Genomic DNA, 57,671 nt, shown 5'->3' with positions numbered 1-57,671 from the left:
TGATTTCTCCTCGAACGTGGCTCAGTGTCCTCTCAAAGGTCCATTGCTGATCGAAAGTAAATTCGAATCGGTCTACGACATCCCGATTGGCGAGATCGAAGTCGAGATCGTCGCGGTGGAAGGTGGTGCGGTCAGCAAAGTCAAACTCGACGCTCAAGGCAAGGCTGAGTGGACCGGAGGTATTCCCGGCAAGTTCTATCAGATCCGCGTTCACAACGAAGTGACACCGGCGCAGATCGACGCCCTCTTCAGCTCCTACAGCGGCGTGACCGCTGATCTGGAAGGTTTCCTGCGTAGAGAGTGGGCCGGGTTCAAGCCGCAATGGTCGAACCTGTCAGCTTCGGGCACCGCGATGGCCATCGGCAATGGCATTCTTGAAGGTGGCTGGGAGGCCATCAAGGGTGTGTGGGATGGCATCAGTCTGGTGCTCGATATCCTGCAAGACCCGAAGAAATTTGCTAAGGATCTTGGGGCTGGTGCTGATGAGCTGATCAAGGTCGCCAAAAGCTCGCCAGATGTCATGAAAAAGGCCATGTTGCTAGCCAGTGACGAAGCCGCATTGTTCCTGCTGGTGCGCAGTGCAGTGATCTGGCTGGCCGGTTTGCCACCCATGAAGATGGCAGGCGACGTGGCGAAAATGACCACAGCGATCGTCGTCGGCATCGCGATCGACATCGTGATTGGTGTGGTACTGACCATCGCAGCCGAAGGCACCGGGATCATCTATCTCGCTGCCCGACTGAAGAAGTACGGTGAGTTGGTTCTCAACGCCGTCATCGGTTTCGTGAAGTCGTTGTTCAAGATCATCAACGGCTTTATGGAATACGTCGCGAAGTACACAGCGGTTGCGGCGCGGGGTGTGACGGCCAAGGTGAGGAATGGTATTTCAGAGTTGCGTTTTGACGGGAAGAAAAACGCCAAACTCGCGGATGGCAAAATAGCCGACGATGCCTCCAAACAGGCAAAAACGCCCGCCGACAAAAGCGCGGAACCGGCAGCCGACACTTGCACCAACGGATGCCCGGTTTCCATGGTTACCGGCGAAGAGCTGTTGACACTGACTGACGGCCAGCTTGACGGTCTGCTGCCGTTTGAATGGACCCGTCTCTACCGAACCAGTGCAGTGGAAATCGATTGTGGTCTGGGTTATGGCTGGAGCCATGCGCTGGCGCATCGCCTCGAGATCAATGGCGGCGAAGTCATCTGGACCGACCACGAAAACCGTTCGACCCCCTTCCCCCTCCCAAGCGAACAACGTCCGGCAATTACCAACAGCCTCTCGAAGGCCGCAATATTTCTTGGAGACGATCCGTCAGAACTGGTTCTGGCGCAGGCGGGCAAACGCCCATCGTTCTACCACTTCCGCTTCAACAGCAAAGGCACAACTCTGATTGCCATCAGCGACAGCTATGGCAATCGGCTGCACGTCACGCGCGATATTCACGGTCGAATCAAGCGCCTCGATAATGGTGCCGGTCGCGCCCTGCTGCTGCGCTACGACCGCAAACACATTATCGCTGTGGACTATCAACAGTTCCTGCCGGCGGACAACCTGGAAGATGCCTGGAACACCGTTCAAACGCTGGTGACATACAGCTATGACGCACAGCACCGTCTGATCGAAGCGAAGAACGCGGCCGGCGAAGCCGAGCGCTATCGCTACAACGAACAGCACGTGATTCTGGAGCGCCAACTGGCGGGCGGCGCAGCCTTCTATTGGGAGTGGGAGAACGAAGGCAAACTGTCTCGCTGCATCCGTCACTGGGCCAATTTCTCGCAGATGGAAGCGCACTACGCCTGGGACGATAAAGGCAGCGTAACGGTAACCAACGCCGACGGCAGCGAAGAGGTCTACACCCACGACGACCAGGCACGGCTGATCAGCAAGGTCGACCCGGACGGCGCCGAACACCTCAAGGCCTATAACGACAAAGGCCAGTTAATCGCGGAAAAGGATCCGTTGGGTGCCGTCACCGAATACCGGTACGACGACAACGGACTGATGACTGCCGTTATCCCGCCGGAAGACGAAGCCACCACGTATGAATACATCAATGGTTTCGTCAGCGATGTTCATCGCGGCAAAGCCAGTTGGAAGTACCAACGCAACCGTCAGGGCGACATCACCCAGCAAATCGACCCGGACGGCAATGCCACGCTATACAGCTACGACGCCCAAGGTCGCCTGCTGGAGATCCGCCACCCCGACGGCAGCCGCCATCAACTCGGCTGGAACAACCTCGGCCAGTTACTGGAAGAGCGCCTGCCGGACGGCGGTCAACGCAAGTATCGCTACGACGCACTGGGTCGGCAAATCACCCGCCAGGAAGAATCCGGCGCCATCACCCAATACCAATGGGATGCGGCCAACCGCCTTGCACAAGTCACGCTGCCGGGCGGTGCAACACGTGCCTTCACCTACAACGCCTATGGCAACGTCACCGCCGAACGTGACGAACTCGGCCGCATCACTCGCTACGAATACGCCGACAACCTTCACCTGGTCAGCCGCCGCATCAATCCGGATGGCAGCCAACTGCGCTACCGCTACGACAACTCGCGTCTGTTGCTCACCGACATCGAAAACGAGCGCGGCGAGCATTATCAACTCGATTACTACTCGAACGGCCTGATCCAACAGGAATCCGGCTTCGACGGTCGTCGCACGGCCTACGAATACGACCTCAACGGCCAGTTGCTGAAGAAAACCGAGTTCGGTGATGACGGCAGTGAACTCGTTACCGAATACCAACGCGATGCCGCTGGCCGTTTGCTAGTCAAAACCCTGCCCGACGGCGAAGAAATTCACTACAGCTACGACGCCCTCGGTCGCCTCGTAAACGTTGACGACGGCCACTGGCCGCTCGCCTACAAGTACGACCTGCAAGACCGCCTCATCGAGGAACACCAAGGCTGGGGCACCCTGCGCTACGAGTACGACAGCGTTGGCCAGCTTAGCCACTGCCGCCTCCCGGATGGCAGCAAACTCGACTACCGCCACCTGTCCGGCGGACGCCTGAGCAGCATCGACCTCAACGGCTCACGTCTGACCGCTCACCAGTTCAGCGCCGGTCGCGAACAACAGCGTCAACAAGGCCTGCTGCTCAGCCAATACCAGTACGACGAACAAGGCCGACTGCAAGCACACACCGTCGGCCAGCGTGATAAAAACCTGTTCCAGCGTCGCTACAACTACGACGTCAACGGCAACCTCGCCGGCATTGATGACAGCCGCAAGGGCAATCGCAGCTACCATTACGACCCGCTCGATCGGCTCATCAGCGTACGCGGCACGACACCGGAAAGCTTCGCCCACGACCCGGCGGGTAACCTGCTCGGTCAGAACAACGAAGGCACGGCCAACCTCGCCAACGTCAAAGGCAACCGTCTGCTGATGCAGGGCGACCGTCATTACGACTACGACGCCTATGGCAACCTGATCCGCGAACGTCGCGGCACCGGCCAGAAACTCGTCACTGAATACCACTACGACTGCCAGCACCGCCTGATCGGCGTCAGCCTGCCGGGCGGCAGCACCGCGTCGTACAAATACGACGCTTTCGGCCGCCGTATCGAGAAGACCGTCGATGGCCAGACTACCGAGTTTCTGTGGCAAGGCGAACGACTGATCGCTGAAAGCGCCGAAAACCGCTACCGCAGCTACATCTATGAGCCCGGTAGCTTCCGTCCACTGGCGATGCTCGATGGCGAAGGCCCGCGCAAAGCCACGCCGTTTTACTACCAACTCGACCACCTCGGCACACCGCAGGAACTCACCGACTACAGTGGCGAGATCATGTGGTCGGCCAAGTACCGCGCCTACGGTAACCTCGCGGCGCTGGACGTCAGCGAGATCGATAACCCGTTGCGCTTCCAGGGTCAGTATTTCGACGCCGAGACGGGGTTACATTACAACCGGCACCGCTACTACAATCCGGGCACTGGGCGGTTTTTGACGCCGGATCCGATCAAGCTTGCAGGCGGTTTGAATAGCTACCAGTACGTGCCTAACCCGACAGGTTGGGTGGATCCATTGGGGTTAAATAGCACTAATTGCCCCAAGAAGGTTGATACAAGCGACTATCAAACACGTAAAGACCTAAGAACAGATGTTTATGATGCAAAGCGCCCAGAAGGTAGGCATGCCACAAAGCACACAAATGCGCAATCGGCAGAACAAGCGAAATCGCTCAGCCTAGGTCAAGGGAGTCGTGACGGAAAACCAGAAGCCTCTTATTTACCGGATATCGCGAATAACGTCAGCGGTTTTGAGAAGCAGGCGGCTTATTCAGCGGTACGCGATGGGAATGTATTTGATCATGGGGGTTCAAGATATATGTTTTATAGATCGGAAACCCCCGTTGGATACAACAATGGCGAACTAACAAACTGGGTTAGGATTGAACTTTCCAAAGCTGGCGAACCTGTCATACACAGTTTCCCGGCCTCACCCGATCAAGTTAAAAAATACATGGGCAATGTAAAATGAGACCAAAACTCAAATATGAACTTCAACCAATTCGAGTGCCAAGCGGTTGGACAGTAACAATCAACAACCTTTTTGAAGTTGAATTAACGCCAGAAACTAGCGACTGGTTCACTTGTTCAGTACTATTGGGCGGAGTGCGTCGAAGTAGCGGGCACTGCTTCGATTCTAGAGTAGAACCAGAGGGCGACCCCAACGGAGAGTTTGTAATTGATTTCCTGAAAATCGATTATGACCAAAAAGGAAAACCAGTTAAAAACTCCGAAGTTTTTCTTGGTGAGTTCAGAACCAAAAGCAAAATTGAATTCATTAAAAAAATAGAATCATTCATGATCGAATCGTGAGATACAGACATTTAAAACCCAGCACTCACCAATACAGCCAAAGCAAATAAAGCAAGAGGGAAAATTTATTTTTCACACCTTACAAAAGACACTGAAAATAAATCCACTCCCTTTTTTTAAAATGCCCTTCTGCTATCCAACCTGAATGGGTAAAGACCTGTAGATACGGCACAACAGATCTTACGACCAAAGGAAATGTGACGCTTTAAACCCCACATTTAATCGGTGGAAATAATGTTAGAAACCAACAAAAAAATAGTACTTAACGGAGAAGATGCTCTCGAAGTCCTTGCAGATATCGAGTTCATATTAATTTCACTGCACAAGATGGGCAGCTATTACTCTGACAAACCAATCGAAGACTACCAAAAAGCCACCACTGACTTCATTGATAACGAAGGAGTCACCCAACGCCTTGCCAGAGTAAGAAAAATTATAAGCAAGAATTTTGATTCGACACTAGGGGATGATGATATGGATGACATTGAGCGCCACATGGAAGGGATTAAATTTTTGAAACCTTAAATAAATTTTCAAACACATAATTCTCAGCAGATTTTTATAGATATAATCCGCAGCGGAGCCCCCATACGCTTATATCTATAATGACAGCGATCAAGGAGACAGATTATTTTCCACAGCACCCATAAATATTGAAAAACAAATCTGTCACAGCTTTAGTCAAAGTATGAAAAATGAAACTTTAACCCAGCCTCGACATACTACCTTCACTGTTATTTCCTATTGACGTAAACAGCGAACAAGATGACACCACAGCAACATTTATAGCGAATATAGACACAAGCAGTGAAAATGAACTAGTCAAACTATTTGACACACTCATTGAGCCAGAATTCAAATGCCGTATAGCGAGTGAACAGCAGTGGTATATCGACACACTCACTTTTTATCTAAATAAAAATGAAAAATTTAACCGAGTACTCTCGGATATCACCACATATCTTGCTGAGGAACCAGCTGATAAGCGCCAATTCATGTCGATTCTTCTAAACTGCCTAAAAAAATACAAAGAAAAAAATTGACGAAAAAACTGGGAGTATTGTTATAAATGGCGTTCGCCCAATTTTCCAAAAACGCCTATACAAATAATGCTGCTGAATGGTGCAACATGCACTCTAGCGACCAAAGGGGACAAGACCAAAGGAATAGATTTATTTTCCGGCTTGCACCTTTTCCTAGCCCAGTTTTTTCAGAAAATAAATCCGTGCCCTTTTTCCCACCGACATTACAGCAATGGGATCACACACTCAAAGGACTGTCCCCTTGAAATACCTGACTCGCCCTCTAACCCTTCTTCTCGCCCTAACCTTCTCACTCAGCGCCACCGCATTATCCCTTCGCTCCGAACAACGCCCAGACGGAACGACGGCCCTGCTACTCACCAATGACCCAGCCCCGGACAGAGCGCCAAAGCTCAACAAGGACCCAGCCATTCGTTCGGCGCTAGTTGATTTCTTTGGCTACCAAACAGGTAGCTACACCAACGACAAAACAATGATCGTGCAACAAGTTCTGGAAGCGCTCGATTCAGAAATGTCGATGTTTGAACAGGGTGTGCCTGCCGGCAGAAAAATGATCACCGCCATGGATGATGGCAACAACGGGTTCGACCGTGGGGCTTTGTTACTGGATGACAAGGGTCAACTGATCGCTGTCGGCTTGGTGAATGGTCATTGCACGGTGAAGTCTCGTGACGAGGCTTTGACCTGTAATGATGCGCCGGACACGGTGCTGACGATCTTCCAGCCGCAAGGCGCGAAAAAAGCTGACGCAGAACCCTTGATTGGCTGGAGCAAGCAGTTGCCACCGCTGTTGGCCATGTGGGCGGAAAGCGATAATCCGGAGCGACGGGCGGCCGCGCAGAAAATTGCGACCATTGAATACGCTGCCACTAACCCGAACCAGGGTTCCTGGACGGCGGCTCAGTTACCCTCCGATTTCCCTAAAGCAATGCTGGCGATGCTGCCGCAACGGGCGCATCTGATCGGTGCGGGTGCTCACGGCGTATTCACCACGCCGGGGATGGAGGGTTCTCCGATTGAGGGTGATTGGGACAAGATTGCCGGACGTCCTCAACATGAGTTTGAGGTCATTCTTCGTACCTTTACCGAATATGCAGATGTCATCGATTTCTATCAGCAGCATGCGAAGGACGCCGAAATCAGCGGCAACCAACAAAAAGCGCTGGTCGAGGGTTACGTCGATGGCGGTACTTACAAAATCGAAATAAGCAATAGAGAAGACGAAGGAACGGTCATCACGCTCTCAGCCTGGAATCAAGAAGTCTGATTCATTCAGTCAGAAGGAGGCGATTTTAATCGCCTCCTTCTTGTATCTCAGAGCTTTTCCAGTTCTTCCTTGGCTCCAGGCGCATAACGACCCACTGCCTTGAGCATCCAGAACTCTGCTTTGGATCGGCTCTTGGGCAGTCCGCCCCGCCCTTGTGCATACATCTTGCCTAATGCCAACTGAGCGTTGCCAAAGTCTGCGTCCGCTGACTGGCGGTAAAGTTTCGCAGCTTCGCGTTCATTGCGTTCAGTTCCACGCCCCTGCTCCAGCATCTGTGCCAATTCATATTGCGAGTACTTGTTACCTTGCAAAGCCGATTTGCGATACCACGCGACAGCGAGCTTTTCATCCTTTTCCACACCGCGCCCGGTGGCCAGCATTTCGGCATAATTGTTTTGACCAGATGCGTCCCCTGCCTCAGCGGCCTTAAGAAACCACCTTGCCGCGGTTACATCGCTCTGTGGAACTTCGTCACCCTCTTCGTAGATGTGAGCCAGTAACATATAGGCCATGACATAACCTCCCTCCGCCGACTGGTTGTAGTACGCCAACGCTTTGTCCATATCCTTGAGATTTTTGATTGATCGGCCGCCGCGATGGTAGATCTGCGCCAGACTGAACTGTGCTTTGGCGTTACCCTGCTCCGCCGCTTTCAGATCCCAATAAACACCTGCATCTTCACCCTCAACACTTCGATCCCAACTTAGTTCCTCAGCAAGTCCGACTTGCGCCTCGGCATTTCCTTGCTCTGCTGCCTTGCGAAACCACTCTTCCGGCATGCCAGGCGACCACTGCTCTACCACCCCGCAAAGGTTCTCCTGAATGGCTTTGCCAAACTGCGTCTGCGCTTCGAGATCACCTGCAACCGCTTGCTCATGCAGATGTTCCGAATTCGGTGTGCACTTCCCTGCCTTCATCCCGTCGTAGAGCTCACGTGGTTCTTGTGCCCATGTATTACATGCGATGAACATAGAAAAGAGGGCAGTACCCACTGCACCAATAGTTTTGAAACTGTTGCTCATTTGTTACTTCCTTGTCGCTTAAAAAATCCAAGAAAATCGGCGGAAAACACTAGGTCGCTTCAATCATCTGATCCGCAACCTCATACTTAACCACCACCCGATTTCGATACAACCTCACCCTCTCCACCAATTCCCCCACCTGCCCCTTCTCCCGCACCTCCCGCCAGATCTCATTCTCCCGATACACCCGCTCCCCCTCCCGCACAAACCGGTGCTTTTCCTGAAACACGTGATACCGATACTCCCGCACCCGATCGCACAACAACTCCCCCTCCAGCTGCGTGTCCCCCACGTTCAACTTCAACTGAAAAGTCCGATCCGTCGGGTTATGCAGTACCAGGTCAACGTAGTTGTAGAAAATTGCCGCGCCGGAACCGAATGGCAGTACTCGCCCTTCGTCCGGGAATGGGTCGAAGCTGTGGTTGGAGCGTTCAACGACTATCAGCGGTGAGTGGATCGCCATCCAGTGGATCAGGTTGCTCAGTTGGCAGATTCCGCCGCCGATACCGCTGCGTGCTTCGCCGAAGGACAGTTCCATGCCTTCGACGTAGCCGCGTTTGCGGGTTGGGCGGCCGACGAGGCGGCAGAAGGAGAAGTGTTCGCCGGGGGCGATGATGAGGCCGTCGATGGCGGCGACGGCGAGTTTCAGGTTGATGACCTTGTTGTGTTGCAGGGCGAGGTCGGAGTCGCCGAGTTTGCGGATGAGTTTCGAGGTGTGTTTGAGGTAGCGGAATGGCAGGCGATCAGCGCTGGCAACAAGGCGCGCGTAGCGTTTGCTGGAGCAGCGCCATGCGATCTGGCGCAACAGTCTTTTTTGCCACACGCGCAGCCAGTACAGGGCCGGGTGGTAGAGGGAGAGTGGTTTCATCCGTGAGGCGACGGCGAAATGCCGTTTCTTCCTTGAAGCGTGCAAAAGGGGTGCGCAGTTTAGCGTACGTCGCGCGCGAGGTGTCTTGGCTCGACACACTTTGACGTGCTTGCTGAACGCCGAATTAAGCTTCAACTAAGCTTGCGTCGCTAGCATCCCGGCCCGAGAGACACCTGTCGCCGATCAACCGCGGATGAGCTTCCCGAATGAGCCAGTTTGATTTACCAGCCGTTACGCAGCCGAATTTCAGTCTTGTATTGGTAAATTACAAAACCCCGGACATCACCCGGATGTGCCTGGAGTTGTTGCGTCAGCACGTTCAGGCGCAGCGCATTCCGGTTTGGGTGGTGGACAATGATTCGGCGGATGCCAGTCTGGATTATTTGCGTTCGCTGGACTGGATCAATCTGATCGAACGTCCCTCCCCCGGCAAAGAAGCGGGACATATTGCGCATGGCAAGGCGCTGGATCTGGCGCTGGAAAAAGTTGAAACCGACTATCTGTTTCTGCTGCACACCGACACCTTTGTCTACGACAAGGAAGTCTTTGCAATGATGCTGCGTGAGTGCATAAAGTCTGCGGACGTCGCCGCAGTCGGGTGTGTCGAACAAATCAATCGTGGGATTGTGAGAGACACCTGGCGGTTAACTTCGCGATTTTGCAAACACTATATTCGCCGGGCGAAAACTGCGTTGGGTTTGCGCAGTAAAGAGCCGAAACCTTATCGGGAAACTCACTTGAAGAGTTTCTGCACTTTGTGGAACGCCAAGTTGATGAAATCCCGGGGACTGCACTTTTGCATGGATGACCGGGTGCCCGGTTATACCCTGCAGGATCGAATGACAGCGTTGGGCTACGGCATCAAGCTGTTGGCGCCGCGCAAGATTTTCCGCTATCTGGATCACATCCAGGCAGGAACCGTCGCAGCTGCTGGAACCTACGGCAAAAACCACCGCCGCACCAAGATGTATGAAGCCACCCTCAAACGTTTTGAGGGGCAGGCATCGGCATAATCGCGAACACAAAAAAGGGCGACTTGAAAGTCGCCCTTTTTTTTATCTGAAATTGTATACATCCGCTCCGAGGAGGTGTTCGCCCAGTGTAATGGCCTGGCAATCCATGCACCGGTAAAGAGCCCTGACACTGGGCGAACGGGAAGGATTTTAATAGAAGTTGGCGGATATGTCGTCATACATAAAGGTAAATTTTATGTACGAAAAAGTTAATAGATATTTATCGACGAAATCCTTTCACGAAACTTTCAAAGCACGGCTCAACTCCTTTCAGATGATTGTTCTCATACAATAAACTGTACAAGAACAACCATCTTGTAGAGTTAATGCTCAGCTTTCATGCTGACTGGTCACTTTTAATACATCGGTATAAGTGACAACTACGCTTTGCCCGACTTTCAGATCTTTCAGCTTGGCTTGAATTTCAGGCTTTTTAACGTCGAGGATTTTCGACTGGCCCGCCGGATTTTCCAGGGTCACCTGATTTTGCTTCAAATCAATTTTGGTGATTTTCAATTGCACCTGAATCTGCCGGTAGGCCTCGCCGCCCGGGTTTTCAGTGCCGGGAGCGTTGCGCAGCTCGCCGCTACGCTCGACCGTGCCAGGCAGACCTTTATCCACATCGGTATCGAGGTAGGCCGCCACGGAACGCTGCACTTCGACTTTGACCAGGTCGCCGACCTTGAGGTTGGCGAGGTTTTTCGCCTTGTCGCTGAGCTGAACATGGACTTGACGACCTTCGGCGCCTTCCAGCACGACCTGATGGTTGGCCGCATCGACGGCCAGCACTTTGGTCGTGACTTGATCGGCTTCGACAGTGGCAGACAGCGGAATATCGGCCGCCATTGCGCCGAAGCTGGTGGCGGACAGAACGGTTGCGAGGGTGATGGCCTTGGCCAGAGCATGGAGCTTCATAAGCGGTACTTTCCCTGTAATGAATGGCAGCACCCGGCGCCGACAAGTGGTTGACGGCGGATGTGCCACTGAGCATAGACGCTGTTCAGGGCTTGGCTGTTGTTTGTGACGGTTCGTCAGGCTTCGGGGTCATCCAGTTCATTGGCGACGTTCACGGCTGGCGAATCCTTGTGCAGATCATCGGCCTTGGCGCGCAGTATCTGCCACTGCTCCAGATCGATCGCGCCTTGGGCGAGCAGGTCGTCGGCGATATGTTGCAGGTCGAGGTAGTGAGCGTCGGGGGATTGCTGCCAGTAGGTCTGATCGTCGAACAGGCGCTGCCACGTGGTGAGGTCGGGGGGTTGCAGGTCGTCGCTCATGGGGGGAGTCCTCGCCGGGGCTTCGAAATGGGCCGGGATTGATCGGTAGAGGATGGTAGACGGGGCGGAGTTCCGGGCAATTGCTCTGTGGGTGACTGTGCCGGGGACTTCGCGAGCAAGCCCGCTCCCACAGGGGTTTGTGTACGAAATTCAGTACCCGGTCATCTCCAGATAGCCGCGCCCGCCATGGCTGCCGTTGATCCGCACCGGCCCTTCCCAGTAAGGGATGCGCAGGTTCATCCAGGCATTGGGATTGAGTGCGTCGAGGCTGATGTCGAGGTGTTTGTCCGGAATGCTGATCGACCAGCGCACCGGCATCTGGCGTCCGGCGACTTTGGCGGTGCCCTGGGCGGTCAGTTTGATCTGCTCGCCGTGCAGGGTTTCGGTCTGCCCGTCGGCGCTGATCCAGGTGCCGGTCAGATAGGGCGCACCATCAGTTTGCCGGGTGCGAAACAGCATCAGCGATTCACCGCTGTCCAGGTGCAGGGAAAACCAGTCCCAGCCGGTCTGATTGGCTGCCAGCGGCTGACTACTCCACTCACGATCCAGCCACGCCGGGCCGCTGACGGTGTAGGTCTGGCCGTCGATTTGCAGGGTGCCGCTGGCCTGAAAAAACGGCTGACTGTAGTAGTACGAGGCCTGGCCCTGTTCGGATTTGCGGCTGAAACCGTTGTCACCTTGTAACACCAGCGGACGACTGGAGGTGAGGTGCAGTTGATAGCTGAAATCTTTATCTCGGGCACTGAGTTGCAGATCCGTCAGCGGATCCTGCGTCTGACTGGCGAAGCGCCAATCATCGATCCACGCCTCGAACGGCGCGACGTTCACCCCGGCCTGCCCCACTCCGCCTCGGGCATAGCGCTCGGCGGCATGATGCGCGGTGGCTGAAGTCACTGCGGCATGCCCGAGCCAGATCGTCTGGTTGGCCCAGCCCGATTGTTGCGCCACGGGTTTCAAGGCGCTGCGAAACAACGTCCATTGCACGCCGAAATCGTGGCCCTGCTGATCCTTGAGATTGGCGGTGACGTACCACCATTCGATGCGAAAACCATCGTGCGCGCCGTGATCCGCCGGGAAGCTGAATACCCGCCCCGGCACCACCGGTGTGAACTGCGCGGCCTGATCGCCGAGTCCCGCAAAACCCTTCTGCTCAGGCATGGGCTGATCGCAACCGCCCAATAGCAACAGCGCGAACAGCAGCGCAACCAGGTTAATCCTCATGGGCAAACGTCCTCAACAGATCCGCCGGTTGCGTGCGATACAACGAATATAGCGGCCACGCCGAGGCCAATAGCGTCGCCAGCAACGCCAGCCCGAGCAACTGCAGCAGTTGCAGCGGAAAGATCCGCAACGGCAAGCGCCAGCCGAACGCCTGCACGTTGATCACCGCATCCAGACACCACGCCAACGCGATCCCCAACGGCAACGCCAGCACCAGTGTCAGCACCGCCAGCAGCCAGGTCTGGCCGAGGTTAAGCAGCATCAACTGACGGCGCGTCACACCCAGCGCCCACAGCGGCGCCAGTTGCCCGAGGCGACTCTGGCTCTGGGTCAGCAGGCTGATGAACAGCGCCACACCGGCCACCGCCAGGGTCAGGCTATTCAGTGCGGCGGTGGCGGCGAAAGTGCGCTCGAATACTTGCACCGACCAACCCTTGAGCCGCGCCTGATCGACGATGCGGCTGTCATCGAGTTGAAAGCGCGTTTGCAGTGCGCGCAAAAACGGCGGGATGTCGGGCGGCGCGATGCGCAAGTTGAAACGGTTCGGCGTCAGTGACGGCCATAGCCGCAGCAAATGATTGCTGTTGACCAGCAGGTGGCCCTTGGGATTGCCGTAGTCGGCGTAGATCCCGACGATTCGCGGTGACCACGCGCCGCCCGGCGTCGGCAAACTCAGATGATCCCCTGCGCGAACCTTCAGGCGTCGCGCCAGTTGTTCGCTGAGCATCACCGCGTCATCAGTTGCCAGATGCGCCCACGGATCACCGGCAATCGCCTCGAGCAACGGCCAGTGTTGGCGATAATAGGGATGATCGATCACCCCGAAGACATCCGCCGGCCACCCCTGCAGGGTCACCGCCACTTGCCAGTTGGGCAGCACCGCGCTGACGCTCGGCTGTTGTTTGAGCCAGGCGTACATTTCGCGGGACTGCGCCGGATTGACCGGGTTGAGGTACAGCTCGGCACTGAGACGTTGTTCGAGCCAGTCGTCGAAGGTCTGGCGAAAACCGGCGGTCATGCTGCCCGCGCCGATGTTCGCCGATAGCGCCAGCAGCAACGCCATCAGCGCCAGACTGAGTGCCGGCAGTTGCTGGCGGCAGTCGGCGAGAAACCACTGGCCGAGTATCGAGCGACTGCGCCCGAGCAAGGGATTGAGCACCGCGCTGAGCACCACCGGCAACGCCAGCGCGGCGCCGAGCAGCAACCCGGCCATCAACACAAACCCGCTACCGAGGCTGTCACCGAACAGCAATGCCAACAGCGCGATCAGGCCCAGCAGCGCCGCCAGCCAACCCTGACGTCGCAACCAGCGCGCATGTTGCAGATGCCAGGCCTGCGGATCCGCCACCGCCAACAGCGGCAGTCGTGCCGCACGCAACAGACTGTTGGCGCCGGCCAGCAACGCGCCGAACAGGCTCAACCCGATACCGCTGAACCACCACCACGGACTCAGGCGCAACTGCCCCGCCACTTCTGCGCCGTACAGACCGCGCAGACTGGCGGCGACATCCGGCAGCAGCACGCTCGCCAGCCAGTAACCGCTGATGACCCCGAACACCCCGCCAACCAACGCCAGCACACCGAGTTCGACGATCAGACAGCCGATCAACATCCGCGCACTGACCCCGCAGGCGCGCAACGTGCGTAGCAGACCACGACGCTGTTCCAGCGCCAGACCGATGGCCGCGTGCACGATGAACAGCCCGACCAGAAAAGAGAGAAATCCCAACGCATCGAGGTTGAGGTGAAAACTCTCGGTCAGGCGCGAAAGATTGTTTTCCTCGGCGCTGCTTTTAAGCTGCAACCGACCGTTGAACCCCGGCGGTAGCTCGGCATGAAAATCCTTGGGCAGTAACAGCCGCGACAGTTGCCCGGGCTGTTCGAGCAGGGTTTGCGCGACACCGATGTCGACCAGCAACACGCCCGGCGCCATGTCCTTTTGTGTGTGCAGCGGCGGCAGGGTCTGGCCGCTGGCGGTTTGCGGCGTGGCGCCTTCGCTGAGGTTCAAGGCCTGCAACGTTTCCGGGGAAATCCACGTGCTGCCCGGCGGTGAGAAGAACTCGACGATGCGCTCGATCGGCATCGCCTGCCCGGCCACCGCAGCGTCCGTCGGCAGCGACACCGGTTCGATGCCCATCAGTTGCAGCCGCTGGTCCTGGTGATCCTTGAGCATCAGCCGGCCTTGCAGCAGCGGCGAGACTGGCCAGCCCGCGCGGCGTAGATCAATGAACCACTGCTGGGTAAACGTCGCCCCACTGGGCGCAACAAGACTGGCCTGCGGTTCGCCTCCAATCATCTGACTGGCCCGGGCGTAACTGTCGCGGGCCTGACTGTTCAGCGCTTCGACCCCGGTCAACAGACTTGTAGCCAGCCACAACCCGGTCAGCACACTGAAAAACTGCACCGGGTGCCGTCGCCAATGACTGAGCAGCGCGCGCAGGGTTTGCCAGAAAACGTTCACGTCAGATGGCCGTTGGACAACACCACGCGCCGCGCCAGGCGTGCCGCCACACGCGGGCTGTGCGTGACCATCAGCAGCGTGGTCGGTGTGTCATCAAGCAGCTCCAGCAACAGACGCAGCACTTCATCACTGGTGGCCTCGTCAAGGCTGCCGGTGGGTTCGTCGGCGAGCAACAATTTTGGCCGTGACGCCAAGGCCCGGGCCAGCGCAACCCGCTGCTGCTGGCCGCCCGACAACTGCTCGGGATAACGCGTGAGCAAATCGCCCAGGCCCAGACGCTGCACCAGATGCGCCTGCCAGCGCGGCTCATGCCGTCCGGCCAGACGCGCCTGAAACGCCAGATTGTCCTCGACCCGCAGACTGCCGATCAGGTTGAACTGCTGGAACACCAGACCGATTTCGGTGCGACGCCAGTCGGCCAGTTGCGCCTCGTTCATCTGCTCCAGCCGATGTTCGCCGCTGTGGATGCTGCCGCGATCGACCTTGTCGAGGCCGGCGATCAGGTGCAGCAAGGTGCTTTTGCCGCTGCCGGATTCGCCCATCAGCGCCAGACTGCTGCCGGGTTCGAGCGTCAGGTCGACGCCTTGCAGCACCGGGAGCGGGCCTTGGGGGGTGAGGTAACTTTTGAAGACGCCTTGAACCTGAAGCATGCCGCCATCCGTTGGGTCAGTGTGGGGCAAGGATAGCGGATAGCGACCTGATTGGATCAGAGGTGTTCGTACTGGCCTCATCGCTGGCAAGCCAGCTCCCACAGGGATTGAGGTGGCTCACAAATACTGGACTCACCATCAAACACTGTGGGAAGTATCTTCAGATCAGTGGTGTTTGAACTGGCCCCATCGCTTGCAGGCAAGCTCCTACAGGGGTTGAGATTGTCCACAAATACCGGGTTCACCCTGAAACACTATGGGAGCTGGCTTGCCAGCGATGAGGCCAGTGAAACCGGCACAAATCTCACTTCCCGGTTGCCACACTGGTCGCAGCCTCCCCCGGCGTGACAATCGTCTTCAGATCAATGTGCTTCCACTCAGGCTTGGCCCCCAACCGCGCATTGAAGCGATAGTTGAAGGTGAAATCGTCCGCGGTCGGCAGCGTCAGCGGTTTGCCATATACCGCCTCGATACCCGCCAGGTCGTAACCCATCAACTGCAGCAGCGTCGGGAAGATGTTGTAGTGGCTGGAGCGATCCTTGTTCTGCGCCAATGCCTGCGTCCAGTCCGGGCCGTGCACCTGATCGCCCTGAATCACCACCAGCGGCACCAGCCCTTCTTCCTCGACCGGATCGCCGCCGCAGTGGGTGTTGAGCCCGGGATTGCCGCGCTCATGCAGGTCCTGGCCGTGATCGGAGGTGTAGATCAGCAGTGCATTGTGCAAATTGGCCTGGGCAAAGACCCGGGCGAAAAACTCGCCGACGTTCCACAGCACGGTGTTTTTGTAGGCGTTGCGGTACAGCACCCAGTCATCCGGCTGGCCGTTGAAACCGTCGCGTTTACCGGTGTCGGCCACTTCGGTGAACTGCCCACGTGGCAAGGTCGGACGATACGCCATGAAGGCGTCGGGGTATTTGTCGTGCACCGGGAAATGCGCGCCGACCTTGTTGATCACCACCAACTCCGGCTGATCATCGTTGAGCAGTTCGATCAGTTTCGCGGCGGCGGCCATGTCGCGATCACGCACACTGGTCTGGTCAAACTGGACGAATTCGTCGATGTCCTTTTTTTCGGTGTCGGTCATCAGATTCTGCAAATTGCCGCCGGTGCGCTGGGCGTCGATGTACACCGTGCGCAACCCGGCTTTTTTCGCGTACTGCCAGATCGACGGCAGCGTGCTGTTGATGCGCATGTAATCGGCGCGAGTGCCGCCGTAGCGCAGGGTGACGTTGGTATCGGCGCTGCAATTGGCAATGGACGCGGCGTAGCCGTAGTTGAAGATGTCGACACCCGGATGCGCCTGCTTGAGGTTGCTGTGCACCCCGAACGGCGTGTTGATGTCCAGGTAATTGCCGGAAATGCTTTCGTCGATGATCAGCACGATGTCGTGATTGATCGCCACGGTGTTGCGCGCCAACGTCACCGGCTCACGCGGGCCGACCGTGTTGTGCAGCGCTTCATAGGCAAACAGGTTCAGATAGGCCAGCGGCGTGTACATGATCGGCAAACCGCGCGCGCCCTCGCCCGCCCGCAGGAACAACACCGTACTCAACAGCAACACGCCACATACCGGCGCTGCCACGCGCAACGCATTGGGCACCACCAGTGCATGACGCGGCTTGAGACCGATACCGAACAGCAACAGCAGCCCGCTGAGCGCGCCATGAATGATCGCGTCGCGATACTGGTAGGCGGCTTCCTGGATGAAGCCGCCAGAGTACACCAGCGACACAAAGCTGCTGTAGCTCAGGTAATCCGCGGTGACCCGGGTATAGACATCAAAAAACACCGCTGAGACAAACAGTGTTATTGCGAACAAGTGGCGAATGAGAGCCTGACGAATATAAGCCGTTAGATATAACGCTAAAGTAAGCGCCAAAAACATCGCGCCAAAAAGAAGTACAGCAAAACCGACACCGATAGCATTTAACCGCTCAATGTAATATTCGGAATAAAGCAGCAAATAAACAATCAAAAGTAATTCTTTGGCATATCTGAACATGGCGATACCGCTCGTGCAAAACGGCAGAGAGTCAAAGGTTTGTCGGTCAGAACCTGACACTAGCACCCAGCCATCAAAGCGCAAGAATTGACTGTATTCTTTAGAAAGCGTCAAAAAACCGGTGACTCAAATCTGACACACGCAAAACGCTAGAAGCCTTTAAATTAAAGACTTACAACCGTTTATCGCTTATTTTAAATCTGAACAAATCTGCAAAAAAACAACAAATCCAATCGCAGCAATGACTTGATGGCCAATCGCCAAAAAGCGCTCAAGTGTTATACAGGTGCAACATGTCATTTTGCTGACACGCTTTCCAAACCCTGCGCTATACCCCTTTTACAGTCTTCTTCCGAACTTCTTCTTTTCGCTCTATCGAGGGTGCGCAGATGGACGTGAGCGTATTTGGCACCGGCTACGTCGGATTAATTCAAGCCGCCGCACTTGCAGATGTAGGGCATCGGGTTTTATGCGTTGATATTGACCCCAACAAGATTAAACAACTGCAACAAGCCGTGCCGCCTATTAGTGAGCCGGGGTTATCCGCTGCGCTGGAAGAAAACATCAAGGCCGGGCGTCTGCTGTTCAGTACCCAGGCCAGCGACGCGGTAGAACATGCCGAACTGATTTTCATCGCCGTGGGCACGCCGGCCGATGAGGACGGTTCCGCCGACCTCAGCCATGTGCTGAACGTGGCCCGGCAGATCGCCTCGCACATGGAGGCTGATCGCACCCTGATCATCAAGTCCACGGTGCCGGTCGGCACGGCGGACCAGGTTGCCGCCAAGGCCAACGAAGAGCTGCAACGTCGTGGCCGCAGCAGCCTGAAGGTACGGGTGGTGTCCAACCCCGAATTCCTCAAGGAAGGCAGCGCCCTCGCCGATTGCATGCGTCCGGACCGGATCATCGTCGGCACCCGCGATGACGCAGCCCGCGAGCAGATGAGCGAGCTGTACGCGCCGTTCTGCCGCAACCACGAAAAACTGATGTTCATGGACAACCGCAGCGCCGAGCTGACCAAGTACGCGGCCAACGCAATGCTCGCCACGCGCATCAGCTTCATGAACGAACTGGCCAACCTCACCGAACTGCTGGGCGCCGACATCGAAGCCGTGCGCAAAGGCATCGGCTCCGACCCGCGCATCGGCTACCACTTCATCTACCCCGGTTGCGGCTTCGGCGGTTCGTGCTTCCCCAAGGATCTGCGTGCCCTGTTGCACACCGCCGAACACAACGGCATGCCGCTGAAACTGCTGCGCAGCGTCACCGACGTCAATGACAGTCAGCGGCACATTCTGTTCAGCAAACTCAAGGCGCAGTTTCCGCAGGGTCTGGCCGGCAAGTCGATCGCGATCTGGGGCCTGGCGTTCAAACCCAATACCGATGACATGCGCGAAGCCCCCAGCCGCTACCTGATGGACGCGTTGTGGGCCGAAGGCGCCAGCGTGCAGGCCTACGATCCGGAAGCCATGTCTGAATGCCGGCGCCTCTACGGCTATCGCAACGACCTGCATCTGTGCGCCACTCGCGACGACACCCTGGAAGATGCCGATGCGCTGGTGATCTGCACCGAATGGAAAAATTTTCGCGTGGTGGATTTCGAGCTGCTGGCGAGCAAGCTGCGTTCGAAGGTGATCGTTGACGGTCGCAACCTCTACAACCCGGAACACGTGGCCGCCGCCGGTCTGCATTACAGCGGCATCGGCCTGCGCCACATCGCTCCGGAAGGACTGCGCCCATGAAAATCCTGGTCACCGGCGCTGCCGGCTTCATTGGCGCCCATTGCGTGTTGCGGCTGATGCGCGACGGGCATGCGGTGGTCGGCCTGGACAACTTCAACGGCTACTACGACCCGCAGCTGAAACACGATCGGGTGCAATGGATACGTAATCAGGTCGGGCATTTCCCGATCGCGCGGATTGATCTGGCCGATGCCGCGGCGATTGAAGCGCTGTTTGTCCGCGAGCAACCGCAAGTGGTGATCCACCTCGCGGCGCAGGCCGGCGTACGCTACTCGCTGGAAAACCCAAAGGCCTACCTCGACAGCAACCTCAGCGGTTTCCTGAATATTCTCGAAGGCTGCCGGCACCATCCGGTGGAGCACCTGATCTACGCCTCGTCGAGCTCGGTCTACGGCGCCAACCAGCACACGCCTTATTCGGTGCATGACGGTGTGAATCACCCACTGTCGCTGTACGCCGCGACCAAAAAAGCCAACGAGCTGATGGCTCACAGCTACAGCCATCTGTTCGGCATCCCGAGCACCGGGCTGCGCTTTTTCACCGTGTACGGGCCATGGGGTCGGCCAGACATGTCGCCGATTCAGTTCGCCCGGGCGATCACCGATGGCACCCCGCTGAAACTGTTCAACTACGGCGAGCACCAGCGCGATTTCACCTACATCGACGACATCGTCGAAAGCATCGCCCGGCTCACCGACCATCCGCCGCACAACCACCCGGAGTGGGATCGCGAACACCCCGATGCCGGCAGCAGCATGGCCCCGTGGTGCCTGTTCAACATCGGCGGCCACCATCCGGTGGAACTGAAAACCTACCTGGCGTTGATGGAAAAACACCTCGGCCAGAAAGCCATTGTCGAGCTCTTGCCCCTGCAACCGGGCGATGTGCTCAACACCTGTGCCGAAACCGATGATCTGGCCCAGGCCACCGGGTTCCAGCCCCGGATCGAGCTGGATGAAGGCTTGGGGCGTTTCATCGCCTGGTTTCGCGACTACTACCCCACTGCCTGTCGCCCACGCGCCGCTCGCGGCTGAACTTCAGCGGAGGTTCTCATGACTGGACATGAACAAGGTGTACCGATCAATCAGATGCGTCGTGACAAGCGCATGGATCCCGAACACCGAATGCGCCTGGATACCGCCATCCACAGGCAGGGTCGTGGCTGGTTGACCGGTCGCGACGGTGGCCGGCCATGGACGCTGTCACGCACCAACCGAGTGCTGGCCTGCTTCGGTGCGCTGATGATCCTGGTGGTGTTTTCGCCGCTGCTGCTGGGCCTGGCACTGACCATCAAATTCACCAGCCCGGGACCGGTGATGTTCGTGCAGAAACGCACCGGCTATCGCGGCCGCACGTTCGGCATGTACAAGTTCCGCACCATGGTCTGCAACGCCGAAGAGCTGAAGGAATCGCTGCGCCACCTCAACAAGCACGGGGTCGACGCCATCGATTTCAAGATCGACAAGGACCCGCGCATCACCGGGATCGGCGGTTTCCTGCGGCGCACCAGCCTCGACGAACTGCCCAATCTGTTCAATGTGGTGAGCGGTGACATGCGCCTGGTCGGCCCGCGTCCGACCTCGTTCAACGCCTACCGCTACAAAGACCGCCACCTCGCTCGCCTGAGCATCTACCCCGGCATGACCGGCCTGTGGCAGATCTCCGGGCGCAGCAACATCGACTTCGACCAGCGCGTTGAGTTGGACCTCAGCTACATCGCCGAGCAAAGCCTTTTGCTTGATCTGAAGATCCTGTTGAAAACCCCCTTCAAAGTATTCAGCGGCCACGGAGCAAGCTAATGGACGGTTCAACCAACAAAAGCCTGAGCATTGCCAACCCCAGCGAATCGAACCTGATTTCGACCGTGCTGGATCTGGATCTGCGGATCCTGTTCCTGACCGCCGCCAACCCTGGTGCCGGCACCACCACCAGTGCGCTGGCGCTGGCCAGCCAACTGGCGCAGATGAGCAGCGGTCAGGTGCTGCTGGTCGACGCCAGCCAGTCGGCGAGCAACCTCACCCAACAGTTGAACCTGAGCAAGGAGCGCGGCCTGCGCGATCTGCTGTTCAACCCGGACAACCCGCCGCTGTTGCAGGACTGCGTGGTGCAGGTGTCGAGCCTGCCGTTCCATGTCCTGCCCAACGGTCGGCCGATCCGCACGCTGGAGCACCTGACTGCCGAGCGCCTGAGCCCGTTGCTCGATCAACTGGGCAGCCAGTACCGCTTTGTGGTGATCGATGGTGACGCGGTGTACTCCGCCGCCGACACGCTGGTACTCGCCACTCAGGTCGATGGCGTGGTGTTCGTGGTACGCGCCGAGGACACGCGCTGGGAAGTCGCCCAGGCCGCCGTGCAACGCCTGACCCAGGCCGGGGCAAAAGTGGTTGGCAGCGTCTTCAACCGGCGCAAGTACTACATGCCCAAATGGCTTTACAAAAACCTGTAAGCAAATGCGAAGGATGACGCCATGAACGCCAAGATACTTGTTCTGCTGATGCTGCCGCTTGCAGGCTGCTCCAGCAATTCCGAGACCCAGACCATGCCGGTGAACATTCTCACCGCCACCCCGGCCAACGCCCAGGCCACCGATATGCCGAAGATCGAGCAGACGTTGCGCCCGCAAGACGTGCTGGACGTGATCTTCCACATCAGCACCAGCGGTTCGGACGCCTACCGCGTGCAATCGGGTGACCAGATCGGCCTGAACTTCACCGCGGCCAGCCAGCTCAACGGCAACCAGTTGGTGCTGCCTGACGGCACCATCAACCTGCCGGGCGCCAACACCTCGGTGAAAATCGCCGGGCTGACCGGCGACGAAGCGCGCGAAGAAATCCAGCGTGCCTACCAGCGCAAACAGCTGTTCCAGCCCAACCGCAATCAGCTGACGGTGCAGGTCATCAGTCCGCTGACCAATGAGCAGAACCTCAAAAGTGCCCTCAACCATCCCGCCACCGGTATGAGCCGTGAGATCACCGTGGGCAACGACGGTTATGCGAGTTTTCCGGAAATCGGCGCGGTGCCACTGCAAGGCATGACCATCAACCAGCTGGAAACCTTCCTCAACCAGAAGTACGCACAACTGCCAGGTCGGATGAGCGTCGATGTGATGCTCAAATCCACCGCCGGCAACGAGATCTATGTGCTGGGTGAAGTCGGCCAGCCGGGTTCCTATCCGATTCGTCGCCCGGTCTCGGTACTTGAAGCATTGACCCTGGCCCGTGGCACCAACATCAAGGCGCGCCTCGACTCGGTGGTGATCATGCGCCGCAACGGCAATCAGGTGCAGGCGGTGCATTACGACGTCGAGAAAGCCCTGTCCGGCGACGCTTCGCAAATCGCCTATCTGCAACCGGACGACATGCTCTACGTGCCCAAAACCAAACTGGCCAGTGCCGGCGAGCTCGCGCGGCAATTGGCGGACGTGGTGCTGTTCCAGGGCGTGGGCATGAGTTTCAGCTATCGCCTCGACAACAAGAACGACAACAGCAGCAACTAACCGACTCTCAGGTGACCGATCATGAATCCAAAGGAAAACTACCTGCATGAGTTCTTCAGGATCTTCTTCGCCAACAAGCAACTGGTGAAGCGCGTCTTCCTGATCTTTGCAGTCATCGCGTTGGTACTGCCGCTGGTGCTCAAACAGAGCTTCGATATCACCGCCCAGGTGATCGTGCAGTCGAAAAAACTCTCCCAGGGTGACGCCACCACGTCACTGACGGTCGATAACGCCACCTTCATTCCGCCGTCGCTGGCGGACATGGAAACCGAGAGCAATATCCTGCGCTCGCCCGCGTTGATCCGGCAGACCATCAGTGAGTTGCGCGACAAGGGCGAATACAGCCCACCGGTCGGCATGTTCGCCAAACTGGTCGGCGATCCGTTCCGCCGTTATGTCACCTCACCCCTGCGCCAATACGTGATCAACCCGCTGCGCAACATGCTCGGGCTGGAGACCGATCCGGTGCGCGATACCGTGCTCGACGGCCTCACTCAACAGGCCCTCGACAGCCTGAAGATCGAGACCCTGCCCGGCTCCAACGTGATCTCGATCGTCTACAGCTTCCCCGATCCGCATCAAGGCACGACGTTTGTCGCCACCCTGCTGCAGAACTATCTGGTGAGCCGTCAGGCGCTGCAATCGATCGACCTGCCGCAATCCTTCTACGAAACCAAGAAGCACCTGTATCAGGTGCGTCTCGATGGACTGGAGGGCAATCGCCAGGCGCTGCTGGAAAGCGTCGGCTCGTCCGATCCGAAGGAAGAAATCACCTTTCGCCTGAACGCGATCAACACCGAAGAGCAAGCGCTGAACCTGTACCAGGATCGCCTGTTGCAGAGCCAGCGCTGGCTTGAATACCTGAAAACCGCATTGGCCGCCGCCAGCACCAACAAACTCAACGACTACACCTTCCCCTACACCTTCACCACCACCGTCGACAACGTGGCGTTCGAGGATCGGGAAGTCAAACAGTTGGGCGAGCAACTGACCACCCAGGTCAGCCGCTACATGAATGACCTCGCGGTGTTCCAGCCCGGCAGCGAGCCGATGCTGCTGACCCGCGAGCAGATCGCCCGCACCCGTCAGCAGTTCCTCAAAGTGGTGAGCAACCGCATTCAGGAACGCACCAACGACCTGGCCGTGGTGCAACAGGTGATCGATCAGAAAACCGCGCGCATCGCCGACTTCAAGAACCGCATCCACACCTTGCAGCAGACCCAGAGCAAGCTGCGGCAGATGGACACTGAAATCGACGCACTGCACACGGCGTTCTCGACCTACGCGCAACGCTTTGCCGAAAGCAGCACCGCCGGTTCACTCAACGATGACCTGTCGAACGCCAAGGTGCTGAGCCCGCCGTTCGAACCGACCGAGCCGGCGTTCCCCAAACCGCTGCTGATCATCCCGTTCGGGCTGTTCACCGGTCTGCTGCTGGCGATTGCTCTGGTGTATGTGCGTGAGTTCTTCGATCACCGTTTCAAACATCCGGCGCAAATCACCCACGAACTGGGTCTGCCGGTGTTGCTGGTGATCAACGACGAAAACGTTCTGCCACGCAATCCGCACAAGAACTGGACCGTGCCAAGCTTCGTGCACTGGGTGCGCAATTGAACACGCCGTCCACCCCGAATGCCGCGCTGCCGATCATTCATTTGCTCAGCAGCGGCGGCTTCTATGGGGCCGAGCGCATGTTGCTCGATCACTGCCTGGCGACACCGGGGCAGCACCAGGTGCTGTGTCTCGATGCACCACCCGCACTGATCGCGCGCTTTCGCGAGGCCGGGGTGGACTGTCGTGGCTGCTCCGGGCTGGGCGAGTTGATGCGCCATCTAAGTGCCCGGCGCAGCGAGCAACCGCTGATCAACACCCACAACTTCAAAGGGCTGTTGTTCGGTTGGGTCGCAGCGACGCTGTTGCGTCTGCCACTGGTCATCACCCAACACGGCTTCACCCCGCGCAGCCGCAAGCAGAAGTTCTACACCTGGCTGAGTCTGCAGTTGTGCCGCACCGCTTCGGTGGACCGGGTGGTGTGCGTGGCCGAGAGCATCGCCGTGCTGCATCGTCAGGCCAGCGTGCAGGCGGAAAAACTGCAAGTGATCCCCAACGGTTTACCGGCCGCCGCCGCGCTGGTCAGCACCGTTGACCGCCAGCGCTGGCTCGCCGGTTACGTCGGGCGTTTGAGCAGCGAGAAAGGCCCGGATCTGTTTCTCGATGCACTGATTCCGCTGTGTCACCAGCACCCGCAACTGGACGCGGTGATGCTCGGCGACGGCCCGGAACGTGAAGCGCTGCAAACACGCATCGACGCCGCCGGATTGACCCAACGGATTCGCCTGCCCGGTTACCAGACCGCCATGCAACCGTGGTGGCAGCAACTGGATGCGCTGGTGATCAGCTCGCGCACCGAAGGCACACCGATGATTCTGCTGGAAGCGATGCAGGCCGGCGTGCCAGTGGTGGCTTTCGCAGTCGGCGGCATTCCCGATGTGCTCGAACACCGCAATAACGGCCTGCTGGCGGCACCCGCCGACAGCTCTGCCCTCGCCCGCCAGCTCGACAACCTGCTGAGCGAGCCGAAGCTGGCCCGGCATTTGTGCGACAACGCAAAGCGTACGCAACAGGATCGCTACGACCTCAAGGCTTTGGCCGAACGCTGGTCGCAGCTGTACATCCGCACGGCACGGGAGGCACGCGCATGATTTTCCCGCTCTCGATCGTCACGCTGCTCGGCTTGGTGTGCATCGGTCTGCTCGCCAGCCCTTATCCATTTCTGGCACCGGGCGCCGTCATTGCTCTGGTGGGTTTCTCGGTGTTGTACCGCAAGCCGACCTGGGGCCTGCTGGGCATCGCCGCGCTGGTGCCGTTCGAAGGTTTCTTCAAGGACAGTTCGCTGTCCGGGAGCAAACTGATCGGTGCCTCGCTGGCGGTGATCCTGATGCTGCAACTGGCCATGCATCAGATTCCCTCCGAGCGTCTGCGCAGCAATATCTGGCGGTTTCTGCTGTGGTTTCTGGTCCTGTATTTCCTCAGCCTGCTCAATACCGATGACATGGGTATGTCGCTGGGGCATCTGCGTGAGCTGAGCGTCGGCCTGATCCTGTTTGTCATCACCCTGCTGATCGGTCGCGAATTGAATCTAGACCTGTTTTCCAGACTGGTGACCCTGAGCGTCAGCGCCACCTGCGCCATGGCGATGTTCTCGACCAAGTTCCAGGATCAGGGCCGCGCCGCCGGTCTGCTCGAAGACCCCAACGCGTTCGCCCTGCTGATCGCCTTCGCCATTCCGCTGGCCCTGCTGCTGGTGATTCGCGGCCCGAACCTGTTGCACCGCTTGTTCTGGGGCGCTTGCTGCGTGCTGCTGCTCGGTGGCATGACCAAGACCGAGTCGCGCTCCGGGCTGGTGGTGGTGGCCTTGAGTCTGTTGATCGGCTGCTGGCACTACCGCGCGCAACTCACCCGGATTCGTCCACGGCACCTGGGTTTCGCCATGCTCGGCGCAGCGATCGTGATTCCGCTGGCGATCTACGCGATGCCCGCCGGTTACATCGCGCGCATTCAGTCCCTGAGCGTGTTGAGCGCCGGCGCCAAGGGCCACGACGACGAATCCCTCGGCCGACGTGCCTCGTACATCGTGGTCGGCGGGCAGATGATCCGCGAGAATCCGCTGCTCGGCTCCGGCCCCGGCACCTTCCCGCTGCACTACGCAACCACCGGCTATGCCAAGGCGTTTTCCGCCAACCGAAAGATCGGCGACCTGTACCGCCGCGCCCACAACACCTACCTGGAAATCTTCAGTGAACTGGGGATTCCCGCCGGCCTGTTGTTCGTCGGCATGCTCGGCCTGGGCCTGTACAACCTGATCCGCGCCCGCGCCGCGTGGATGCTGCGGCGCGATTGGCAGCAGGCGGACCTGATGACCCACCTCGGTGTGAGTTTCCTGTCGTTGACCCTGTTCCTGATGTTCCTCAGCGCACCGAACCAGAAGTACGTGTGGATCATGCTCGCGCTGACCAGCGTGCTGCGCCTCAAGGCCGAGCAAGCGCCACTAACCGAGGCCAGAACATGAGCCGCATCAGCATCATCATCCCGATGTACAACGAGGCCCGGCACATCGGCCGCACACTGCTGGCGGCGCAGAAAGCCGCGCACGCAGCCAATGTCGAGTGCGAGCTGATCGTGGTCGACAACGGCTCAAGCGATGACGGCCCGCACATCGCCCGCCAGTTCGGTGCGCAGGTGCTGGTGCTGCCTGGGCTGCTGATCGGTGCGCTGCGTAATCGCGGTGTCCTGCTGGCAAGCGGCGAGTGGATCGCGTTCATTGATGCCGACGTTGAAATGCCCGAAGACTGGCTCAGGCCACTGTTCGAACTGGAGGAAAGTGGTCAGGCCGATGTGTTTGGTCTGGATCTGCATACTCCCGCCGCTGCGCCGTGGTACGCGACGGCCTGGCAACGGCGCACGCTGCGCACTTCCGGGCAGGCGTCGCACACAGTGGACTGGCTGCCCAGCTCCAACTTGCTGATGCGCCGGCGCTGGTTCGAGAAGGTCGGCGGCTTCGACGAACACCTGCGCACCGGCGAGGACAAGGAATTCACCCTGCGCCTGAACGAGCAAGGCGCGCGGCTGTTGTCGGTGAACAACAACGTGGCCCTTCACTGGGGCTACGAGATGAACTGGCGTGAGTGGATGGGCAAGGAAATGTGGCGTCAGGGCAGTCATCTGCAACTGTTGCGCACCCACGGTTTCAGCCTGCGTCTGCTGCGCTTTCCGCTGCTGTCGCTGATGGCATGGCTGCTGGACTTGCTGGCGATTTCCGCGCTGCTCAACGGCTTTCCGCATCACGCAGCGGTCATGGTGATGCTGACCCTGATTCCGGCGCTGGTGCTGAGCATTCGCCAGAGTTCACGCCATCACGACATTGGCCTGACCCTGCAACTGTGGGGCCTGCACTGGGTGCGTCTGCACCTGGCCGGGGCGGCGCTCATTCTCAGTGTGTGTCATTGGAACGCCAGGAGGCCTGCCCGTGGCTGAATTCATTTTCTGGCTGTGCCTGCTGCTGCCGGTGTACGCCTACCTCGGCTACCCGCTGCTGCTGACCGTGCTGGCGCCGCTGTTCCCGGCCTGGCGCCACAGCCCGACGCCGCCGCTGAACATCAGCATCGTGATCGCCGCGCATAATGAGGCGCGGCACATCGAGCACAAGTTGCGTACGCTGCTGGCGCAGGACTATCAGCCGGCCGGGTTGCAGATCATTCTCGCCAGCGATGGCTCGACCGACGACACCGTGGCCTGCGCGCACAAAGTGATCGATCCGCGCATCACCGTGCTCGATCTGCCGCGCCTGGGTAAAGCGGCGACGCTGAATGCCGGCGTGGCCCTGGCCACTGGCGATATTCTGGTGTTCACCGATGCCGACAACCAGTGGTCGCGGGAAACCCTCGGCTACCTGCTCGCGCCACTCAGTGACCCGAATGTCGGCGCCTGCGCCGGGCACATGGTGATTCCGGTGACGGGCGGTGGCCTGAGCGTCGGCGACAGTCTGTACCGCCACTACGAAGGCTGGCTGCGCCGGGTGGAGAACCGCACTGGCTGCATGGTCTCGGCCGACGGCGCCCTGCTCGCCCTGCGCCGCGAGCTGTTCCAGAGCGTGCCGGCGGAGGTCAATGACGACTTCTTTCTCAGCACCTGTGCACCGGTGGCATTCAAGCGCATTGTGTACGTGCCCGAGGCGCAAGTGATCGACCACGGTGTCGACGAAGCGGACAAACAATTCCGCCGCCGTCAACGCGTCACCGTCGGTGGCCTGCAAAGCCTCGCCCAGCGCAGTGAGCTGCTCAACCCACTCAAACATGGCCTGTATTCGATTGCGCTGATCAGCCACAAGCTGATCCGGCGTCTGGCACCGATCCTCCTGCTGCCGTTGCTGCTGAGCAACTTCTGGCTGTGGGACGACCACGGTTTCTATCGACTGGCCCTGATCGCCCAACTGTTCGGCTACGCCGTGGCGATTGCCGGACTGCTGGATTCACAACACCGGTTACCCAAACCGTTCCGCCTTGCGGCATTCCTGCTGGTGACACTGGCAGGCATGAGCATCGGCCTGTGGCAATTCCTGCGCGGCCACCGTTACGCCCAGTGGAACCCTGAACAAAACCGTTGAGAGGACCGAAGCCATGGCGATCAAACAATTGATAAAACGTACCAGCGGCTGGCTTTACCTCAATTCGCCCGTAGGACGAAACCAGTTGCACGGTGCCGGGGTGATCCTGATGTTGCACCGGGTGCTGGACAACGACCGCGCTGCCGACCTGCCGCACCGCAATGAACTGTGCGTCGGCCCCAAGGCGTTCGATCACCTGCTGGTGTGGCTGCGTCGGCATTTCGATTGTGTACCGCTGATGGATGTCCTGACGCCCGGCTCAGCGCGCGACGAGCGCCCACGGGTGGCGCTGACCTTCGACGACGGCTGGCGCGACAACGCAGTCAACGCCTTCCCGCTGCTGCAGAAGCATCAGGTGCCGGCGAGCATTTTCCTCTCCACCGATTTCATCGGCAGCCGTCAGCGCTTCTGGTGGGAAAGCCTTGGCGAAACCCTGTGGGGCAGCCATGGCGAAAAGACCCGCCTGCACTTGATCGAATGCCTGCACGCGATTCATCACCCGGTGCCGGTGCTGGTCGACGACATTGACGTCGATCGCCGCAGCCTGTCGCTGCTGCATTACCTGCAAAGCCTGAAGAGCCTCGAACCGCAGATGCTCGAACGCCTGACTGACGAATGTCCGCCGGAATCGTTGCCGCAAGCGCTGGACTGGCATCAGGTACGCGCGCTGGAGGCCTCGGGACTGGTGCGCTTCGGCCCGCACGGCGCCAGCCATAAAATCCTCACCGAACTGGACGATGTGCGCCTGAGCGAAGAAATCAGCCGCAGCCGTGAAGCCTTGAACAACGGCTGCAACCGGCCACTGCCGGTGTACTGCTACCCCAACGGCAACAACGACGAACGGGTGCGCAAGCAGATTGCCGCGCACGACTATCCGTTCGCCCTCGGCACTGGCACCGGCATCTATCGCGGCGAAGGCGATCCGCTGAACCTGCCGCGTTTCGGTGTCAGCCAGCGCACCGCGCGTAATCCTGAGCTGCTGTCGTGGCGCATCTTTCGTGGCAACCGGCCATGAGCCGCAGCCACTATCTCAGGCATCTGGCACTGAGTATGGGCACCAAACTGGCGATGATCGCCCTGCGTCTGCTGCGCAACGTGTTGTTGGCGCGGATCCTCGGGCCGAGTGAACGGGGGCTGTTTGCGCTACTCAGCACCTTGCCCGACCTGATCAGCGCCGCCACCAGTGGCGGGTTGAATTCAGCCGTCGGCTATCAGGCCGCCAAGCAACGGCCGATGGGGCTGCTGCTGAGTCAGGTGCTGGTCTTCGGTTGCTTGCTCGCCGGTCTGCTGACCTTGCTGGTGGTGGCGCTGGTGCGTGAGTTCGGCAGTGAGCTGGATGTGACTGTGCAGCTCGGCCTGCTGGCCTGGCTGTTGCTGCTGGCGGTGCCGCTGACCGTGCTGAAAAGCGGTCTGCTGACCCTGCACAACGCCTCCGGCGGCGTGGTCGCGTTCAACGCCTTGCGCCTGACCGAATCGCTGGCGCCGTTGCTGCTGTTTCTCGCGCTGTTCTGGATGTGGAAAAGCGCAGCGCTGGAAGCCGCGCTGATCAGTTGGCTGGCCGGGATCAGCCTGGTGGTGCTGGCCGGTTGGGTCTGGCTCAAACGCGCGCAACCGCTGCAGTTGCAATGGGATCGCGCCAGCCAGAAGGAACTGCTGCGCTACAGCGCGCGCAGCCATCCGGATCTGCTGTTCCAGCAAGTGATTCTGCGCTCGGACTACCTGTTCATCGGCGCCCTGCTCGGCAGCACCGCGCTGGGTCATTACGCCATGGCCAGCGCTGCCGCCGAACTGCTGCTGATCGTCCCGGAAGCGGTGACCACGCCGCTGATGAAGCGCCTGCTGCAACAGGACGAAGGCATGGACAAGGTCACCCCGCTGGCCCTGCGCCTGACCGCCACGGTGATGCTCGCTGCGTGCCTGTGTATGGCAGTGATCGGCAACTGGCTGATCGTCACCCTGTTCGGCATCGCCTACCAACCGGCGTATCCGGCACTGCTAGCGTTGCTGCCGGGGCTGCTCGGCTTGTGCTACGCGAGCATCCTGCGTCTGGACCTGCTGGGGAAAAACCGCCCCGGCACGGTATCGCTGCTGATGGGCCTCGGTGCTCTGCTCAATCTGGCGCTGAACCTGGTGTTGATTCCGGCCTATGGGATCGTCGGCGCGGCGGCGGCTTCGTCAATTGCCTATCTCGCCGTCACCGTGGCGATGCTGGTGCTGTACTGCCGTTTGAGCGGCGTGGCGTTCTGGCAAACCCTGATCATCCTGCCCAGCGACATCACGCCGATGTTGCAAATGCTGCAACGGAAGGCCGCATGAAAGGCCTGGTCCTGCTGCTCGGTCTCGGCCTGTCGCTGGACGCCTTTGCCGCGTCGATGCGCTGGGGCGAGATCCGCGACGGCAGCCTGTACCTGCAAACCGATCGCTCGGACACCGTGACCGTGCGCTGGACACCCGCGTGGCAGGCCGACGCCAACGAAGAGCATCTGTACCTGCTCGACGGCCAGGGCAAATTGCAGGGCGAACGCTTGATCAAGGCCAGCGAAACCCGCGGCACCCAGAGCTGGGCGTTGCTGCCGGGTGCCGCCAGCTATCGCCTGGAAATTCCTGGCTACAGCTTCCGCAATTACCGGGTCGAGCACGACGACCGCACCGTCGCGCTGTTCGAGCCGGCCAAGGTGCATTTCAGCGCCCAGACGCAGAATGGCGACGAGTTGTATTTCAAGGTCGCGCCGGGGGAACACGCGGTGCTCGCCGGCAAGTTTCATGGCGGGGTCAACGCGCTGCAGGTACAACGGGTTGGCGATGACCGGCCACTGACGCTGGCGCTCAAACCCTATCGCGCCTATTGGCAGTTCGATCAACTGGCGCTGCCGGTCAGCGCGCGCGAACAGGTTTGGCGCCTGCGCCTGCAAGGCAGCGGCAAAGCGGCGTTCTGGCTCGACGGCACGGCCAATCGGTTTGCGCAGACTCCGCAGCAACTCAAACCCGTGCGCGAGGAGACCGGCCAGATCCACTTGGCCCTGCACGACAAAATCCTCGGGCGCACCCCGGATCTGGGCATCGCCCTGCCCTACGTGATGCCGCCCGCCGCCAGCCATGCCGCGCTGGATGCGCTGAAACCGACCGCCGCCAGTTACTACAGTTTTGTCGATGTCACGGCGAAGAATCCGCACTTCGAAGACGCGTTTCGTCTGGCTTATCAGGAGCGCTTCGGCATCCGTCAGGACATCACCCTGCTCGCCGGCAGCCAGCGTCAGGCCGATCTGCGCGCCGATGTGCAAAGCAATGGCGGGCTCGACACCTGGCTCGCCGGCACCCGAGCGCTCGGCGGCAAAGGCACGCACTACATCGGTTTTGCCGACGAGCCGAACCTCAACTATTCGAGTTTCGAGCAATACCGGGCGATTTTCACCAGCATGGCCAGACAGGTGCGCAGCGATCCGGCGAATGCCAAGGCCGGCGTGCGCATCGCCATGCCGGCCAGTTCACGGCTGGTCAACGGGCCGTTCGCCGACAACGCGGCAGACAAGCGCGGCATCGACTGGGCGCGGCGCTTGCTCGGCGAGTCCGCCGAGCAGATCGACGCGCTGGCGTGGCACGAATGGATGATCCGCGACCTGCTCGCCACCCGGGTCTACCGCGACAGCGTGCGCCGCGCCGCCGATCTGGTCGGCCTCGACGCCCATGGCCAGCCGCGCAAGGCCTTGCTGCTGGATCAGACCAATCTGTCCAGCGGTTCCAGCCTCAGCCCCTACGATCAGGAGACCCATTACGCCTCGCTGTGGTGGGCCTCGGTGGTGATCAACGCTTCGCAGGACGGTTTGCTGACGATGCTCAACTGGTTTCAGGCCGCCGATGAACCGCAGTACCCCAAGGGCATGATCCGGGTCTTGGGCGCTGAGCGTTTCGAGCTGAAACCGGTGGGGCTGGCCCAGCAATTCATCGCGCAACACTGGCTGCACAAGGTGCTGTGGCTGGAGAACGATGGCTTTGAAGTCGATGTGCTGGCGATGGCCGGCGACGACCAGCGTGGCCTGCTCGGTGTGAACAAGGGCACGCGTTTGCAGCGTGTCGACCTGAGCGGCGCCAAGTGCCCGCTGAACAACGGTGCGTTGCGTTACTTCGGCGCGGACAACCGCAGCCGCGACGCGCCGTTTGCCTGTCGCGCCGGACGCGTCAGCTTCGACTTGCCAGGGGAAACCCTGTTCGCCCTGAGCTGGAGCGCGTCATGAACCCGAATTTCAGACAATGCATGGCGAAAACAAAATTGTGGCGAGGGAGCTTGCTCCCGCTGGGCTGCGAAGCGGCCCCAATACTTGCGACCCCATTGGCGACTGCTGCGCAGCCGAGCGGGAGCAAGCTCCCTCGCCACAGTCGTTCGCCCTGCGATAACGCCGGAGTACAGAACATGGGTACCGTCAGCAAACTCAGCGAACACATCAAACAAAAAGGCCTGCGCGCCACCCTCGGCAAGGCGTGGAAGCACTACGTGTTTTTCCATCAGGAACTGCTGTGGATGGAGCGCGATCTGGTCAGTCCGGTGCCACCGCACAGCCTCAAACCGTATCCGCCACTGCGAGTGGTAAAAATCACCGCCGACAACGCCAGCGCCTTCGCCCGCTACTTCGGCGACCGCGTCGGGACCATGGCCGAGCTGGCCAACGAAGGGCATACCGGGCACATGCACCTGGACGATCAGGGCGATGCCGTGGCGTTCATCTGGGGCAGCGCGCGGGACTACTTCGACCGGCATTACTACGGCTGCCTGTTCCCGGTGAAACCCGGCGAGTTCTTCGAATTCGGCGGCGAGCTGACCCGCTCCTACTGGGGCACCGAACTGTCAGTGGACCTGCAACTGGAACTGTGGAAAGCCATGGCGGCCCAGGGCTGCGACAAGGTCGTGGACGTCTGCGAGTTCCACAACATCCCGGCGCTGAAACTGCACCTGCGCATGGGGTACACCGAGCAAGGCCGGATCATGAACGTCTACACCCTGTTCGGTCGCTGGCGCTTCTACCGCGAAACCCGCTACAGCGGTTCGCGACTGGATGCGCTGCGCAAACCGTCCCGTCCACCTGTCACAGCAACGGCGGTCTGAGCCTATGCCGGCGCGATTCGAATGGCGCACTTCGCTATGCGCCGCCGACTTCCCGGCAGCAGCCTATGAAGCGCTGCGCCTGCAAGTGACGGACCACACGCCGTTCAACCACCTGGGCTGGTTGTGCGCGGCCGAGCAGGCACTCGACGAGAGTGAGCGCCTGCACATCCTGCTCGGTTGGGAAGCGGAAGAATTGCGTCTGTGCCTGCCGCTGGTGGCGGGCCGCGAGCGTTTTGCCGGAGTGCCGTTCCGCGTGCTGCACCACTTGGGCCATCCGCTGGCGGACCGGCTGGCGCTGTTGTCATTGCTCAAGGGCGAGGACATGCGCGAAGCCTTGCGCCTGATCCACCGACAGCTGCCGCACGCGCTGCTGCAACTCAACGAATTGTCCGAGCCTGCGGGTGAAGAAAGCGTGCTCACCGAATGGATGGCCCACAGTTCTACAGGCGAACGCCGTCTCAGTTGCCGGGTGCCGGTGCATCTGATCAGCGACGCCGATCATCAGGAAGTCTCCGGTGACCCGCGCTACAAGCTGCGGCGGGCGCGCAAACGGATTGCCGCGTGTGGCGCCCAGGTGCGGCGCATCACTCCCGACGCGCTGAGCATGGGTCCGCTGTTGCAGGCGATCAGCGAAGTCGAAGCGGTGAGCTGGAAAGGCGACGAAGGCGTGGGGATTTTCGCCAGCGAACGCAGTCGGCAATGGATCGAACGCGCCTTCACCGCCCTCGCCGGCCAGGGACTGGTGCGGGTGGTGACGCTGGAACTCAACGGACGTTGCATCAGCTATCGCCTCGGGCTGCTCGAACAGGACCGACTCTACGATTACAACCTCGCGTTCCTGCCGCAATACGCCGATCTGGGCAGCGGCCGGGTGCTGCTGGAGGAGTGGATTCGCTGGGGGCTGGACGAACATTGGCGCTGGATCGATGCCTCGCGGGTCAGTCTGGAAAACTCCAGCCACCAACTGCACGAACGCATGACCGGACAACTGGAACACTGGCGCTGGAGTTTCTATTCCTGGCGCCCCAGCGGGATGTTGCTGGGGCTGGGGTTGCGGCTCTGGCATCGATTGAAACCGACGGTGCAGCAATGGCGAACGCGGCGTGCAGCCAAACCGGCATCGCCCACCCCACCTGTCGTCATCACCACGGAGGGCGATCATGCCTCGCCAAGTCATAGTCAACGCTGACGATTTCGGGTTGAGCCCGAACGAAAACGCGACGATCTTCGCGGCGTTTCAGGCCGGGGTCATCAGCTCGGCCACAGCCATGGCCAACATGCCGGCGTTCGAAGCAGCCTGCGCGATGGCCCGGCATCCGTCGCTACAAGGTCGGGTCGGGTTGCACTTCAACCTGACTTACGGCCGGCCGTTGAGCACTTCGATCCTGCGCAGTCGTACCTTCTGCGATGGCCACGGCGTGTTCGATCTGAGCCTGCCGCGCCACAGTCTGTGGCTGAGTCGCGAAGATCGCGATGCGGTGCGTGAGGAGTTGCACGCGCAGTGGCAACGCTGTGTCGAACATGGCGTGCGGCCGAGCCACATCGACTCGCATCAGCACGTGCACAACATCTGGCCGATCGGCGAAATCGTCGCCCGGTTTGCCGCCCGGCAAGGCGTGCCGATTCGCCTGGCACGCAACCTGGGGCAGAACCTCAGTCTGCCGAAACGCCTGTTCAAAGGTTTGCTCAACTGGCGCTTGCAGACTCTGGCCGGGGCCACGGCGGACTACGTGTGTACCCCGGTGGATCTGCGCAACGACCCCGCGCCGACCGACGGCGTGCTGGAAATCGTTGCCCACCCGAATCAGCTCGGGAGCGATTTCGGTGATGCCTATCTCAACCCCGGAGAATCCCTGAGCCGCGTGCTAGAGCAGCAGCTGCCGGGCGTTCCACGGGTTTCCTATGCCGATCTGAACAAGGACTTTCTACGCGGTGCCGCGGCACTCGATCGACCTACATAACTTGCAATACTTTCGAAGATGGCGCTTCGAAACGGCATTGCAGGTGTGATCTATACCCACAAAAGCAACATCCACTACACCGGGCCTCGGCCACGGAGGGCAACATGAGTGTTATCGAAAAACTGCGCGAACGCATTCGTCAAAAAGGCCTCGGCCGTGTCTTCGCCACCCTCTGGAAACGCTACGTGTTCTTCCACTGGGAGCTGCTGTGGATGGAGCGCGATCTGGTCTCCCCGGTGCCGCCGCACAAGCCGCGCCCGTACGAAGGTTTGCGCAAAGTCGATATCACCCAGCTCAACACCGGGGCCTTCGCCAAACACTTCGGCGACCGCGTCGAAACCATGGCCGAACTCGCCGCCGAGGGCCACACCGGGCACATGTACCTCGACGGCGACGGTCACGCGGTGGCGTTCATCTGGGGCAGTATTCGCGACTACCACGACCGCCACTATTACGGCTGCTGGTTCCCGGTCAAACCCGGTGAGTTCTTCGAATTCGGAGGCGAAATGGCCCGGCCGTATTTCGGCACCAGCCTGTCGGTGGACGTACAAGTCGCCCTCTGGGAAGCCATGGCCGCCCAGGGCTGCCACACCGTCGTGGACACCTGCGAAACCCGCAACATCCCGGCGATGAAGCTGCACCTGCGCATGGGCTACCACGAACAGGGGCGCATCACCCACGTCTACGGCCTGTTCGGCCGCTGGCGCTTCTACCGCGAAAGCCGCTATGACGGCTCACGCCTGGAACCACTGCGCAAACCGGAACGGCCGGTGGTGAGTGCGCCGGCGCAGGCGTGATTCAATCGTAAAAGCGATGGTGGCCATTCGGCCGCCATCGCGAGCAGGCTCACTCCTACAGTGGATTTGTGTACGACACCATTCAACTGTAGGAGTGAGCCTGCTCGCGATGAGGCGGGAAGTCATTCGTTATGTTCTTTGCGTAATACACGACTTTGCCCACAACCAAAAAAGAATCGCCCTCCTGCCCTAAAGTTTATGCCTGACTGTTGCCAATGGCGTGATCAAGTAAATTGGTGCAAAAACAGAAGGGAGCAGAAAGTTGAGCCACAAACTCACCAGCCTAGAGATGCCGTCATTACTCGTAGATGTCGCGGCAATTCGTGAATATCTGAAGCAAGTGCTAAGCAATGACGACGATGAAGAGTTGCTTCGAGCCATCGGCTATGTGGCAGAGGCTTGCTCGAACATTCGAAGGGATCAAACGGCCAGAGTTGGTTCTGATTCTTTCAGCCAGACTTGAAACCTTATCGACGCCTTCGCGAGCAAGCCCGCTCCCACAATGGATTTGTGTACGACGCAGATCCAATGTGGGAGCGGGCTTGCTCGCGAAAAGGCCGGTTGGATCGATGGAAAGCTTCAGGTCTTGCTGGCGACCAGGGTGAAGCACAGCGGCATCTGCGCTGGCTGATTCAGGTACTGGTCATACACCTCTTCGCGGTTCGAATGCGCATACTCCTTGAAGTGCGCGATGTTCAGCCCCGCCGCGATGGCACCGCTGATGATGGCGCCGAGGGTGTGCACGAACCAGTAGGACTTGGCAGCCTGCTGCTCGACCTTGCCCACGTAGACGATCGGTTCTTCCTGCACGAATGGTTCGGCGCGGAAGTAGGAGCTGGCGAGGCGGTACGGGTCTTCGGCGTCGGGATCGACCATTTCCAGAAACGGATGGGTTTCGTAGATCACCAGTTTGCCGCCCGGTTTGAGAGTCAGCGCGACATGGCGGAAGAACTCGCCGATGTCGGGCATCCAGTTCAGCACGCCGATGGTGATCAGCGCCACGTCGAAGCGGCTGTGCAGCGCGGCCGGCAGGTGATGGATATCGCTTTCGATGAATTCGCCGTTGTACGGCGAGCGCTGATTCAGCTCGCGGGCCTGTTCGAGAAACGCCTCCGATTGATCGACGCCGACCACACTGCGCGCGCCGAGGGCAAACAGCGACAGGCTTTCGCGGCCGTTGTTGCAACCGAGTTGAATCACCTCTTTACCGTCGACGCCGACCTGCTCCAGCAAGCCGCGCAAGGTATCGTCGAGGCAAGAGAAATCAGCCTGGGACACGTCGTTCAACAGCGCTTGCCATTCGGCCGATTCACGGTGGTGGCGAGCAGAATCGTTCCACGCCTGTCGATTGCTGGCGATGGCGGTTTTATTGTTGGGCACTTCCATGGCGCACTCCGGGCGATGCTCGTGATTGAGCGGCCACGAGTCTAGAACAGCTCGGCAATTCGGGTTGTTGCGAACTTGTAAGCCAACCCACAGTGCCATTGTGGGAGCGGGCTTGCTCGCGAAGGCGGTGTATCCGTCAGCATGGATATCGACTGACACGACCTCTTCGCGAGCAAGTCCGCTCCCACACTTTTGGCGTGGTCACATCTGGTTGAGGCGTTCGCGCAAAAACTCGACCAGCGCCTGCACCGGGCGCGAAGCCTGGCGATGTTGCGGATACACCGCCGACAAGGTCAACGGTTCTGTGCGGTAATCGTCGAGGACCGGCACCAGTCGCCCATCCTTCAGCGCCGCGCCAACGATGAACGTCGGCAGATAGGTAATCCCCATCCCCTGCACCGCCGCATCGCGCAGCAACTCGCCATTGTTCACCCGCATGCGCCCGGTGACGTTGACCAGCAGCGGCTTGCCCTGCCCCGCATTGAAGCGCCACTGCACCGAACGACCGTGGCCGTACGGCAGGCAGTCGTGGCTGTGCAGGTCTTCGGGATTGAGCGGTGTGCCGCGTTCGGCCAGATACGCCGGGCTGGCGCAGTACACCCGTTCGATGGCGGCGATGCGCCGCGCAATCAACGTCGAGTCTTCCAGCACACCGATGCGCAGCGCCAGGTCATAACCTTCGCCAAGCAGGTCCACCGGGCGATCGCTCAAATCCACCTCCACGGTGACCTCGCGATAGCGCTGCAGGAACAGCGGCAGCAGGCATCCCAGATGCGCCACGGCAAACGACAGCGGTGCACTGACGCGAATCGTACCGCGCGGCTCGGCGGTCTGCCCGGCGATGCCCTGCTCGACCTGTTCCACTTCGCCCAGCAGGCGTAGCGCCGATTCGTAGTAGCTCTGGCCCAGTGGCGTGACATCGAGGCGTCGGGTGGAACGGTTCAACAAGCGCACACCGAGGCGCTCTTCGAGCTGCATCAAACGGCGGCTGACGAACTGCTTGGACAGGCCCAACTGATCGGCCGCGGAAGTGAAGCTGCCGGAGTCCATGACCTGGCAAAAAATACGCATGTCTTCGAACGGGTTCATTGTCACTCTCTGGTAGACAGTCAAACGCTTTATAGCCGCTTTTTCACTTTTCGACAGCTCATTAATCTGTGTTCACGGTTTGAGAACAGCCCGACACAACACCAAAAACTTTCGAAAAAGGAATTGAGCATGAACATCAAAAAGACCCTGACCGCATCCCTTCTCGCCCTCTCCGTCGGCAACGCTTTCGCCGCTGGCAGCCCGGGTGTCGAACACACCACCCAGGCCTTCCTCGAAGCCCTCGCCGCCGGCGGTGGCAAACCGCTGGAGCAACTGAGCCCGAAGGATGCCCGTGCAGTGCTGACTGGCGCTCAGGCGTCGGTGAAAGTCGACCTGTCCGGGGTTGAAGTCAGCGACAAGGCGATCACCGTCGATGGCCAGACGATCCACCTCAAAGTGGTGCGTCCAGCCAAGGTCAAAGGCCAGTTGCCGGTGTTCATGTTCTTCCACGGTGGCGGTTGGGTGTTGGGCGATTACCCGACGCACCAACGCTTGATTCGCGATTTGGTGGTCGGTTCTGGAGCGGTCGCGGTGTACGTCGATTACACGCCGTCGCCGGAAGCGCAGTACCCGACAGCGATCAACCAGGCCTACGCGGCGACCCAATGGGTGGCTGAGCATGGCAAGGACATTGGCGTCGACGGCAAGCGTCTGGCGGTGGCCGGCAACAGCGTTGGCGGCAACATGGCCGCGGTCGTGGCGCTGATGGCCAAAGAAAAGCAGAGCCCGGCCGTGCGCTTCCAGCTGCTGATGTGGCCGGTGACCAATGCGCAATTCGACGACGCGTCGTACCAGCAATTTGCCGAGGGCCATTTCCTCACTAAAGGCATGATGCAATGGTTTTGGGACAACTACACCACCAACCCGGCCGAGCGTGCGCAGATCCACGCCTCGCCGCTCAACGCCAGCAGCGACCAGCTCAAGGGCCTGCCCGCCGCGCTGGTGCAGACCGCCGAATTCGACGTGTTGCGGGATGAAGGCGAAGGCTACGCGCGGCATCTGGATGCGGCCGGAGTGGCGGTGACCTCGGTGCGCTACAACGGGATGATTCATGACTTTGGCTTGCTCAATCCGCTGAGTCAGATTCCGGAAGTGAAAGCGGCCGTGCGGCAGGCGGCGGCGGAGTTGAAGACGCATCTGAACTGAGGCCCCCTCACTCGCCACACCTGACGGTGCGGCGAGTTTTTTGCCTGACCACATTCCGTGGCGAGGGAGCTTGCTCCCGCTGGGCTGCGCAGCGGCCCCAAAATTGTGTGAGCGCTGCGCACTCAAGCGGGAGCAAGCTCCCTCGCCACAACAGCGCTCATCATCGTGGAGCACATCATGTCCATCCTCCTCACCCACCCACTGTCCTGGAGCGCCGCCCTGCTGCTCCTCGACGCGTTGCTCTGGCACCTCGCCCCGTTCCAGCATCGCGCACCGAGAGTCGGCATTCGCCTGGCGCTGTTTCTGGCGTTCAGCGCACTGATCATCAACGCCGAGATCAGCCCGTTGCAGGCGCCGCTGTTCGCCGATGACCGGGTGATGCAACTGGGCGCGACGGCGCTGGGGATTGTCTGGTGGCTGTACGCCGCGCGCGTATTGACCGAAGTGATCGGTCTGGCGCTGATGCGGCGCATCGGGCACAGCGGTCGGCTGTTGCAGGACGTGATCGGCGCGCTGGTGTTTCTGGCAGCGATCGTCGCGGCCGCCGGTTACGTGCTGGAGCTGCCGGTCAAAGGTTTGCTGGCGACCTCCGGGGTGGTGGCGATCGTCGTCGTTCTGGCGCTGCAAAGCACCTTGAGCGACGTGTTTTCGGGGATCGTGCTCAACACCACCAAACCGTATCAGGTCGACGACTTCGTGGTGATCGACGGTGTCGAGGGCAAGGTGCTCGACATCGACTGGCGCGCCACACACCTGCTGACCAGCACCGGCACCCTGGCGGTAGTGCCGAACTCGGTGGCGGCCAAGGCGAAGATCGTCAATCTCAGTCGTCCGAGCAACCTGCACGGCGTCTCGATCAGCCTCAAGGTGCCGAATCACATTCGCCCACGACGGGTACTCGACGCCCTCGACCGCACCCTGCAGGGCAGCAGCAGCCTGCTGCTCAATCCGCCGCCCAAAGCCGTGTTGAAAGAGGCCGGTGAGGAGATGTCGGAGTATGTCGCCAGCGGTTTCATCAGTGAACTGAGCAACAAAGGCGAAGTGCGCAATCAACTGTTCGACCTCGCCCACCGGCATCTCGAAGCCGCAGGTATTTCCCGTCACCCTGATGGCGTGATCGAACCCTCGACCCGCGCCCGCGCGTTGCTCGATGAAGTGAAAGTCTTTCGCTCGCTGAGCCATGAAGAACGTGATCGCCTCGCCGAATCAATGGTCGCGCAGCAGTACGTGGCTGGTCAGGTGGTGCTGGATCTGGATGAAGTCCCCGACAGTCTGTTTGTCATCGCCACTGGCGTGGTCAGTGCGACCGTGCCCGATGGCAACGGCCAGACCGAGGCCGGGCGCATGGGGCCGAGCGAGGTCATGGGCGAACAGAGCATCCTCGCCGATACGCCGTCGCAAGCCACGTTCACCGCGCTGACCTCGAGCATCATCTACCGCCTCGACAAAACCCTGGCGCGCCAATGCATGGAGCAGCGCAGCGAAGTCGGCCAGGCGCTGAACAAATTGCAGGCCGTGCGACAGCAGAGCAGTCGGCTGGCGTTGATGGCCAAACCGGTGGCGGTGCGCAAGGGTGGTTTTTTGGGTTGGCTGCAAAAGCGCTGATGCGAGAGCAAGATCAAGAGCCCCCCTCACCCCAACCCTCTCCCCCAAGGGGGCGAGGGGGAAAGGGAGCCGATCTCCGTGTACTTCAATTTCGGAGATCGGCTCGGTATTGCAGGTCGGCGTATCGCGAACAAACCCCTCGGTCAGTCCCCTCTCCCTCTGGGAGAGGGCTAGGGTGAGGGGCTTCAGGCATCACTTGGCCGTGAACTTGGTGTAGCTGTTGATCAGGTTGCGGTAGTTCGGCAGGCGCTCGGACAGCAGATGCGCCAGGCCTTCCATGTCGTTGCGCCAGTCACCCTGCAGCTCGCAAGCCACCGAGAACCAGTTCAGCAGGTGGGCACCGGCCGCCGACATCCGCGCCCACGCCGCTTGCTGCACAGTGGTGTTGAAAGTGCCGGACGAGTCGGTGACCACGAACACTTCATAACCTTCGGCGATGGCCGACAAGGTCGGGAACGCCACGCAGACGTCGGTCACCACACCGGCGATGATCAGTTGCTTGCGGCCGGTAGCCTTGATCGCTTTGACGAAGTCTTCGTTGTCCCAGGCATTGATCTGGCCTGGACGCTGAATGAACGGCGCGTCCGGGAACTGCTCGCGCAGCTCAGGCACGATCGGGCCGTTCGGACCGGCGTCAAAACTGGTGGTGAGGATGGTCGGCAGCTTGAAGAACTTGGCGATGTCGCCCAGCGCCAGCACGTTGTTCTTGAACTCGTTGGGGGTGAAGTCCTGCACCAGCGAGATCAGACCGGTCTGGTGATCGACCAGCAGCACGACCGCATCATCTTTGTTCAGACGCTTGTAGGGAACGCTCATGGGAAACTCCTTGGGTGGATGTTGCAAGAAGCGCCGGGCCGGTTGGCCGGCGCTTTTTTGTAGGGATCAGAAAGCGAAACAGGAACAGCCGAACGCGCCCCAGAAACCGGCGAAGTCGCTGACCGGTGCGTTCGACAGTCGGGCTTTTTCATGGCTGTGCGAGTGCACCGCGCAGGCACCGACACACTGGTGCACTTGCGCCTGCAACGGCGAGTTCGGCCGCCAGTGGCCCGGCACCTTGACCACCGGTGACCAGTCCGGCAGCACAGGGATCGAGCGTGGGCCGAGGTCTTCGAAATCGCCGGCGGCGTAGACGATCTTGCCGCCGACCACGGTCAGCACCGACTCGATCCACTTGATTGCTTCTTCCTCGACATGGAAAAAGTCCGCGCTCAGCGCCGCCAGATCCGCCAGTTGCCCGACCTTGATCTGGCCCTTGTTGCCCTGCTCCGACGAGAACCAGGCGCTGCCGTGGGTGAACAGTTCCAGCGCGGTAGTGCGTGGCAGACCTTCTTCGTACAAGGCCAGACCGCCGACGGTGCGGCCGCTGACCATCCAGTACAGCGAGGTCCACGGGTTGTAGCTGGACACCCGCGTGGCATCGGTGCCGGCGCCTACTGGCACGCCTTCGGCAAGCATGCGTTTGATCGGCGGCGTGGCTTCGGCGGCTTTCGCGCCGTAGCGGTCGACGAAGTATTCGCCCTGGAACGCCATGCGATCCTGAATCGCGATGCCGCCGCCCAGCGCCCTCACCCGCTCGATGTTCTGCGGGGTGATGGTTTCGGCGTGGTCGAAGAACCACGGCAGACCATTGAATGGAATGTCGCGATTGACCTTCTCGAACACGTCGAGCATGCGGCTGATCGATTCGTTGTAAGTGGCGTGCAAGCGGAACGGCCAGCGCTGCTCGACCAGATGGCGCACCACCGGTTCCAGCTCCTGCTCCATGGTCTGCGGCAGGTCCGGGCGCGGTTCGAGGAAGTCTTCGAAGTCGGCGGCGGAGAACACCAGCATCTCGCCGGCACCGTTGTGCCGCAGGTAATCATCGCCCTGGTGCAACTTGACACTGCCAGTCCAGTTCTGGAAATCAGTCAGCTCTTCTTTGGGCTTCTGGGTGAACAGGTTGTAGGCGATGCGCACGGTCAACTGGTCATCCTTGGCCAGTTGCTCGATCACCTGATAGTCATCCGGATAGTTCTGGAAACCACCGCCGGCATCGATCGCGCTGGTCAGGCCGAGGCGATTGAGTTCGCGCATGAACTGCCGGGTCGAGTTGACCTGATATTCCAGCGGCAGCTTCGGCCCCTTGGCCAGCGTCGAGTACAGAATCATCGCGTTGGGTTTTGCCACCAGCATGCCGGTCGGATTGCCGTTGGCATCGCGGACGATCTCGCCGCCCGGCGGGTTCGGCGTGTCGCGGGTGTAACCGGCGACGCGCAGCGCGGCGCGGTTGAGCAGCGCGCGGTCGTACAGGTGCAGAACGAACACCGGGGTGTCCGGTGCCGCCTGGTTGAGTTCTTCGAGGGTCGGCATGCGTTTTTCGGCGAACTGGAATTCGTTCCAGCCACCCACCACGCGTACCCATTGCGGAGTCGGCGTGCGGTCGGCCTGCTCCTTGAGCATGCGCAGCGCATCGGCCAGCGACGGCACGCCTTCCCAACGCAGTTCGAGGTTGTAGTTCAGGCCGCCACGGATCAGGTGCAGGTGCGAGTCGTTGAGACCGGGGATCACGCAGCGACCGTGCAGGTCAATCACTTGCGTGGCCGAACCACGCAGGGCCATGGCCTGGGTGTCGTTACCGACGACGACAAAGCGTCCGTCCTTGATCGCCACCGCACTGGCCAGCGGCTTGCTGCGGTCTACGGTATGAAATTGGCCATTGAACAGAATCAGATCGGCGTTCATCGCAGTTCCTTTCGAGTAGATGAATGGGTGTCAGCGTGACGGCTGTTTCGCGGGCTCGACGTGAGCATGGGCCTGACCGGCTTCCAGCCACGGCGCGAACAACCGGGTCACGCGGGGCATGAACACGTACACCACCGACAGGACGATGGTCAGGGTGATCAGGAACGTGGCGACCACGTAGTTGGAAAGCAGCGGATGCAGCTTGAGCAGCGGCCCCCAGATCAGCGGCACCAGCAGCGTGTGCGGCAGAATCACCAGCAGGGTGATCACCGCTTGCTTCCAGCGCGGCGGCGGCTTGGCGGCATCGGCCAGTGGTGCGAACCAGAATTCGTTGACCGGCGCGACTTCGGTCTGGTCGCCATCGGCGAGCATCGGCGCTGCTTCATCCACCAGCGCCTGACGCTGCGGCGACTCCAGCCACAGCTGCATGGCCTCGGTGGAGCAAAAACGCAGCACGCAGGTGTAGGTGTCGAGGCCTTTGAGCTTGCCGCGCACCACGTCAACCCCGAGGTGACCGTCGCGCTGCCCGGCGACCCTGACGATGTTGCGCAACCACGCCTCGTAAGGCTGTTCGAATCCGGCCTTGACCCGGTGCTTGACGATCAGGGTCACGGTTTCACCGACCCCCGGTGCTTTTGGACTCAGGGCTTCAGGCATAACGCAGCACTCCGGGCAGACGGACATTGAGCGCCAGCCGTCCCGGCCCGGCGATAAACACAGTGGCGAACAGGATCAACAGCAACCAGCCGAATTGCCCCTCGGCCACACTCCATTGCGGATGCACGACCAGCAGCGCCACCAGCAGAACAAAAAGAATAGGCAAGCAGGCCAATCGCGCCAGCACCCCGCCGACGATCAGTAGCGGGCAGAGCACTTCGGCGAAAATCGCCAGGCTGAGGGTCAGGTGCGCCCCTAGATGAAACGGGTCTTCGATCTGCTGCAATTGCGCATTGAAATTCAACAGCTTGGGCAAGCCGTGGACCCACAGCAGAAACAATCCGCCGCTGACCCGCAGAAACAGCAAACCGGCGTCGCGCGCCCGTTCATCCCTTTGCAAAGCGTTCATGACCCCATCCTTTATTTCTTATCGGGGTGAATCATGCTCGGTGCGGGCGGTGGGAAATTGAATGGATGTGCTCTCTTTCAGGCGAGTCGGATTCCTGTGCGAGCGAGCCTGGTGCGGGCGGCGATCCGACAGTGGCGTCCGGTCAGCCAGCATCATTGTTGAATGACACACCGCTTTCGCGAGCAAGCCCGCTCCCACAGGGAAATTTGGCGCGTCAGGAATGCGGGATATCCAGCGGCGCCGCCATGAACTGGCTGATCCGCGAGCGCAGCCAGCGCTCGGCCGGGTCGTTGTCGTGCACCCCGCTCCAGGCCATCGACAGCTGCGCGGCGTCGATCGGAAAGGGTGGATCTTCGGCGCGCAGGTTGCAGCCTTCGACCAGTGCACACGCGGCATAGTCCGGTACGGTGGCAATCATTTCGGTGCCGGCGAGCAACGCGCGCAAACCGCTGAACTGCGGCACGCCGAGCACCACGCGCCGCCGCCGGCCGAGCTTGGCCAGATCCAGGTCGATGTTACCGCTCAGGTCGCCGGAGAACGACACCATCGCGTGCGGGCGCTCGCAGTATTCGTCCAGTGTCAGCGGCCCGGGACGGTCGTCGCCGCGCAAAACCTTGCAGGGAATGTCGCGCAGTTTCTTGCGCTTGGCGTTGGCCGGCAGATCGGTGGTGTAACTGACCCCGACCGAGATTTCCCCGGACGCCAGCAGCGCCGGCATCAACAGATAGTTGGCACGGCGCACCACCACGACAATCCCTGGTGCTTCTTGCTGGAGCTGTCGCAGCAGTGGCGGAAACAGACCGAACTCGGCGTCGTCCGACAGGCCGATGCGGAACACATCGCAACTGCTCGCCGGGTCGAACTCCTTGGCCCGGCTGACCGCGCCGGAGATCACGTCCATCGCCGGTTGCAGTTCCTGCAGAATCGCCAGCGCGCGGGCGGTCGGCTCCATGCTGCGGCCGTTGCGCAGCAGCAACGGATCATCGAACAGGTCGCGCAAACGCCCCAGCGCGGCACTCACCGCCGGTTGGCCCATAAACAGTTTTTCGGCGACGCGGGTCAGGTTCTTTTCGAACATCAGCGCTTCGAAAATCACCAGCAGGTTCATGTCGACGCGACGCAGATCGTTACGGTTCATGGGCGGCAATTCCTTCTATGACCAGTCGCAAGTGCTGAGCACTTTACCCGATCAACGGCGGTTTGCATCCGGGTCAGGCCTGCGAATTAACAACGATTAACTCGTCAGCCTGCCTCTCGCGTCTTAACAATGCAGGCCTCTGCGCAGCGTTGTTTTTGCCCCCACGACACGGACTTTGGCCATGGCTCAATTACAGCAATCAGTCGCCCTCGCCCCTGCCAGCGAACCCCGCAAGCCGCTCATCGGCGGCCTCAGCCCGCAACGGGAGCGGCAGGTCAAACAACTGATCCTCGAACGCCTCGGAGAAAGCCTGGAAGTGGCAGAGCTGGCACGCGCCTGCTCGCTGTCGCGCAGCCATTTCTCCCGGGCGTTCAAGGCCAGCACCGGCCAGGCACCCCAGGACTGGATCCGCGAACAGCGCATCGCCCGCGCCAAGCTGCTGATCCGCCACACGGGCCTGAGCCTGACGCAGATCAGCCTGGAATGCGGCTTCTGCGATCAGGCACATTTCTGTCACATGTTTACTCGCAGCGAAGGGATCAATCCGTTCGCCTGGCGCTGTCAGGTCATGCGTGAAAACCAGGACACCCGGACCCGGCCCATGACCTTTTGAGCGTTGCGCAGGAGCCCGGCGTTGCACTGATGGCCAAACCTGAGGAATATGCTGCGATACCTTGCACCCGACGATCTGCGTCCTCACGCAGCGTTCATTTGCCAGGATCACCGCATCACCGCAGGAGTGTGCTGTTGAGTCTTTCCCCGAATCAGGCCATCGGCTTCGGCCCCTATCGGATCTACACCGGGCAGCGGCTGGTCATGGAAGGTGACCAGCCGCTGCGCCTGGGTCGGCGCGCCATGGACATTCTGCTGATGCTGCTGGCGCATGCCGGTGAAGTGGTGAGCAAGCAGCAACTGCTCGCTGGCGTGTGGCCGGACAGTGTCGTCGAAGACATCAATCTGCGAGTACACATGGCCGCCCTGCGCAAGGCGCTGGGCGATGGTCAGGCCGGCCAGCGCTACATCGTCACCGTGGCCCAGCGCGGCTACAGTTTCGTTGCCCCGCTGACGGTGCAAGTCAGCGGACAACGGCTGCTGGAGGCAGCACCCGGACGCCATAATTTGCCGTTGCGCCATACCCGGATGATCGGCCGCCAGCCGCTGGTGGACAATCTGATGCAGCAACTGCCGCGACAGCGTTGCATCACCCTGGTCGGCCCCGGCGGAATCGGCAAGACCACCGTCGCCCTGCGCGTCGCCGAGCAGTTGCTCGGACGCTATCGTGACGGCATCCGCCTGCTGGATCTGGCACCGCTCAACGACCCGACGCTGATCGCCTCGCAACTGGCAAACCTGCTTGATCTGCCAGTGCACGACAGCGAGCCGCAGGCAGGGGTGATCAATCATTTGCGCGAGCGGCAGATGCTGCTGGTGATCGACAATTGCGAGCACCTGATCGATGCCGTGGCGCTGCTCGTCGAGAGCCTGCTGAGCGGCGCGCCGCAGGTGCACATTCTGGCCACCAGCCGTGAAAGCCTGCGCGCTGAAGGCGAGTTCGTGCAGCGTCTGGAATCCCTCGATTGCCCGCCAGCGATGGCCGTTCTCGATCGCCAGCAGGCGATGGGTTTTGCTGCCCTGCAACTGTTCGTCGAACGGGCCATGGGCGCCCATGAACACTTTGAACTGAGCGACGCCGACCTACCGCTGGCCATGGAAATCTGTCGGCGCCTGGACGGTATTCCGCTGGCCCTGGAACTGGCGGCAGCGCAGGTCGAGAGCCTGGGCCTGAGCGGTTTGCTGGAGCAATGGCAGGGCCATCTGCACCCGCTGGCGGCGGGCAACCACCCGCGCCATGCGCGGCACCAGACATTGCACGCCACACTGGACTGGAGCTTCAACCTGCTCAGCCCCTGCGAGCAGACCTGTCTGCGCCGCCTCGGGGTCTTTCGCGGCAGCTTCAGCCTGGCATCGGCCGCGGCGGTGATCGTCGGTCAGCACATCGATCCGACGCAGGTACTCGCGTCGGTCACGCAACTGGTGGGTAAATCGCTGCTGAATGTGGATGTTGGCGATGAAGAAGTGTTTTATCGCCTGCTCGACACGACCCGCCATTACGCCCTGGAAAAACTCGAATACAGCGGCGAGCACGAAACCCTGCGCGAACGCCACGCCGAACGCTGTCTGGCATTGATGGAGCAGGCGCAGACCGAATGGGAAAGCACTCCGAGCACGCAGTGGATTGAGCGCTATGCCCGAAGCCTGGAAGACCTGCGCGCCGCCCTCGACTGGAGTTTGCACGGCAACGGCTCGCGCCATCTCGGCATCCGTTTGACGGCGACGTCAGCCGCGTTGTGGCAGGAGCTGTCGTTGCTCAAGGAATATGGCGACCATGTGCGCCAGGCACTGACCTTGCTCGGCGGTGCCGAGCAACCCTGCCCACTTCTGGAGATTGCCCTGCAACTGGCACTCGGCAGCGCCTGCTACCACACCTGGGGCGGTTCGCCGGAGACTGTCGACGCCTTCACTCAAGCCAACGCATTGGCGCAACAGCAAAACGATGTCGCCGGACAGTTGCGTGCCATCTCCGGGCACCTGGCGGTCAATCTCAGTTGCGGGCATTACCAGGCGGCATTGCTGCAAAGCGAACAGTTCGATCGTCTCGGCGGCCACGACGAGCCACTGCTGTCGTTGAGCATTCACCGCTTGCGCGTCCTCGCCCTGCACTTCGCCGGCGACCAGCCGCAAGCGCGGGTCAGTGCCGAGCAAGTGATCCAGCGCATGGCCCACAGTGGCTATCGCAACCGCTTCACCCACGGTTTCGGCGTGCAGTACGACCAGAGCGTGGCTTCGCTGACCATTCTTGCCCGGGTGCTGTGGCTGCAGGGGTTTCCCGAACAGGCTTGGCGCACCGCTCGGCAGGCGCTGGACATCGCGGTGCAGATCAATCACGGCACTTCGATCTGCTACACCCTGGCGCTGGCCAGCTGTCTGATCGCGCATTACAACGGCGACGACAAGAACGCTCGCGCGCTGTTGCAACTGCTGTTGGAGCAGGCGCAGAAGCACTCGGTGCTGCTGTTCTATCGCTGGGGCCGGCACTATGCGCAGGTGATCGATAACCATCTGGCCCAGCCCGACGCTCCGGCGGATAACGGGCTGATCAAGGAGCTGATGGTCACGCTCGATGCTCGGCATATCGATGATGCGTTGCTGGAGCGGGCGCACAGCGGTGCGGCCGGCTGGAGCACCGCAGAAGTGTTGCGGGCCGAGGCTGAGCGGTTATTGGCGGATGAGGCGGGTTGTCCGCAGGGACGCCTCAGCGAGCAGGCAGAGCACCTCCTGCAAAACGCTCTCGCCATCGCCCGCTCCCAGGGCGCATTGGCCTGGGAGCTACGCAGCGCCACCTCATTGGCACAACTGTGGCAGCGTCAATCACGCCATCGCGAGGCATTGGATCTGCTGACCCCGATCTACCAGCGCTTCACCGAAGGCTATGCCACCCCGGACCTGCGCAAAGTGCGCTCACTGCTCGACGCGTTGCGTGGCCAGTTGTCCGCCCGCGCTTGATCGATTTCGTCCGCTGTACAGGACATGACGCTGCAGGTTTTCCATCCGTTCAGCGCTGGTTTCCAGCTGTTCGCGGACATAACAGCGAAGGGTGTTGAGCATCCGATACCGCGTCGAATCTCCACCGCGCTCCATCGTCAGCCATGACTTGGCGGCCAGGCGTTCAATCACCGCCCGCAGATGCGCACCGTCAATGACTCGCAGCGCAGCGTCCGCGGTGAAGGCCATGTTGAACACCGACAGGCGCTGCAATACCCGTCGTTCACAGGGACGCAGATCCTGATAACTCCAGTCCAGCGCGGCGCTCATGGATTGATGCCGGGGCATCGCGGTGCGTCGGCCATGACTGAGCAGGCGCAGACCATTGTCCAGTTGCGCTAGCAGCCCCACCAGCGCCAGCGCATCGATTTGCGCAGCCGCCAGCTCGATCGCCAGCGGCAAACCGTCCAGTCGCCGACAGATCGCGCACACGGTGTGCAGATCCTGCTCGCGCAGGCGGAAATCGTGCTGACGGGCACGCGCACGGCTGACCAGCAATTGCACCGCCGAATAGCCCATGAGCTCGTCGACACTGGCCGGCGCCGACGCCTTGGGGAAGGTCAATGGCGCAATCGGTTGCAGGGTCTCTAGATGGGCTTGCAGCGGTTCGCGGCTGGTGACCAGTAGCGCCAGCCGTGGCGCCGCCAACAGCAATCGTTCCACCAGCGCCCGGCATGATTCGCGACGCCGCTCGCCGTTATCCAGGATCAGCAAGGCATGCCGCGACGCTAACGTATCGAACGAGGTATCCAGAGTGTGCAGCAGACAGTCGAGCAACGACGGCGCATCACCGGCAATGGACAGGTCGATGTACCAGACACCGTCGCGATAATGCTGCAACAGCAACTCGGCCACCCGCAGCGCCACCGTGGATTTGCCGATGCCCGCCGGGCCCGTCAACGTCATCAGCCGGCATAGCGGCATTTGTCGCACCAGGCTGCCGACCAGCGAATCGCGGCCGATGACCGGGGTCAAGCGTGCGGGCAGGTTATGTTGCGGCGCCTGCAGGGTTTCGAATACCACTTGCGCGACACTGTCGCCGTGCACCGGGGCGATAAAGCTGTAACCACATTGCGGCACGTTGACGATGTAGCGCTGGCCGTTTTCACCATCGCCCAGTGCCCGGCGCAACGCAGCGATGTGCACCCGCAGGTTGATCTCTTCGACCACACTGTCCGGCCACACCCAGGCGATCAACTGCTCCTTGCGCACCACTCGACCTGCGTGCTCGACCAGCACCTGCAAAATATCGAGGGCGCGCCCGCCCATGCGCAACTGTCGATCCCCTTCGAGGATCAACCGTTGGCGCAGATGAAAGGCGTATGGCCCGAAATGCAGGACCGATGCCGCGGGTAAATCATTGTGGCTGTTCATGCCGTTTTCCGGCGCCAGTGCTCGCGGGCAGCATGCCCTCGGCGTCCAGTGCCTCTCCCTCCCAAGCGTTGCCGTTTATCTTGGCAGGCGCCGGTAACGGCACAACCTCCGTGCGGGGCGCAACACGGACATCCGGATGCACCGGACGGACACCAACGCTCTAGCTGAACTGTTCGCGGTATTGCGCCGGGGTCAGACCAAGCTTTTCAGTGAACAGAAAACGCATGTGCCGCACACTGCCGAAACCACTTTTATAGGCGACGGTCTTCAACGGCAGCTCGGTGGTCTCCAGAAGATTACGCGCGCAATCGATCCGGGCGTTTTGCAGAAACTCCATCGGCGTCATGCTCACATCCCGCGCGAACAGCCGCGCAAAGTGCCGGGTACTCATGTTCGCCAGACCCGCCATGCGCTCGACCGTGAAGGCTTCTTCGAGGTGTTCCAGGACATGGTTCTGCACCCGCGTGATCGCGGTTTCCTGGGGGGATACTGCCGCCATCAACGGACTGAACTGTGCTTGTCCGCCCTGTCGTTTCATCACCACCAGCAGAACCTTGGCCACGTCCTGAGCGACTTTTTTCCCATGATCCCGGGCGACCACGGCCAGCGCCAGATCGATACCGGCGGTCACGCCCCCCGAGGTAATCAGATTGCGGTCTTCCGTGTAGATCCGGTCGGTCTCCACCTGCGCCTCGGGGAAGGCCTTGATCAGTCGTTCGGTGTAGTTCCAGTGCGTGGTCACGCGATAACCGTCGAGCAGACCGGCATGCCCGAGCACAAAGGCCCCGGTGCAGATCGAACCGTAGCAACCAGCCTGCCTCACCGTGCGCCGCAGCCAGGCGAGCAGCGCCGGGTGTCTTTCGTTATAGGCACCCGGCCCACCCGGTACCAGCAACAGGTCGAAGGCCTGGGCAGGATCGTCGATATGGCGGTCGGTCTGCACCTGCACACCATTGGACGCCCGCAGCATCCCGCGCTCAGTGCCCAGGGTAATCAGTTGATAGTGATCTTCGGGCTTCAAGTAGCGATTGGCGACCGAAAACACCTCCATGGGACCGGCCATGTCGAGCAGAAGAAAGTCGGGAAACAGCACCATTGCCACGGTTTTCATGGGTGAACATCACTGAAATCAAGGAAAAGGAAGCAAGCCTCGCATTATGGCCAAGTGCGTAGAGAGCGGCGAAAAGAATGCGTGATCGACTGCGCAAAACTGTCAACCTGAGAGGGACAGTATTTCAATTTCCATCTACTTATTGCATCCATCGTTTAACAGTAACCTTCTCCTCACTCGGACGAATCAACGTCCCGCAAGGAGAATCCATCATGCTGACCCTTCGCAAAGCTTCCGACCGTGGCCTCGCCAATCATGGCTGGCTGAAGTCCTTCCACACCTTTTCCTTTGCCAGTTACCGCGATCCACGCGAACAGGGTTTTTCCGACCTGCTGGTGATCAACGATGACCGCGTGGCGGCCGGCAAGGGTTTCGGCCAGCACCCACATCGCGACATGGAGATCTTTTCCTACGTGCTTGAAGGTGCGCTGGAGCACAAGGACACCCTGGGCACCGGTTCGGTGATCCGCCCTGGTGATGTCCAACTGATGAGCGCCGGCAGCGGCGTGGCCCACAGCGAGTTCAACCATTCGGCCACCCGGCCTGTGCATTTTCTGCAGATCTGGATCGTGCCGGAAGTGGCCGGTGCCAAGCCGCGCTACCAGCAAGAGCACTTCAGTGCGCAGAAAAAACGCGGCCGCCTGCAACTGATCATCTCGCCGGACGGCGCTGATGGCTCGCTGAAAGTACGTCAGGACGCACGGGTCTACGCCGGCCTGTTCGACGGCCAGGAAAGCGCAACGCTGAAACTGCCGGCCAACCGTTATGCCTACGTGCATGTGGCGCGTGGCAGCGTGGAACTCAACGGCGTGCAGTTGCAGGAAGGCGACGGTGTGAGGGTTCGTGAAGAACAGGCCCTGACCTTGAGCAACGGCGTGGATGCCGAAGTGCTGGTGTTTGATCTGCGGCCGCAGGAGTTGCCGCAAATGCCATGAGCCACGGGTTTAACGCCTGCAAAAACGGCCTTCATTTGAAGGCCGTTTTTTATTGCGGTGGCAGTGGCGTTGGCAACTCCGGCGATTTGAGTGTGTGGGCATCCTTGCCCGCCTGGACTGCCGCGAAGGTGGTTTGTATCGCTACGTACATGTTGGCTTGGTTGGCGTAATAGGCCCCAACGACGATGGCGACTATTCCAAGTAACTGGACAGCCGTTGCTGCCCAGACGTTGGCCTTGACGGTGGCGCCTTGCCTTGCTGCGTCCTGCGCGCCGTCGGCAATTCTGCGCATCTCTTGCGTAATCAAGTCGTAGCGTTTGTCTCGTTCGACTTGAGTTTTGTCCCGTTCTCCCTGAACAGATAAAAACCCGTCAATTTTCATTGATACCGCGTCCAGTCGAGCATCCATTCGTGTCTCGATGGTCTCGATCCTGGCGTTGAACTCTTCTCGACTGATGGCGCCCATGACTTGCGTACTCTGACCGTTACCCGTTATGTCACTGCTTTGAAAGTGACTGAATTCCCTGGCTTCCAATTCGACACCTTTATCGGGCTACCGATACCGTCCGTGGTATGTCACTCCAGTGCAAGCGTGCGGCCTCGCACCAGCCTTTGGGTACGATAGCCCCCGGTCCTTCGGCCTACAAGCCAGCGGATTCTGCGTCCGGCGTAGGCCATTTCGTCAGACCTTGTGAGTTCGCCGAGAAAACGCGCCTTACTCGTTTTCCGACACAAACACCTCGACGATCTGCTCGATCACTGCCCTCACCCGCGCGGTATGACGCAGGTCCGCATGGGTCACCAGCCACACTTCGTACGGCTGCGGCCGGGTACGCTGCGGCCAGAGCCTGACCAGACTGTCGCGTTCGCCCATGTACACCGGGACTTCTCCTACACCAATACCCGCCGCAATCGAGCGACGCATCAACAGGCTGGAACCGAGGCTGGCGACGATTCGTCCGCGGCTGATCGGCTCCCCCACCAGGTTCAGGTCTCGGTTGCTCTGCAGATACGGTTGATAAACCACCAGATCATGCCCGGCGAAAGCACTGCCGGGTTCAGGTTCTCCGTGGGCGTCAACGTAAGCTTTTGAGGCGAACAATCCCGTTGGCCAGCGCGCGATGCGCCGAGCGATCAGGTCCGGATTGTCGGGCCGGGTGTTGCGTACGGCGATATCCGCCTCGCGCTTGGCCAGACTGAGGATCTGCGTGGAGGCGTCCAACTGCACGCGTACGTCCGGATGCAGTTCATGCAGGCGGGCGATGGCCGGGATCAGGAAGTCGATGGCCAGCGAATCGGTGCTGCTGACCCGCACCGTGCCGGTCAGGCGATCATCCAGCCCCTGGATCTGCCGCTCCAGCTCCAGCGCCGAATGCTCCATTTTCTCCACGGACCTGAGCGCCGCTTCACCGACAGCGGTCAGCGCATAGCCGTCAGACGTGCGCAGGAACAACGTTGCGCTGAGGGACTTTTCCAGTGCGGTAATCCGCCGTCCGACGGTGGCTTGATCCACACCCAACACCCGCGCTGCGCCGCGCAGTGTCGACTCGCGACAGACCGCGAGAAATACCCGTGCGTCATCCCAATTCATCTGATCCCCCGTTGATGCAGATTTGCATCACTGTGCTGCCAAAACGCTGCGCCAAAGCAGCAACAATAGCCGATATCCTCGCCACTGATCTCAAGCTTGAAATGCTTTTGCAGGGAATCATTGGCGCTCCTCTGAACTCCCACCTACAGATCTCCTACGCAACAGGACCGGATATGACACTGCCCAGCGAAATGACCCGTATCGAAATCACCCAACCCGGTGGCCCCGAAGTCTTGCAGGCCAAACACGTGCCCCTGCCCGTCGCCGCAGCCGGCGAAGTGCTGATTCGCGTGCATGCCGCCGGGATCAACCGCCCCGACGCCCTGCAACGTGCCGGCAAATACCCGATGAAGCCCGGAATGAATCCGATCCCCGGCCTGGAAGTGGCCGGCGAAGTCGTGGCGCTGGGCGCCGGCGTCAGCGAGTTTGCCGTGGGCGACAAGGTCTGCGCGCTGACCAACGGTGGCGGTTACGCCGAGTACTGCACCGTCCCGGCCGGGCAAACCCTGCCGATCCCCGATGGTCTGGATTGGGTGCAGGCCGCCGCCATCCCGGAAACCTTCTTCACCGTGTGGGCCAACCTGTTCGGCCTCGGCGACGCCCAGCGTGGTCAGCGCGTGTTGATCCACGGCGGCACCAGCGGCATCGGTACCACCGCGTTGATGCTATGCCGCGAGTTTGGCATCGAAGCCTTTGCCACTGCCGGCAGCGCGGATAAATGCGCGGCCATCAGTGAACTGGGTGGCCAGCCGATCAATTATCGCGAGCAGGACTTCGCCGCGGTCATCGCCGAAAAGACTGCAGGCCAAGGGGTAAACGCGGTTCTCGATATCATGGGTGCCTCGTACCTCAATGGTAATGTCAGCGCGTTGGCAATGGATGGCCGGCTGGTAATGCTCGGCTTTCTCGGCGGCGGACGGGCCAACGATGTCGACCTGTTGGCGATCATGGCCAAACGCGCGGTGATCACGGGTTCGTTGCTGCGTGCGCGTACCTCGGAGGAAAAGGCCGCAATTGCCGAGCAACTGCGCGAACACGTGTGGCCGGTGCTGGCCGCCGGGCGCTGCCTGCCGATCATCGACAAGGTCTACTCGCTGAACGATGCGGCCCAGGCGCATGCGCGCATGGAAGGTGGCGATCACATTGGCAAAATTGTGCTGCGGGTGGACTGAGCCGCAGCATTTTGTAATCGTTGCAAGCACACGGCGGTCGAAAAAGTCACGCGCAGGCGGAGGCTTCTGGTAAAAAGCCTTCTTTGTCTGCGTTGTGGTGAACCGTTTAATGCTCCTGTCCTTCATGACTCGTTTGCGTCGTCGCCGTCTGGCGTTCGCCTGCATGGCTGCGCTGATCATTGGCGTGCCGACGAGTTGTGCGGTGCTCGAACACACCGAGCGCAAACTGCTGTTTCGCATCGAACCGGGCACGGCCGGCTGGTATCACGGCTTGCCGGGCAGCGTGCAGGAACTCGACTTGCAGCCCAAGAGCTTCAAGGCCGGGCAGAATATTCATGCCTGGTGGTGGCCGGCAGAAAAAGCCAATGCCCCGGCAATCCTCTACCTGCATGGCGTGCGCTGGAACCTCACCGGGCAGCTGTTCCGTATCGAACAACTGCGCGCGGCCGGCTACTCGGTACTGGCCATCGACTACCGTGGTTTCGGCCAGAGCAAGGGTGATCTGCCTTCAGAAAGCAGCGTGTACGAAGATGCTCGTGTGGCGTGGGAACGTTTCAAACTGCTGCAGCCCGACCCGAGCAAACGCCTGATCTACGGACACTCCCTCGGCGGTGCCGTGGCCATTGATCTGGCTGCCGAACTCGGCCAGGACGCCGTTCGGGACAATACTCCGCTGCCGGTCAAAGGCCTGGTGATCGAGTCGACGTTCACCTCCCTCGCCGACGTGGCGGCCGCAGTGGCCAACACTTCACTACCGGTGCGCTGGCTGCTGTCGCAGAAGTTCGACTCCATCGACAAGATCGCCGAAATTCACATGCCACTGCTG

The 57,671-nt window shown here is 60.3% G+C and carries 49 protein-coding genes (2 of these 49 only partly in view); 30 read left to right on the top strand and 19 right to left on the bottom strand.

Annotated elements, in window-relative coordinates; genetic code table 11:
• From NTD85_RS20320 to NTD85_RS20305, 4 genes are all read left to right on the top strand, one after another.
• Window positions 1-4,489 carry the 3' portion of an RHS repeat protein gene (locus tag NTD85_RS20320; protein ID WP_262143040.1) on the top strand. Its footprint begins 197 nt before the window's first position, so 4,489 of the gene's 4,686 nt are visible here — the last part of the coding sequence; its start codon lies off the left edge, out of view; its stop codon occupies window positions 4,487-4,489.
• Window positions 4,486-4,830 carry a hypothetical protein gene (locus tag NTD85_RS20315; protein WP_146188728.1) on the top strand — a complete coding sequence of 115 codons (345 nt, stop codon included), beginning with the start codon at window positions 4,486-4,488 and terminating at the stop codon, window positions 4,828-4,830. Before NTD85_RS20320 ends, NTD85_RS20315 begins: the two co-directional genes overlap by 4 nt.
• Before the next feature lie 234 nt (window positions 4,831-5,064).
• Window positions 5,065-5,355: a hypothetical protein gene (locus NTD85_RS20310; RefSeq protein ID WP_262143039.1), complete on the top strand. Its 291-nt coding sequence runs from the start codon at window positions 5,065-5,067 to the stop codon at window positions 5,353-5,355.
• A 759-nt stretch (window positions 5,356-6,114) separates the two neighbouring features.
• Entirely contained in the window at window positions 6,115-7,140 is a 1,026-nt protein-coding gene (locus NTD85_RS20305) for a hypothetical protein (RefSeq protein ID WP_262143038.1), read from the top strand.
• Window positions 7,141-7,187: 47 nt separating this feature from the next.
• Here NTD85_RS20305 and NTD85_RS20300 read toward each other — a convergent pair whose 3' ends face one another.
• Both NTD85_RS20300 and NTD85_RS20295 read right to left on the bottom strand, forming a co-directional pair.
• Window positions 7,188-8,162 carry a tetratricopeptide repeat protein gene (locus NTD85_RS20300; protein WP_262143037.1) on the bottom strand — a complete coding sequence of 325 codons (975 nt, stop codon included), beginning with the start codon at window positions 8,160-8,162 and terminating at the stop codon, window positions 7,188-7,190.
• Between the two features lie 49 nt (window positions 8,163-8,211).
• Window positions 8,212-9,030, bottom strand: coding sequence for a VanW family protein (locus tag NTD85_RS20295; RefSeq protein WP_262143036.1), 819 nt, complete (start codon window positions 9,028-9,030; stop codon window positions 8,212-8,214).
• Window positions 9,031-9,236: 206 nt separating this feature from the next.
• On the opposite strand from NTD85_RS20295, the gene NTD85_RS20290 reads away from it, so the two are divergent.
• A complete protein-coding gene (locus NTD85_RS20290; protein ID WP_201137192.1) occupies window positions 9,237-10,043 on the top strand; it encodes a glycosyltransferase family 2 protein in 807 nt (268 codons plus the stop codon).
• Window positions 10,044-10,373: 330 nt separating this feature from the next.
• Here NTD85_RS20290 and NTD85_RS20285 read toward each other — a convergent pair whose 3' ends face one another.
• The 6 genes from NTD85_RS20285 to NTD85_RS20260 form a co-directional block, all read right to left on the bottom strand.
• Entirely contained in the window at window positions 10,374-10,958 is a 585-nt protein-coding gene (locus NTD85_RS20285) for a hypothetical protein (protein WP_003226266.1), read from the bottom strand.
• A gap of 116 nt (window positions 10,959-11,074) precedes the next feature.
• Complete coding sequence (locus NTD85_RS20280; protein WP_003226268.1) at window positions 11,075-11,317, bottom strand: hypothetical protein; 243 nt, start codon at window positions 11,315-11,317, stop codon at window positions 11,075-11,077.
• A 150-nt stretch (window positions 11,318-11,467) separates the two neighbouring features.
• Entirely contained in the window at window positions 11,468-12,538 is a 1,071-nt protein-coding gene (locus NTD85_RS20275) for a lipocalin-like domain-containing protein (RefSeq protein ID WP_262143035.1), read from the bottom strand.
• Window positions 12,528-14,999: an ABC transporter permease gene (locus NTD85_RS20270; RefSeq protein WP_262143034.1), complete on the bottom strand. Its 2,472-nt coding sequence runs from the start codon at window positions 14,997-14,999 to the stop codon at window positions 12,528-12,530. The genes NTD85_RS20275 and NTD85_RS20270 overlap by 11 nt, the downstream gene beginning before the upstream one ends.
• Entirely contained in the window at window positions 14,996-15,649 is a 654-nt protein-coding gene (locus NTD85_RS20265; RefSeq protein ID WP_003226276.1) for an ABC transporter ATP-binding protein, read from the bottom strand. Before NTD85_RS20265 ends, NTD85_RS20270 begins: the two co-directional genes overlap by 4 nt.
• Window positions 15,650-15,953: 304 nt before the next feature.
• The gene (locus NTD85_RS20260) at window positions 15,954-17,651 is read right to left on the bottom strand and encodes a sulfatase-like hydrolase/transferase (protein ID WP_262143033.1); all 1,698 of its coding nucleotides are present in this window, start codon (window positions 17,649-17,651) and stop codon (window positions 15,954-15,956) included.
• Window positions 17,652-18,040: 389 nt separating this feature from the next.
• Between NTD85_RS20260 and NTD85_RS20255 the strand changes: the two genes are divergently transcribed.
• The 18 genes from NTD85_RS20255 to NTD85_RS20170 all read left to right on the top strand — a co-directional run bounded on the left by NTD85_RS20255 (window position 18,041) and on the right by NTD85_RS20170 (window position 37,371).
• Window positions 18,041-19,393 (top strand): UDP-glucose dehydrogenase family protein, encoded by a 1,353-nt coding sequence (locus NTD85_RS20255; protein ID WP_262143032.1) that lies wholly within the window; start codon window positions 18,041-18,043, stop codon window positions 19,391-19,393.
• Window positions 19,390-20,427, top strand: coding sequence for an NAD-dependent epimerase (locus tag NTD85_RS20250; protein ID WP_003226284.1), 1,038 nt, complete (start codon window positions 19,390-19,392; stop codon window positions 20,425-20,427). Before NTD85_RS20255 ends, NTD85_RS20250 begins: the two co-directional genes overlap by 4 nt.
• A gap of 18 nt (window positions 20,428-20,445) precedes the next feature.
• Window positions 20,446-21,192, top strand: a complete 747-nt coding sequence (locus NTD85_RS20245) for a sugar transferase (RefSeq protein WP_003226286.1) — start codon at window positions 20,446-20,448, stop codon at window positions 21,190-21,192.
• Window positions 21,192-21,839, top strand: coding sequence for a CpsD/CapB family tyrosine-protein kinase (locus tag NTD85_RS20240; protein ID WP_003226287.1), 648 nt, complete (start codon window positions 21,192-21,194; stop codon window positions 21,837-21,839). Before NTD85_RS20245 ends, NTD85_RS20240 begins: the two co-directional genes overlap by 1 nt.
• A gap of 21 nt (window positions 21,840-21,860) precedes the next feature.
• A complete protein-coding gene (locus NTD85_RS20235) occupies window positions 21,861-22,889 on the top strand; it encodes a polysaccharide biosynthesis/export family protein (protein WP_003226289.1) in 1,029 nt (342 codons plus the stop codon).
• A gap of 21 nt (window positions 22,890-22,910) precedes the next feature.
• On the top strand, window positions 22,911-24,503 hold the full coding sequence (locus tag NTD85_RS20230) for a GumC family protein (protein ID WP_262143031.1): 1,593 nt from the start codon (window positions 22,911-22,913) through the stop codon (window positions 24,501-24,503).
• Window positions 24,500-25,591: a glycosyltransferase family 4 protein gene (locus tag NTD85_RS20225; RefSeq protein ID WP_003226293.1), complete on the top strand. Its 1,092-nt coding sequence runs from the start codon at window positions 24,500-24,502 to the stop codon at window positions 25,589-25,591. The genes NTD85_RS20230 and NTD85_RS20225 overlap by 4 nt, the downstream gene beginning before the upstream one ends.
• Window positions 25,588-26,958 carry an O-antigen ligase family protein gene (locus NTD85_RS20220; RefSeq protein ID WP_262143030.1) on the top strand — a complete coding sequence of 457 codons (1,371 nt, stop codon included), beginning with the start codon at window positions 25,588-25,590 and terminating at the stop codon, window positions 26,956-26,958. The genes NTD85_RS20225 and NTD85_RS20220 overlap by 4 nt, the downstream gene beginning before the upstream one ends.
• The gene (locus NTD85_RS20215; RefSeq protein ID WP_262143029.1) at window positions 26,955-27,923 is read left to right on the top strand and encodes a glycosyltransferase; all 969 of its coding nucleotides are present in this window, start codon (window positions 26,955-26,957) and stop codon (window positions 27,921-27,923) included. The genes NTD85_RS20220 and NTD85_RS20215 overlap by 4 nt, the downstream gene beginning before the upstream one ends.
• Window positions 27,916-29,052 (top strand): glycosyltransferase family 2 protein, encoded by a 1,137-nt coding sequence (locus NTD85_RS20210; protein WP_262143028.1) that lies wholly within the window; start codon window positions 27,916-27,918, stop codon window positions 29,050-29,052. The genes NTD85_RS20215 and NTD85_RS20210 overlap by 8 nt, the downstream gene beginning before the upstream one ends.
• A gap of 13 nt (window positions 29,053-29,065) precedes the next feature.
• Window positions 29,066-30,067, top strand: coding sequence for a polysaccharide deacetylase family protein (locus tag NTD85_RS20205; protein WP_262143027.1), 1,002 nt, complete (start codon window positions 29,066-29,068; stop codon window positions 30,065-30,067).
• Window positions 30,064-31,368 carry a lipopolysaccharide biosynthesis protein gene (locus NTD85_RS20200; protein ID WP_262143026.1) on the top strand — a complete coding sequence of 435 codons (1,305 nt, stop codon included), beginning with the start codon at window positions 30,064-30,066 and terminating at the stop codon, window positions 31,366-31,368. The genes NTD85_RS20205 and NTD85_RS20200 overlap by 4 nt, the downstream gene beginning before the upstream one ends.
• The gene (locus NTD85_RS20195; RefSeq protein ID WP_262143025.1) at window positions 31,365-33,284 is read left to right on the top strand and encodes a hypothetical protein; all 1,920 of its coding nucleotides are present in this window, start codon (window positions 31,365-31,367) and stop codon (window positions 33,282-33,284) included. Before NTD85_RS20200 ends, NTD85_RS20195 begins: the two co-directional genes overlap by 4 nt.
• Before the next feature lie 176 nt (window positions 33,285-33,460).
• A complete protein-coding gene (locus NTD85_RS20190; RefSeq protein ID WP_226500073.1) occupies window positions 33,461-34,150 on the top strand; it encodes a GNAT family N-acetyltransferase in 690 nt (229 codons plus the stop codon).
• A 4-nt stretch (window positions 34,151-34,154) separates the two neighbouring features.
• Window positions 34,155-35,339 carry a GNAT family N-acetyltransferase gene (locus NTD85_RS20185; protein WP_262143024.1) on the top strand — a complete coding sequence of 395 codons (1,185 nt, stop codon included), beginning with the start codon at window positions 34,155-34,157 and terminating at the stop codon, window positions 35,337-35,339.
• Window positions 35,311-36,111 carry a ChbG/HpnK family deacetylase gene (locus NTD85_RS20180; protein WP_262143023.1) on the top strand — a complete coding sequence of 267 codons (801 nt, stop codon included), beginning with the start codon at window positions 35,311-35,313 and terminating at the stop codon, window positions 36,109-36,111. The genes NTD85_RS20185 and NTD85_RS20180 overlap by 29 nt, the downstream gene beginning before the upstream one ends.
• 104 nt (window positions 36,112-36,215) lie before the next feature.
• Window positions 36,216-36,908: a GNAT family N-acetyltransferase gene (locus tag NTD85_RS20175; RefSeq protein ID WP_262143022.1), complete on the top strand. Its 693-nt coding sequence runs from the start codon at window positions 36,216-36,218 to the stop codon at window positions 36,906-36,908.
• A 262-nt stretch (window positions 36,909-37,170) separates the two neighbouring features.
• Window positions 37,171-37,371, top strand: a complete 201-nt coding sequence (locus NTD85_RS20170) for a transcriptional regulator (RefSeq protein WP_262143021.1) — start codon at window positions 37,171-37,173, stop codon at window positions 37,369-37,371.
• A gap of 116 nt (window positions 37,372-37,487) precedes the next feature.
• Here the strand turns inward: NTD85_RS20170 and NTD85_RS20165 are convergent, their stop codons facing one another.
• The gene (locus NTD85_RS20165; RefSeq protein ID WP_262143020.1) at window positions 37,488-38,294 is read right to left on the bottom strand and encodes a class I SAM-dependent methyltransferase; all 807 of its coding nucleotides are present in this window, start codon (window positions 38,292-38,294) and stop codon (window positions 37,488-37,490) included.
• Window positions 38,295-38,495: 201 nt separating this feature from the next.
• Window positions 38,496-39,383 carry a LysR family transcriptional regulator gene (locus NTD85_RS20160; RefSeq protein ID WP_262143019.1) on the bottom strand — a complete coding sequence of 296 codons (888 nt, stop codon included), beginning with the start codon at window positions 39,381-39,383 and terminating at the stop codon, window positions 38,496-38,498.
• Window positions 39,384-39,512: 129 nt separating this feature from the next.
• On the opposite strand from NTD85_RS20160, the gene NTD85_RS20155 reads away from it, so the two are divergent.
• Both NTD85_RS20155 and NTD85_RS20150 read left to right on the top strand, forming a co-directional pair.
• On the top strand, window positions 39,513-40,529 hold the full coding sequence (locus NTD85_RS20155; protein ID WP_262143018.1) for an alpha/beta hydrolase: 1,017 nt from the start codon (window positions 39,513-39,515) through the stop codon (window positions 40,527-40,529).
• A 177-nt stretch (window positions 40,530-40,706) separates the two neighbouring features.
• Entirely contained in the window at window positions 40,707-42,134 is a 1,428-nt protein-coding gene (locus NTD85_RS20150; RefSeq protein WP_262143017.1) for a mechanosensitive ion channel family protein, read from the top strand.
• Between the two features lie 192 nt (window positions 42,135-42,326).
• Here the strand turns inward: NTD85_RS20150 and ycaC are convergent, their stop codons facing one another.
• The 5 genes from ycaC to NTD85_RS20125 form a co-directional block, all read right to left on the bottom strand.
• Entirely contained in the window at window positions 42,327-42,950 is a 624-nt protein-coding gene (ycaC, locus tag NTD85_RS20145; RefSeq protein WP_003226320.1) for an isochorismate family cysteine hydrolase YcaC, read from the bottom strand.
• A gap of 66 nt (window positions 42,951-43,016) precedes the next feature.
• A complete protein-coding gene (locus tag NTD85_RS20140; protein ID WP_262143016.1) occupies window positions 43,017-44,855 on the bottom strand; it encodes an amidohydrolase in 1,839 nt (612 codons plus the stop codon).
• Between the two features lie 30 nt (window positions 44,856-44,885).
• On the bottom strand, window positions 44,886-45,512 hold the full coding sequence (locus tag NTD85_RS20135) for an antibiotic biosynthesis monooxygenase (protein WP_003226324.1): 627 nt from the start codon (window positions 45,510-45,512) through the stop codon (window positions 44,886-44,888).
• Window positions 45,505-45,921, bottom strand: coding sequence for a DoxX family protein (locus NTD85_RS20130; protein WP_262143015.1), 417 nt, complete (start codon window positions 45,919-45,921; stop codon window positions 45,505-45,507). Before NTD85_RS20130 ends, NTD85_RS20135 begins: the two co-directional genes overlap by 8 nt.
• Window positions 45,922-46,135: 214 nt before the next feature.
• A complete protein-coding gene (locus NTD85_RS20125) occupies window positions 46,136-47,059 on the bottom strand; it encodes a LysR family transcriptional regulator (RefSeq protein ID WP_045122544.1) in 924 nt (307 codons plus the stop codon).
• A gap of 181 nt (window positions 47,060-47,240) precedes the next feature.
• Here NTD85_RS20125 and NTD85_RS20120 point away from each other — a divergent pair, with 181 nt between their 5' ends.
• Window positions 47,241-47,672, top strand: coding sequence for a helix-turn-helix domain-containing protein (locus tag NTD85_RS20120; RefSeq protein ID WP_103520180.1), 432 nt, complete (start codon window positions 47,241-47,243; stop codon window positions 47,670-47,672).
• A 134-nt stretch (window positions 47,673-47,806) separates the two neighbouring features.
• A complete protein-coding gene (locus NTD85_RS20115) occupies window positions 47,807-50,623 on the top strand; it encodes an ATP-binding protein (protein WP_262143014.1) in 2,817 nt (938 codons plus the stop codon).
• Here the strand turns inward: NTD85_RS20115 and NTD85_RS20110 are convergent.
• A complete protein-coding gene (locus tag NTD85_RS20110; RefSeq protein ID WP_262143013.1) occupies window positions 50,579-52,036 on the bottom strand; it encodes an ATP-binding protein in 1,458 nt (485 codons plus the stop codon). The genes NTD85_RS20115 and NTD85_RS20110 overlap by 45 nt on opposite strands.
• Window positions 52,037-52,196: 160 nt before the next feature.
• Complete coding sequence (locus NTD85_RS20105; RefSeq protein WP_262143012.1) at window positions 52,197-53,147, bottom strand: GlxA family transcriptional regulator; 951 nt, start codon at window positions 53,145-53,147, stop codon at window positions 52,197-52,199.
• A gap of 212 nt (window positions 53,148-53,359) precedes the next feature.
• Here NTD85_RS20105 and NTD85_RS20100 point away from each other — a divergent pair, with 212 nt between their 5' ends.
• The gene (locus NTD85_RS20100; protein WP_007961274.1) at window positions 53,360-54,082 is read left to right on the top strand and encodes a pirin family protein; all 723 of its coding nucleotides are present in this window, start codon (window positions 53,360-53,362) and stop codon (window positions 54,080-54,082) included.
• A gap of 49 nt (window positions 54,083-54,131) precedes the next feature.
• On the opposite strand, the gene NTD85_RS20095 is transcribed toward NTD85_RS20100, so the two are convergent.
• Window positions 54,132-54,548 (bottom strand): hypothetical protein, encoded by a 417-nt coding sequence (locus NTD85_RS20095; RefSeq protein WP_103483629.1) that lies wholly within the window; start codon window positions 54,546-54,548, stop codon window positions 54,132-54,134.
• 249 nt (window positions 54,549-54,797) lie between these two features.
• A complete protein-coding gene (locus tag NTD85_RS20090; protein WP_262143011.1) occupies window positions 54,798-55,673 on the bottom strand; it encodes a LysR family transcriptional regulator in 876 nt (291 codons plus the stop codon).
• Between the two features lie 173 nt (window positions 55,674-55,846).
• Between NTD85_RS20090 and NTD85_RS20085 the strand changes: the two genes are divergently transcribed.
• Together NTD85_RS20085 and NTD85_RS20080 are read left to right on the top strand one after the other, a co-directional pair.
• Window positions 55,847-56,845: an NAD(P)H-quinone oxidoreductase gene (locus tag NTD85_RS20085; protein WP_103483605.1), complete on the top strand. Its 999-nt coding sequence runs from the start codon at window positions 55,847-55,849 to the stop codon at window positions 56,843-56,845.
• 109 nt (window positions 56,846-56,954) lie between these two features.
• Window positions 56,955-57,671, top strand: partial view of an alpha/beta hydrolase gene (locus tag NTD85_RS20080; protein WP_262143010.1) — the 5' portion only. It continues 228 nt past the right edge of the window; only the first 717 of its 945 coding nucleotides appear in the window; its start codon is at window positions 56,955-56,957; its stop codon lies off the right edge, out of view.

Origin of the sequence: Pseudomonas sp. 13B_3.2_Bac1, from assembly GCF_025466205.1 — a bacterium.
Taxonomy (GTDB): Bacteria; Pseudomonadota; Gammaproteobacteria; order Pseudomonadales; family Pseudomonadaceae; genus Aquipseudomonas; species Aquipseudomonas fluorescens_H.
The sequence above is the reverse complement of the archived record's forward strand: the minus strand, read 5'-3'. Positions and strand labels throughout refer to the sequence as shown.

What these genes read in the sequence shown, in the direction of transcription:
- ycaC (WP_003226320.1), bottom strand. Translation starts at nt 42,950, where the DNA reads ATGAGCGTTCCCTACAAGCGTCTGAACAAAGATGATGCGGTCGTGCTG.
- NTD85_RS20110 (WP_262143013.1), bottom strand. Translation starts at nt 52,036, where the DNA reads ATGAACAGCCACAATGATTTACCCGCGGCATCGGTCCTGCATTTCGGG.
- NTD85_RS20285 (WP_003226266.1), bottom strand. Translation starts at nt 10,958, where the DNA reads ATGAAGCTCCATGCTCTGGCCAAGGCCATCACCCTCGCAACCGTTCTG.
- NTD85_RS20205 (WP_262143027.1), top strand. Translation starts at nt 29,066, where the DNA reads ATGGCGATCAAACAATTGATAAAACGTACCAGCGGCTGGCTTTACCTC.
- NTD85_RS20105 (WP_262143012.1), bottom strand. Translation starts at nt 53,147, where the DNA reads ATGAAAACCGTGGCAATGGTGCTGTTTCCCGACTTTCTTCTGCTCGAC.
- NTD85_RS20315 (WP_146188728.1), top strand. Translation starts at nt 4,486, where the DNA reads ATGAGACCAAAACTCAAATATGAACTTCAACCAATTCGAGTGCCAAGC.
- NTD85_RS20175 (WP_262143022.1), top strand. Translation starts at nt 36,216, where the DNA reads ATGAGTGTTATCGAAAAACTGCGCGAACGCATTCGTCAAAAAGGCCTC.
- NTD85_RS20310 (WP_262143039.1), top strand. Translation starts at nt 5,065, where the DNA reads ATGTTAGAAACCAACAAAAAAATAGTACTTAACGGAGAAGATGCTCTC.
- NTD85_RS20150 (WP_262143017.1), top strand. Translation starts at nt 40,707, where the DNA reads ATGTCCATCCTCCTCACCCACCCACTGTCCTGGAGCGCCGCCCTGCTG.
- NTD85_RS20085 (WP_103483605.1), top strand. Translation starts at nt 55,847, where the DNA reads ATGACACTGCCCAGCGAAATGACCCGTATCGAAATCACCCAACCCGGT.
- NTD85_RS20200 (WP_262143026.1), top strand. Translation starts at nt 30,064, where the DNA reads ATGAGCCGCAGCCACTATCTCAGGCATCTGGCACTGAGTATGGGCACC.
- NTD85_RS20120 (WP_103520180.1), top strand. Translation starts at nt 47,241, where the DNA reads ATGGCTCAATTACAGCAATCAGTCGCCCTCGCCCCTGCCAGCGAACCC.
- NTD85_RS20260 (WP_262143033.1), bottom strand. Translation starts at nt 17,651, where the DNA reads ATGTTCAGATATGCCAAAGAATTACTTTTGATTGTTTATTTGCTGCTT.
- NTD85_RS20165 (WP_262143020.1), bottom strand. Translation starts at nt 38,294, where the DNA reads ATGGAAGTGCCCAACAATAAAACCGCCATCGCCAGCAATCGACAGGCG.
- NTD85_RS20190 (WP_226500073.1), top strand. Translation starts at nt 33,461, where the DNA reads ATGGGTACCGTCAGCAAACTCAGCGAACACATCAAACAAAAAGGCCTG.
- NTD85_RS20215 (WP_262143029.1), top strand. Translation starts at nt 26,955, where the DNA reads ATGAGCCGCATCAGCATCATCATCCCGATGTACAACGAGGCCCGGCAC.
- NTD85_RS20280 (WP_003226268.1), bottom strand. Translation starts at nt 11,317, where the DNA reads ATGAGCGACGACCTGCAACCCCCCGACCTCACCACGTGGCAGCGCCTG.
- NTD85_RS20290 (WP_201137192.1), top strand. Translation starts at nt 9,237, where the DNA reads ATGAGCCAGTTTGATTTACCAGCCGTTACGCAGCCGAATTTCAGTCTT.
- NTD85_RS20180 (WP_262143023.1), top strand. Translation starts at nt 35,311, where the DNA reads ATGCCTCGCCAAGTCATAGTCAACGCTGACGATTTCGGGTTGAGCCCG.
- NTD85_RS20135 (WP_003226324.1), bottom strand. Translation starts at nt 45,512, where the DNA reads ATGCCTGAAGCCCTGAGTCCAAAAGCACCGGGGGTCGGTGAAACCGTG.
- NTD85_RS20235 (WP_003226289.1), top strand. Translation starts at nt 21,861, where the DNA reads ATGAACGCCAAGATACTTGTTCTGCTGATGCTGCCGCTTGCAGGCTGC.
- NTD85_RS20090 (WP_262143011.1), bottom strand. Translation starts at nt 55,673, where the DNA reads ATGAATTGGGATGACGCACGGGTATTTCTCGCGGTCTGTCGCGAGTCG.
- NTD85_RS20155 (WP_262143018.1), top strand. Translation starts at nt 39,513, where the DNA reads ATGAACATCAAAAAGACCCTGACCGCATCCCTTCTCGCCCTCTCCGTC.
- NTD85_RS20275 (WP_262143035.1), bottom strand. Translation starts at nt 12,538, where the DNA reads ATGAGGATTAACCTGGTTGCGCTGCTGTTCGCGCTGTTGCTATTGGGC.
- NTD85_RS20255 (WP_262143032.1), top strand. Translation starts at nt 18,041, where the DNA reads ATGGACGTGAGCGTATTTGGCACCGGCTACGTCGGATTAATTCAAGCC.
- NTD85_RS20245 (WP_003226286.1), top strand. Translation starts at nt 20,446, where the DNA reads ATGACTGGACATGAACAAGGTGTACCGATCAATCAGATGCGTCGTGAC.
- NTD85_RS20295 (WP_262143036.1), bottom strand. Translation starts at nt 9,030, where the DNA reads ATGAAACCACTCTCCCTCTACCACCCGGCCCTGTACTGGCTGCGCGTG.
- NTD85_RS20300 (WP_262143037.1), bottom strand. Translation starts at nt 8,162, where the DNA reads ATGAGCAACAGTTTCAAAACTATTGGTGCAGTGGGTACTGCCCTCTTT.
- NTD85_RS20130 (WP_262143015.1), bottom strand. Translation starts at nt 45,921, where the DNA reads ATGAACGCTTTGCAAAGGGATGAACGGGCGCGCGACGCCGGTTTGCTG.
- NTD85_RS20230 (WP_262143031.1), top strand. Translation starts at nt 22,911, where the DNA reads ATGAATCCAAAGGAAAACTACCTGCATGAGTTCTTCAGGATCTTCTTC.
- NTD85_RS20195 (WP_262143025.1), top strand. Translation starts at nt 31,365, where the DNA reads ATGAAAGGCCTGGTCCTGCTGCTCGGTCTCGGCCTGTCGCTGGACGCC.
- NTD85_RS20265 (WP_003226276.1), bottom strand. Translation starts at nt 15,649, where the DNA reads ATGCTTCAGGTTCAAGGCGTCTTCAAAAGTTACCTCACCCCCCAAGGC.
- NTD85_RS20250 (WP_003226284.1), top strand. Translation starts at nt 19,390, where the DNA reads ATGAAAATCCTGGTCACCGGCGCTGCCGGCTTCATTGGCGCCCATTGC.
- NTD85_RS20185 (WP_262143024.1), top strand. Translation starts at nt 34,155, where the DNA reads ATGCCGGCGCGATTCGAATGGCGCACTTCGCTATGCGCCGCCGACTTC.
- NTD85_RS20100 (WP_007961274.1), top strand. Translation starts at nt 53,360, where the DNA reads ATGCTGACCCTTCGCAAAGCTTCCGACCGTGGCCTCGCCAATCATGGC.
- NTD85_RS20240 (WP_003226287.1), top strand. Translation starts at nt 21,192, where the DNA reads ATGGACGGTTCAACCAACAAAAGCCTGAGCATTGCCAACCCCAGCGAA.
- NTD85_RS20095 (WP_103483629.1), bottom strand. Translation starts at nt 54,548, where the DNA reads ATGGGCGCCATCAGTCGAGAAGAGTTCAACGCCAGGATCGAGACCATC.
- NTD85_RS20140 (WP_262143016.1), bottom strand. Translation starts at nt 44,855, where the DNA reads ATGAACGCCGATCTGATTCTGTTCAATGGCCAATTTCATACCGTAGAC.
- NTD85_RS20220 (WP_262143030.1), top strand. Translation starts at nt 25,588, where the DNA reads ATGATTTTCCCGCTCTCGATCGTCACGCTGCTCGGCTTGGTGTGCATC.
- NTD85_RS20125 (WP_045122544.1), bottom strand. Translation starts at nt 47,059, where the DNA reads ATGAACCGTAACGATCTGCGTCGCGTCGACATGAACCTGCTGGTGATT.
- NTD85_RS20160 (WP_262143019.1), bottom strand. Translation starts at nt 39,383, where the DNA reads ATGAACCCGTTCGAAGACATGCGTATTTTTTGCCAGGTCATGGACTCC.